Origin of the sequence: Thioalkalivibrio sp. ALE31 (assembly GCF_000377405.1) — a bacterium.
In the GTDB taxonomy this organism is placed as follows: Bacteria; Pseudomonadota; Gammaproteobacteria; order Ectothiorhodospirales; family Ectothiorhodospiraceae; genus Thioalkalivibrio.
On the sequence record NZ_KB905031.1, the window covers coordinates 1 to 42,065 of the forward strand.

General features: G+C 68.3%; 42 protein-coding genes and 1 tRNA gene. 35 read left to right on the forward strand and 8 right to left on the reverse strand.

Annotated elements, in window-relative coordinates:
• Positions 1-599: 599 nt before the first annotated feature.
• The 6 genes from lipA to D103_RS0112835 form a co-directional block, all read right to left on the reverse strand.
• The gene (gene lipA, locus D103_RS0112810; protein ID WP_018877067.1) at positions 600-1,556 is read right to left on the reverse strand and encodes a lipoyl synthase; all 957 of its coding nucleotides are present in this window, start codon (positions 1,554-1,556) and stop codon (positions 600-602) included.
• A 70-nt stretch (positions 1,557-1,626) separates the two neighbouring features.
• On the reverse strand, positions 1,627-2,832 hold the full coding sequence (locus D103_RS0112815; RefSeq protein ID WP_018877068.1) for an HDOD domain-containing protein: 1,206 nt from the start codon (positions 2,830-2,832) through the stop codon (positions 1,627-1,629).
• A 6-nt stretch (positions 2,833-2,838) separates the two neighbouring features.
• On the reverse strand, positions 2,839-4,050 hold the full coding sequence (locus D103_RS0112820) for an HDOD domain-containing protein (protein WP_018877069.1): 1,212 nt from the start codon (positions 4,048-4,050) through the stop codon (positions 2,839-2,841).
• Positions 4,051-4,137: 87 nt separating this feature from the next.
• Positions 4,138-4,692, reverse strand: a complete 555-nt coding sequence (locus D103_RS0112825) for a hypothetical protein (RefSeq protein WP_018877070.1) — start codon at positions 4,690-4,692, stop codon at positions 4,138-4,140.
• Positions 4,689-5,093 (reverse strand): hypothetical protein, encoded by a 405-nt coding sequence (locus D103_RS0112830; RefSeq protein ID WP_018877071.1) that lies wholly within the window; start codon positions 5,091-5,093, stop codon positions 4,689-4,691. The genes D103_RS0112825 and D103_RS0112830 overlap by 4 nt, the downstream gene beginning before the upstream one ends.
• A gap of 18 nt (positions 5,094-5,111) precedes the next feature.
• Positions 5,112-5,351, reverse strand: a complete 240-nt coding sequence (locus D103_RS0112835) for a BolA family protein (protein WP_018877072.1) — start codon at positions 5,349-5,351, stop codon at positions 5,112-5,114.
• 228 nt (positions 5,352-5,579) lie between these two features.
• Here D103_RS0112835 and D103_RS0112840 point away from each other — a divergent pair, with 228 nt between their 5' ends.
• Genes D103_RS0112840 through D103_RS0112850 form a run of 3 tightly spaced genes read left to right on the forward strand, consistent with a single transcriptional unit; the run spans position 5,580 to position 8,033 of the window.
• Positions 5,580-6,332: an MBL fold metallo-hydrolase gene (locus D103_RS0112840; protein WP_018867214.1), complete on the forward strand. Its 753-nt coding sequence runs from the start codon at positions 5,580-5,582 to the stop codon at positions 6,330-6,332.
• 43 nt (positions 6,333-6,375) lie between these two features.
• Positions 6,376-7,308 (forward strand): nucleoside triphosphate pyrophosphohydrolase, encoded by a 933-nt coding sequence (gene mazG / locus D103_RS0112845; RefSeq protein WP_018877073.1) that lies wholly within the window; start codon positions 6,376-6,378, stop codon positions 7,306-7,308.
• Positions 7,305-8,033, forward strand: coding sequence for a ferredoxin--NADP reductase (locus D103_RS0112850; protein WP_018867216.1), 729 nt, complete (start codon positions 7,305-7,307; stop codon positions 8,031-8,033). The genes mazG and D103_RS0112850 overlap by 4 nt, the downstream gene beginning before the upstream one ends.
• A 206-nt stretch (positions 8,034-8,239) precedes the next feature.
• Here the strand turns inward: D103_RS0112850 and nadB are convergent, their stop codons facing one another.
• On the reverse strand, positions 8,240-9,880 hold the full coding sequence (nadB, locus tag D103_RS0112855; RefSeq protein ID WP_019592816.1) for an L-aspartate oxidase: 1,641 nt from the start codon (positions 9,878-9,880) through the stop codon (positions 8,240-8,242).
• A 144-nt stretch (positions 9,881-10,024) separates the two neighbouring features.
• Here nadB and rpoE point away from each other — a divergent pair, with 144 nt between their 5' ends.
• The 18 genes from rpoE to D103_RS0112945 all read left to right on the forward strand — a co-directional run bounded on the left by rpoE (position 10,025) and on the right by D103_RS0112945 (position 25,921).
• A complete protein-coding gene (gene rpoE / locus D103_RS0112860) occupies positions 10,025-10,606 on the forward strand; it encodes an RNA polymerase sigma factor RpoE (protein WP_018867218.1) in 582 nt (193 codons plus the stop codon).
• A 12-nt stretch (positions 10,607-10,618) separates the two neighbouring features.
• Positions 10,619-11,182: a sigma-E factor negative regulatory protein gene (locus D103_RS0112865; protein ID WP_018867219.1), complete on the forward strand. Its 564-nt coding sequence runs from the start codon at positions 10,619-10,621 to the stop codon at positions 11,180-11,182.
• A gap of 6 nt (positions 11,183-11,188) precedes the next feature.
• Positions 11,189-12,163, forward strand: a complete 975-nt coding sequence (locus tag D103_RS0112870; RefSeq protein WP_081618414.1) for a MucB/RseB C-terminal domain-containing protein — start codon at positions 11,189-11,191, stop codon at positions 12,161-12,163.
• An 18-nt stretch (positions 12,164-12,181) separates the two neighbouring features.
• Entirely contained in the window at positions 12,182-12,670 is a 489-nt protein-coding gene (locus D103_RS0112875; protein WP_018877076.1) for a SoxR reducing system RseC family protein, read from the forward strand.
• Positions 12,671-12,752: 82 nt separating this feature from the next.
• The gene (locus D103_RS0112880; RefSeq protein WP_018877077.1) at positions 12,753-14,177 is read left to right on the forward strand and encodes a DegQ family serine endoprotease; all 1,425 of its coding nucleotides are present in this window, start codon (positions 12,753-12,755) and stop codon (positions 14,175-14,177) included.
• A gap of 86 nt (positions 14,178-14,263) precedes the next feature.
• Positions 14,264-14,503, forward strand: a complete 240-nt coding sequence (locus tag D103_RS0112885) for a glutaredoxin family protein (RefSeq protein ID WP_017940958.1) — start codon at positions 14,264-14,266, stop codon at positions 14,501-14,503.
• Entirely contained in the window at positions 14,500-16,308 is a 1,809-nt protein-coding gene (lepA, locus tag D103_RS0112890) for a translation elongation factor 4 (protein WP_018867223.1), read from the forward strand. Before D103_RS0112885 ends, lepA begins: the two co-directional genes overlap by 4 nt.
• A 67-nt stretch (positions 16,309-16,375) precedes the next feature.
• Entirely contained in the window at positions 16,376-17,146 is a 771-nt protein-coding gene (gene lepB, locus D103_RS0112895) for a signal peptidase I (protein ID WP_018877078.1), read from the forward strand.
• A 63-nt stretch (positions 17,147-17,209) separates the two neighbouring features.
• Positions 17,210-17,566, forward strand: coding sequence for a DUF4845 domain-containing protein (locus tag D103_RS0112900; protein WP_018867225.1), 357 nt, complete (start codon positions 17,210-17,212; stop codon positions 17,564-17,566).
• A 43-nt stretch (positions 17,567-17,609) separates the two neighbouring features.
• Positions 17,610-18,287 (forward strand): ribonuclease III, encoded by a 678-nt coding sequence (rnc, locus tag D103_RS0112905; protein WP_018867226.1) that lies wholly within the window; start codon positions 17,610-17,612, stop codon positions 18,285-18,287.
• The gene (era, locus tag D103_RS0112910) at positions 18,284-19,207 is read left to right on the forward strand and encodes a GTPase Era (RefSeq protein ID WP_018877079.1); all 924 of its coding nucleotides are present in this window, start codon (positions 18,284-18,286) and stop codon (positions 19,205-19,207) included. The genes rnc and era overlap by 4 nt, the downstream gene beginning before the upstream one ends.
• Before the next feature lie 16 nt (positions 19,208-19,223).
• On the forward strand, positions 19,224-19,883 hold the full coding sequence (locus tag D103_RS0112915) for a DNA repair protein RecO (protein WP_018867228.1): 660 nt from the start codon (positions 19,224-19,226) through the stop codon (positions 19,881-19,883).
• A gap of 35 nt (positions 19,884-19,918) precedes the next feature.
• Positions 19,919-20,686, forward strand: coding sequence for a pyridoxine 5'-phosphate synthase (pdxJ, locus tag D103_RS0112920; RefSeq protein WP_018877080.1), 768 nt, complete (start codon positions 19,919-19,921; stop codon positions 20,684-20,686).
• Positions 20,687-20,691: 5 nt separating this feature from the next.
• Positions 20,692-21,072: a holo-ACP synthase gene (acpS, locus tag D103_RS0112925; RefSeq protein WP_018867230.1), complete on the forward strand. Its 381-nt coding sequence runs from the start codon at positions 20,692-20,694 to the stop codon at positions 21,070-21,072.
• A gap of 126 nt (positions 21,073-21,198) precedes the next feature.
• Complete coding sequence (gene hflK, locus D103_RS0112930; RefSeq protein ID WP_018877081.1) at positions 21,199-22,419, forward strand: FtsH protease activity modulator HflK; 1,221 nt, start codon at positions 21,199-21,201, stop codon at positions 22,417-22,419.
• Positions 22,419-23,303: a protease modulator HflC gene (gene hflC / locus D103_RS0112935; protein WP_018867232.1), complete on the forward strand. Its 885-nt coding sequence runs from the start codon at positions 22,419-22,421 to the stop codon at positions 23,301-23,303. The genes hflK and hflC overlap by 1 nt, the downstream gene beginning before the upstream one ends.
• 132 nt (positions 23,304-23,435) lie before the next feature.
• Positions 23,436-24,620 (forward strand): ATP phosphoribosyltransferase regulatory subunit, encoded by a 1,185-nt coding sequence (locus D103_RS0112940; RefSeq protein ID WP_018877082.1) that lies wholly within the window; start codon positions 23,436-23,438, stop codon positions 24,618-24,620.
• Positions 24,620-25,921 (forward strand): adenylosuccinate synthase, encoded by a 1,302-nt coding sequence (locus D103_RS0112945; RefSeq protein ID WP_018877083.1) that lies wholly within the window; start codon positions 24,620-24,622, stop codon positions 25,919-25,921. Before D103_RS0112940 ends, D103_RS0112945 begins: the two co-directional genes overlap by 1 nt.
• A 262-nt stretch (positions 25,922-26,183) precedes the next feature.
• Here the strand turns inward: D103_RS0112945 and D103_RS0112950 are convergent.
• Positions 26,184-26,270 (reverse strand) — tRNA-Leu (locus D103_RS0112950).
• A gap of 378 nt (positions 26,271-26,648) precedes the next feature.
• Here D103_RS0112950 and rnr point away from each other — a divergent pair.
• The 14 genes from rnr to D103_RS0113020 all read left to right on the forward strand — a co-directional run bounded on the left by rnr (position 26,649) and on the right by D103_RS0113020 (position 41,872).
• Positions 26,649-29,300 (forward strand): ribonuclease R, encoded by a 2,652-nt coding sequence (rnr, locus tag D103_RS0112955; protein WP_018877084.1) that lies wholly within the window; start codon positions 26,649-26,651, stop codon positions 29,298-29,300.
• Positions 29,301-29,403: 103 nt separating this feature from the next.
• A complete protein-coding gene (gene rlmB, locus D103_RS0112960; RefSeq protein ID WP_018877085.1) occupies positions 29,404-30,171 on the forward strand; it encodes a 23S rRNA (guanosine(2251)-2'-O)-methyltransferase RlmB in 768 nt (255 codons plus the stop codon).
• Positions 30,172-30,320: 149 nt separating this feature from the next.
• Positions 30,321-30,725 (forward strand): 30S ribosomal protein S6, encoded by a 405-nt coding sequence (gene rpsF, locus D103_RS0112965; protein WP_018867237.1) that lies wholly within the window; start codon positions 30,321-30,323, stop codon positions 30,723-30,725.
• Between the two features lie 42 nt (positions 30,726-30,767).
• Positions 30,768-30,992, forward strand: a complete 225-nt coding sequence (gene rpsR / locus D103_RS0112970) for a 30S ribosomal protein S18 (protein WP_018867238.1) — start codon at positions 30,768-30,770, stop codon at positions 30,990-30,992.
• A gap of 31 nt (positions 30,993-31,023) precedes the next feature.
• The gene (locus D103_RS0112975) at positions 31,024-31,959 is read left to right on the forward strand and encodes a hypothetical protein (RefSeq protein ID WP_018877086.1); all 936 of its coding nucleotides are present in this window, start codon (positions 31,024-31,026) and stop codon (positions 31,957-31,959) included.
• Between the two features lie 67 nt (positions 31,960-32,026).
• Positions 32,027-32,476, forward strand: a complete 450-nt coding sequence (gene rplI, locus D103_RS0112980; RefSeq protein ID WP_018867240.1) for a 50S ribosomal protein L9 — start codon at positions 32,027-32,029, stop codon at positions 32,474-32,476.
• A 79-nt stretch (positions 32,477-32,555) separates the two neighbouring features.
• Positions 32,556-33,920, forward strand: coding sequence for a replicative DNA helicase (dnaB, locus tag D103_RS0112985; RefSeq protein WP_018867241.1), 1,365 nt, complete (start codon positions 32,556-32,558; stop codon positions 33,918-33,920).
• A gap of 8 nt (positions 33,921-33,928) precedes the next feature.
• Positions 33,929-35,038, forward strand: a complete 1,110-nt coding sequence (gene alr, locus D103_RS0112990) for an alanine racemase (protein WP_018877087.1) — start codon at positions 33,929-33,931, stop codon at positions 35,036-35,038.
• Positions 35,039-35,078: 40 nt separating this feature from the next.
• Positions 35,079-36,269 carry an O-succinylhomoserine sulfhydrylase gene (locus D103_RS0112995; RefSeq protein ID WP_018877088.1) on the forward strand — a complete coding sequence of 397 codons (1,191 nt, stop codon included), beginning with the start codon at positions 35,079-35,081 and terminating at the stop codon, positions 36,267-36,269.
• A 27-nt stretch (positions 36,270-36,296) separates the two neighbouring features.
• Positions 36,297-37,769, forward strand: coding sequence for a cardiolipin synthase (cls, locus tag D103_RS0113000; protein WP_018877089.1), 1,473 nt, complete (start codon positions 36,297-36,299; stop codon positions 37,767-37,769).
• A 105-nt stretch (positions 37,770-37,874) separates the two neighbouring features.
• On the forward strand, positions 37,875-38,243 hold the full coding sequence (locus D103_RS0113005) for a hypothetical protein (RefSeq protein WP_018877090.1): 369 nt from the start codon (positions 37,875-37,877) through the stop codon (positions 38,241-38,243).
• A 108-nt stretch (positions 38,244-38,351) separates the two neighbouring features.
• A complete protein-coding gene (locus tag D103_RS14330; RefSeq protein ID WP_017940982.1) occupies positions 38,352-38,483 on the forward strand; it encodes a hypothetical protein in 132 nt (43 codons plus the stop codon).
• 11 nt (positions 38,484-38,494) lie between these two features.
• On the forward strand, positions 38,495-40,999 hold the full coding sequence (locus D103_RS0113015; RefSeq protein WP_018877091.1) for a heavy metal translocating P-type ATPase: 2,505 nt from the start codon (positions 38,495-38,497) through the stop codon (positions 40,997-40,999).
• Between the two features lie 18 nt (positions 41,000-41,017).
• Entirely contained in the window at positions 41,018-41,872 is an 855-nt protein-coding gene (locus D103_RS0113020; protein WP_038028958.1) for a ferritin-like domain-containing protein, read from the forward strand.
• Positions 41,873-42,065 lie beyond the last annotated feature (193 nt).

Sequence of the window (42,065 nt, forward strand, 5' to 3'; positions counted from 1 at the left end):
CTCCCGCGAAAACCCTCTCCGCTCGGCGCGACGACAACGGGGGGCTCAAGGTCAAGACAACGGCTGTCCCGACGGTCTTGCCAGTGGATGAAGGCTAGGTCTTCGCACATCTTGGGCACGCTCGGCCTTCGGCCATAGCGTGCCGCGCCCGCGGTGCGGGCGCCGGGGGGTTCAGGCGGCAGGGCCGTTGTCGTGTCGTGGCGTTGGGATGCCTTCTGTTTTGACCTTCCCCTCCCGTATGGAGCCCCTTGCGGAAGGGTCCTCGGGCCGGAAGAAGGCGCTGGATGTCTGAGCGAAGCGCAGCGTAGCGAGTTCAGCGCCGCCGGCCCGAGGGCCCTGGAGCAAGGTTCCCGGGCGAAATCCGGGTGCCCTTCTTTGGGTCCTTTCTTGGGCAAGCAAGAAAGGACCTCGCGGCGCGCTGGCGAGTCAGCGCTCGGCAGTACGTGGACCGAAGGCACGTAAACACCGGAGGACGAACCAGGCCCAGCCACATCATGGCAGGCGGCCGGACGAAGCCATCGCAATCACCGGGGCTCGAAGCGCCAGCGCCAGCCTCGGGGCACGGGATGATGGCCCAGAGGCTGGAACGGCAGGGCGGGTCAGGCGGTTTCGAGGCCCTGGGCCTGGAGGTCGGCGTGGTAGGACGAGCGGACCATCGGGCCGCTGGCCACCTGCTTGAAGCCCATCTCGCGGGCACGTTCGCCCAGCTCGTCGAACTCCTCCGGCGACAGGAAGCGCGTCACCGGCAGATGGTGGCGCGACGGCTGCAGGTACTGGCCGAGGGTCAGCATGTCGCAGCCATGCTCGCGCAGGTCCTGCAGGACCTCCAGCAACTCCTCGCGGGTCTCGCCCAGCCCCAGCATGAGGCCGGACTTGGTCGGCACGCCGGGGTGCTGTTCGCGGAACTGCCGGAGCAGGTCCAGCGACCAGGCATAGTCGGCGCCGGGGCGCGCCTCGCGATACAGGCGCGGAACGGTCTCCAGGTTGTGGTTGAAGACGTCCGGAGGGGCCTGGTGCATGATCTCCAGCGCGCGGTCCATGCGCCCGCGGAAGTCCGGCACCAGGATCTCGATCCGGGTGTTCGGGTTCAGGCTGCGCACCTCGCGGATGCAGTCCACGAAGTGCCCGGCCCCGCCGTCGCGCAGGTCGTCGCGGTCCACCGAGGTGATGACCACGTAGTTGAGGCCCAGCGCCTGGATGGTCTCGGCCAGATGGCGCGGCTCGTCGGCATCCAGTGCCTCCGGGCGGCCGTGGGCCACATCGCAGAACGGGCAGCGACGGGTGCAGATGTCGCCCATGATCATGAAGGTGGCGGTGCCGTGGGCGAAGCATTCGCCCAGGTTGGGGCAACTGGCCTCTTCGCAGACGGTGTGCAGCTTCTGTTCGCGCAGGATGCCCTTGATGCGCTGCACCTCGGGGCGGGCCTGACTCTGGGCACGAATCCACTTGGGCTTGCGCTGCGGGCGCTCGGTGGGATTGATCTTGACCGGGATGCGCGCGACTTTGTCGGCGGCGCGCTGTTTTTCTCCGGGCTGGGGGCGGGTGCGTGTGTCCATGGACCTTCCCTGAATCTCTCGGGCGGCCGGTGTGTGGGCGGCCGACGTGGGGCGACTGGGCGGTACCGGGTCAGGCAACCTGACGAATCAGTTCCTCGACCTCCTGCCGCGCGGTCTCGATCGCGGGCAGGCTGCCATCCTCGTCGAGGATGAAGCCGAGCCGTTCCACGGCCCGCAGATCGGCGAGCGGGATGCGGTCGGCAAGCGGGTCGTCCTCGGCATCTCGCGGGCACGCGGCGCGTGCGATCCGCACGATGTCCGTCAGGACAGGGGCCTCGGGGTTCTCCGGGCCGCCGGAATCGCGAATGGCGTCAATGATATCGGATGACAGATCCCATTGCTGGGCAACCAGTTCGCCGATCAGGCCTTCGAGACGAAACAACACCCGTTCGACCTCTTCCGGCGTGCGCTCCGGGTGGGTGCGGGCGACCTCGGCGATCACCGGCAGGGCGCCCACCCGGTGCAGCAGTCCAGCCAGCAGGGCGGTCTGCGGATCGACTGCCTCGCACTGGTCGGCGAGCACGCAGCTGATGGCCGCGATGCGCGCGGAGCGGCGCCACAGACGTTCGAGGAGGTCGTGGTAGGGGCTGTCGCGATGGATGAAGACCTGGTGCATGGCCAGGGCCATCACCAGTTGGCGGGTGCGTTCGAGCCCCAGCCGGGCCACGGCATCCTGCAGGCGTGACACCTCGCGGCGGCTGCCCATGGCCGGGCTGTTGGCCACGCTCAACAGGCGCCCCGCCACGCTCGGATCTTCCTCGATGATGCGGGTGGCCTCGGCAATGGAGACGTCCGGATCTTTCAGGGCCTGCTGCAGGTGCAGCGCCACCTCGGGGAGCTGGGGCAGGGCCAGCTCGCCCGAGTAGGCATGCGTGTAGATGCTGCCGAACAGCTCGCCCTCGAGGTCGGACAGCTCGATCTCGCTGACCTCGACGCTGTCCTGCCCGCCGCCGTCGACCAGGGTCTCGTAGACCTTGCGGTCCAGCATCGCCAGGGTGGCGCGGGTCGCGGCGATCGCATGGCTGTGATAGTCGTGGGGTTCGAACAGCGGGTTGAGGGCCTCGCTGGAGTCCCCGTTGAGCATGACCGAGTTGCGCCCGCTGGCCAGGATCATCCGCCCCTCCAGCAGGAAGATCATGCTGCGGAATTCGTCGCGCGCATGCAGCTTGAACCCCGGATCCACCGTCATGGTGCGGGCATGCTGCAACAGCTTGTCGCGGGCGCGCTCGCTCAGTTCGGCGAACGGGCGCAGCTGTGGAAGGCGTTTTTCGATCACGGGGGTTCAGACGTTGAACATCGCGCGGAGTTCGGCCAGGTCCTCGGCGCGTTCCTCGAGGAACGCGATCGGTTCCCCCGGCGCCGGCGGCTCGATCCCGAGGACGCCGAAGGCGGCGACCTCGGCCGCATCGGGCACGGTTTCGCCCTCGGCGCGTCGGGCGGCCCATTCCGCGACCAGCGCGATGCTGGCGTAATCCGGTTCGCCGGCGCGATAGCCCCAGTCCCCGGCATGCTCCGCGACCGTGACCAGGTCGCCCCCGAGGTCCCAGTAGTTGATCACCAGGACACCGGCGAGGTTGCGCAGGCGCCGGACCAGCGACTGCACGCGCTCGGTGTCGGGGTGGTCCTCGCGCAGCTCCACGAACTGGATGATCGGGACCGCGCCGATCCCGGCGACCAGCCCGGCCAGCAGGGCGCGTTCGCGGTCCAGCAGCTGGAGCGAATCCGCGATCAGGTAGCTGTAGGCGGATTGCAGGGCGCCATGCTTCCAGCTGGCTTCCATGGCGTCGCGGGTGGAAGCGTGCTTGGCCTTGAACGCCTGGCGCAGCGCCATGTTCATCGCCAGCATGCGGGTGTTGCGAAAACCGAGGCGATTGACCGCGTCCCGCACGGACTGGATCTGTTTGGCGGCGCGGAACAGCGGGCTGTTGGTCGCGTGCAGCAACGCCCCGGCGATGGTGCCGTCACGCTGGATGACCTCGGTCAGCTTGTCGAGGTCGGCGTCCGGGTCGTTGGTCAGTTCCTGAATACGCAGCGCGATCTCCGGCATGGTCGGCAACTCCAGCCGGTTGCTGGTGATCAGGTCGTAGAGCTCGCCGAAGAAAGCACCTTCGGTATCGTCCAGGTCGGTGTCATGCACGACCAGCGAAGCGCTGTGGGCCTTTTCGAGGGCCGCGGTCGGGATCTCCAGCATCTGGCAGGTCTTCTCGGTGATCAGGAAGTCCTGCTGGCCGATGTTCTGGTCGAACATCTGCAGCGGGCTGTCGGGGTCGGCCGCATCCAGGGTGATACGCGCCGGGCTGCCGCCGCTGACGCGGACCAGCTGGCCGCTTACCAGGAACAGGTAGCGGTCCTCGACCTCCTGCGGGCGCAGGCGCCGACCGGCGTCCAGCTCCCGTGCCAGGCAGGCCGAGGCGAGTTCGCTGCGGGCCTGGTCCGACAGGCCGGAGGTGAGGTCCAGGTCCTGAAGCAGGGTGTCGATGCTGGTGCTATCCATGGGGCGGTTCCCGGTCCGTGCTGTGCCAATCCATTCCCGCGTCGCGACGCCGCAGGAAGGGCAGCGGGGCGGGCGCGCGTGCGCGATCTAGTCAATGGACGCCAGTGTAGCATCCGATCCCGCCACAGGAACCGCCGCCGCGGCCCCGCGGCAGGCGAAGCGCGGCCGGTCGTCGTGGTCGATCAGGTCGTGGGATTGCAGGAAGCGGCGCGCGTCGGCGGCATCCTCGCAAAACCATGCGGCGGTGCTGCCCAGGCGGAAGCTGTAGCCCCAGGTGTCCATGTCCCGCATCAGCCGCTCGCGGCCGACGCCGGGCAGCTCGTCGGCCAGCAGGATCTGCAGGTAGCAGACACCGCATTCCTCGAGGTCGTCGCCGCCGGCATTGGTGTGCAGGGTGGCACGCCGCGTGGCGTCCATGCAGATCACGTGTCCGGCCTCGTGCAGGGCCGAGTGGATCGGGGTGTCGGGGCGCACGTGGACCTCCAGGCCGATAATCCCGGCCTCGGGTTCGCCCCACCAGGTGCCGGGCAGCGGGGCCCGGGCCGGGTGTGTCACCAGACGCAGGCCGTAGCGCGCCAGCAGGTCCGCGAGGGCCTCCCGCAGGCCGGGGTCGCCGCAGGTCTGGATCGCGGAGGGGCTCATGCGTCTGGCCGACCGGGCAGGGCGCTGCTGTGCTTGCGGCTGCGCCGGGGGCACTCCTCGGGATGCTCGCGGCACCAGGCGTCGACGCGCTCGGCGAGGTCATCCTGAAAGCACAGCAGGTAGAACCGGGCCTGTTCGCGGTTGACAATGGCCGGGCGTCCCAGGGTGTCGACTACCCCGGTGCGCAGGGCCGCGATGATCGCGTTGGCGGCCTTCTTCTGTGGCCAGGTGGTGATCTGCTCCCAGGCCTCGGGGGTGAAGTACAGGCGCAGCAGGTCGGGGCGGGTGGTCAGCAGCATGCGCGTGACGTTGCGCAGCGTGGTCTCCGCCTCGCCCCAGTCCTGGACCAGTCCGCCTTCCAGCAGGCGCTCGATCTCCTCGCGGCCCTTGGGTGACAGCATGGGCGGATGCGGTACGCCTCAGGCGTCCGGTGCGTCCTCTGGCGTGAAGGCGCGGATGGACAGCGCGTGCACCTCGCCGGAGTCGATCTGATCGCGCACGGTGGCGTAGACGGTCTGGTGCTTCTTGACCGCGTTCATGCCGGCGAACTGCGGGCTGACGACCAGGGCCTCGAATTTGCCCTCGCCCCCGGTGACCTCGACCTTCTGGGCCTTCGGCAGGCCGGCGCGGATGAGTTCGGCCACTTGGCTGGCTTCCATGATGAGTCCCCTTGCGTGCGTGCGTGTGATGAGTGCGAATGTCAGCCGCGGATGATAGCCGGGCGTCTGGCCCGACATGAAGTGCCCCCACACGGGGAACTCCAACCCGGAGTGGGGTTCCCATCGGAACACCTGCATGGAAAGTCGGGGTGGTTTGGTCCGACCCGAACCGGCTCGCTAGCATCAGGCCATCATCGACCGGCCCGCCGGGCCACGGAGGCAAAGACCATGATCTTCAAGCAACTGTTCGAGGACGAGTCGTCCACCTATACCTATCTGCTCAGCTGCCCGGATACCGGGAAGACGGCCCTGATCGACCCGGTCATCGAGACCGTCGACCGCGATCTGCGCGTGCTGCAGGAGATGGGCCTGAGTCTCGACTACGTGATCGAGACCCATATCCATGCCGATCACATCACCGGTGCGCGGATGCTGCGCGAGAAGACCGGCTGCAAGCTGGGCGGTCCGGCGATGGACGAACTGCCCTGCCGGGATTTCGGCCTGCGCGAGGGTGAGCCCTTCCAGGTGGGCAACCTGGTGATCAACCCGCTGTACACCCCGGGTCACACGGATGCGCACCATGCCTATCTGATGGATCACGTCGGCCTGAAGATGCTGTTCTCCGGTGATGCCCTGCTGATCGAAGCCTGCGGCCGCACGGACTTTCAGTCGGGGGATGCCAAGACCCTGTACCACTCGATCCAGGACAAGTTCTTCACCCTGCCGGACGAGACCCTGGTGTACCCCGCGCACGACTACGAGGAGCGCCAGATCACCACCATTGGTCAGGAGAAGATGCGCAACCCGCGCCTGGGCAAGGGCAAGCCGGAGGCCGAGTTCGTGAAGATCATGGACGAGATGGACCTGCCGTATCCGAAGAAGATCGACTGGGCGCTGCCCGGCAACGAGGGCTGCGGCATCTGTCCGGATAACCTGCCGGACGAGAAGAAGCGCCTCTGCGAGACCGATCAGCAGGGTTAGTCCGATCCCTTCCGGTGGCCCCGCCAGGAGCCACCGGTTCCGAATGTTCATCCGGTGGGCGGTTTTTACCGCCTGCCGGACCCCGTACACTCCCGCGATGACCGACCACACTCCCGCTGACGCGCCGGGCTCGCTCGCGTCGCCGAACCCGCTGGAACGTCTGCGCGCGATCATGGCGCGGTTGCGCGATCCCGAGGCCGGTTGTGCCTGGGACCGGGCGCAGACTGCGGGCAGTATCGTCCCGTTCACCCTGGAAGAGGCCTATGAGCTGGCCGACGTGATCGCCCGCGACCAGGGCGCGCATGCGGACACCCGGGAGCTGCGTGACGAGCTGGGGGATCTGCTGTTCCAGGTGGTCTTCCAGGCGCGTATCGCCGAGGAGGCCGGTCGCTTCGATCTGGATGATGTCGCCCGCGCGATTGGCGACAAGCTGGTGCGCCGGCATCCGCACGTGTTCGCCGATGTCGAGCACGGCTCGGATGCCGAGCGCGAGGCCGCCTGGGAGGCGGACAAGGCGCGCGAGCGTGCGGCGCGCGCCCAGACCAGCGCGATGGACGATATCCCGCTGGCGTTGCCGGCCCTGTCGCGCGCGGTGAAGAGTCAGCGCCGCGCCGCGCGCCTGGGTTTCGACTGGGACGACCCGGCCCCGGTGGTCGCCAAGATTCACGAGGAGCTGGCCGAGGTGCAGGTGGCGGTGGACCAGGGCGAGCCGCCGGCGCGCATCGCCGAGGAGGTCGGCGACGTGTTGTTCGCGGTCAGCAACTGGGCGCGGCATCTGGGGGTGGACCCGGAGGGCGCGCTGCGCGGCAGCACGCGCAAGTTCGAGGCCCGTTTCCGCCAGATGGAGGCGCTGGCCGCGGCCAGCGGCGAGACCCTGGCCGGGCTCGATTTCGACCGCCAGGAGACCCTTTACCAGGAGGCGCGGCGTCTTGAACGCGCGACCCGGGACACATTCGATACCAAGGACCCGACATGACCGAAGCCGTTGAGCTGCCCGACCACTTTCTGCCCGCCCGGATCGAGACCATCGAGCAGGTTACCCCGCTGATCAAGGTATTCACCCTGGCGGCGGACCCGCAGCGGTTTTCCAGCAAGGCCGGCCAGTGGCTGGACCTGGTGATCCCGCAGGCGGAGGGCAAGCCCTTCGTCGGGGGGTACTCGGTGGTTTCCGCGCCGCGCGCGGACGGGCGACTGCAGCTGGCCATCAAGTACGCGGATCATCATGCGGCGACCCATTACCTGCACACGGAGGCCGGCGAGGGCGACACGGTGTACATCACGCCGGGGCAGGGCAGCTTCTTCTTCGAGCCCGGCATGGCGCAGAACGTGGTGCTGCTGGGGGCGGGCATCGGGGTCACGCCCCTGTTCGGCATCCTGCGCGCGATCCATGCCGGGATGCCGGACGTCTATGCCCACCTGGTCTACAGCGTGGCCCACCAGGACGAGGTGCTGTTCCCGCAGGAGCTGGAGGCAATGGCCGCGGCACCGAACATCGACGTCAGCCTGACGGTCACGCGCGAGGCGGAGGACTGGCTGGGGCATACCGGCCGCATCAGTCATGCGTTGCTGGAGTCGCTGGACCTGCCGCGCGATGCGCTGTTCTATTTCTGCGGGTCGCGCGAGTTCATCGAGGACATGGCCACCCTGCTGGCGGAATGGGGCATCCCCGAGGCCCAGCTGAAATACGAGAAGTGGTGGTAGTGAGCCAGGCGGCGGTCTGAATTGGTCATTGCGAGTCGCCGCAGGCGACGAAGCACAAAAGCAGCGAAGCTGCGTTGAACGGCCGCAGGCCGGCCCGAAGGGCGAGCGGAGCGAGTAATCTCCCAACGCTGGCAGTGCGCCGGGATCAGGTGGCTGAGCACATCGATTGCCACGTCGCCTGTGGCGCCTCGCAATGACGGGGTGGCTTACGGGCGGCGGGTGTCGCGCGGGCGCAGGGCGTTGTCGGGGGCGAGGATCGTGGGCTGTCCGTCCAGTGCCGGATCGGTGTCGGGGTAGTCGCGGATATAGTGCAGGCCGCGGCTCTCCTGGCGCGACAGCGCGCTCTTCACGATGATCTCGGCGACCATGGCCAGGTTGCGCAGCTCCAGCAGGTCCGGGGAGATGCGGAAGTGGCTGTAGTACTCGTGGATCTCCTCCTGCAGGATGCGGATGCGCCGCTCGGCGCGGTGCAGCCGTTCGCGGGCGCGCACGATGCCCACGTAGTCCCACATCAGGCGGCGCAGTTCGTCCCAGTCGTGGGCCACCACCACCTCTTCCTGTGACTCGGTGACCCGGGACTCGTCCCAGGCCGGTGGGACCGGGAGCTGCTCGGGGGCGGGCAGATCGGTCTGCGACAGGATGTGATCGGCCGCGGCACGGGCGTAGACCAGGCACTCCAGCAGCGAGTTGCTGGCCATGCGGTTGGCCCCGTGCAGCCCCGTGTAGGACACCTCGCCGGCGGCGTACAGCCCGGGCAGGTCGGTCTGACCGAAGTGGTTCACCATCACGCCGCCACAGGTGTAGTGGGCAGCCGGGACAACCGGCAGCGATTCCCGGGTCATGTCGAAGCCGAATTCCAGGCAGCGCTCGTAGATCGTGGGGAAATGCTCGCGAATGAACTCGGCCGGCTTGTGGCTGATGTCGAGGTTCACGTGGTCGATGCCGAGGCGTTTCATCTCGTGATCGACCGCGCGGGCGACGATATCCCGCGGGGCCAGTTCCGCGCGCTCGTCGAAGCGCGGCATGAAGCGCTCGCCGTCGGGCAGGAGCAGCACCCCGCCCTCGCCGCGCACCGCCTCGGAGATCAGGAACGACTTCGCCTTCGGGTGGAACAGGCAGGTCGGGTGGAACTGCATGAACTCCATGTTCGCGATGCGACAGCCGGCGCGCCAGGCCATGGCGATGCCGTCGCCGGTCGCGCCGTCCGGGTTGGAGCTGTACAGATAGACCTTGCTGGCCCCGCCGGTGGCCAGGATCACGGTCGGCGCCAGCAGGGTCTCCACCTCGCGGGTCTTCGCGTCCTGCACGTAGGCGCCGATCACGCGGCGGCTGCCATCCACCGGCTGGGTGATCAGGTCCACCGCCACATGGCGTTCGAAGACCTCGATGCTGCCCTGGCCCGAGGCGTTGCGCACCAGTGCCTCCTCGATCGCGCGGCCGGTGGCATCGGCGGCATGCGCCACGCGGCGCGCGCTGTGCCCGCCCTCGCGGGTGAGGTGCAGGCGGCTGCGGCCTTCCAGGGGTTCCCGGGTGAACGGCACGCCCAGGTTGAGCAGCCAGTGGATGGCCTCGGGGCCCGCCGCCACGGTGCGGCGCACGGCGTCCGGGTCGCACAGGCCGGCACCGGCGTCCAGGGTGTCCTGGATATGGGCGTCAAAGGAGTCGGTGCGGTCGAGTACTGCGGAGATGCCGCCCTGGGCATAGCGGGTGGAACCCTCGTCGACCGGACCCTTGCTGATCACGGTGACGCGTCGATGCGGGGCCAGATGCAGGGCCGCGGAGAGCCCCGCCGCGCCGCTTCCGATCACGAGGACGTCCGCCAGGCGCGGTTGTTGTACTGTCCCCATGGGTCAGGTAACGTGCTGCGCTTGTTGCCAGAGCAAAATGTGGCCCTTGCGCAACAGTGTTGTGCGCAAAGCGAACTTAATGCGAGTCAGGCGGTCCATGCACCATAGATTACCGGAGACCGGTGTGCTGGCGGGAGTCCCCGCATGAGCGAGAAGGCTTCCGACGAGGCCCTGGTCAAGCGAGTTCAGAACGGCGACAAGGCGGCTTTCGACATCCTGGTGCTGAAGTATCAGCACAAGATCGTCAACCTGGTCGGGCGCTATGTCCATGACCACGCGGCGGCCCTGGATGTGTCCCAGGAGGCCTTTATCAAGGCCTACAAGGGGCTGGCGAACTTTCGCGGCGAGAGTGCGTTCTATACGTGGCTCTACCGCATCGCCATCAACACGGCCAAGAACCACCTTGTCTCCCAGGGACGGCGTCGGCCCGAGGCCGAGGTCGATGCGCAGGACGCGGAACAGATGGGCGGCGACTCCGCCCTGAAGGACAGTGCAACCCCGGAGGGGGAGCTGTTGTCCGAAGAGATTGAAGGGGCGGTGCGTAGCACCATCGAGGAATTGCCCGACGACCTTCGGATGGCCATCACGCTGCGCGAGATCGAGGGACTGAGTTACGAGGAGATCGCGCAGACGATGGGATGCCCGATCGGCACGGTCCGCTCGCGCATCTTCCGGGCCCGCGAGGCCATCGACCGGACCTTGCGTCCGTTGCTAGACAACAACTGAACGAGTAGCGCCATGAAAGAACAAGTCTCCAAGAACGAACGTCTGTCGGCCCTGGTGGACGGAGAAACGGATGACTTCGAGACGCGTCGCCTGATGGACGAACTGGTGCGGTCCGAGGAGGACCGGGCCCGCTGGGAACGCTATCACCTGATCGGCGACAGTCTGCGCGGGGGGATGCGTCGCACCGCACCCGCGAGCTTCATGGACGGCGTCCAGGCGGCCCTGGCCGAAGAGGCCCCGCTGTCGGTCGCGCGCAAGCCGGATCAGCCGCGCTGGCTGAAGCCGGTGGCCGGTACTGGCGTCGCCGCCGCGGTCGCGATGGTCACCCTGGTCGGGATGCAGATGATCGGCCCCGACTCGGGTGCGCCGGAGGCGACGCCGGTCGCCAGCGAGGGCGCGCCGGCGCAGCTGGCCGACGGTATCCAGCGGGTCAGCACCACGGGTTCCGAGGCGCCGGCCACCGAGCCGGAAGGCCTGGATCCGCGCTTTGCCCGATACCTCGAAAACCATGCGGAACTGATGGGGCCGGGGTCCACCGCCCTGGGTCGTGTTCGCTTTTCGGTGAGTGACGAGTAACGCGTGATGCGCCGCAGCCTCGCGTACGCCCTGGTTGCCGCTACCGCGCTTTGTTGTCTGCCTTTGCCGGTCCTGGCGGGGGAGGCATCCCCCGCCGACTGGTTGCAGCGTATGACCGGCAGTCTGCACTCGGAGAGTTACCAGGGGACCTTCGTGCTCCAGCGCGACGACCGGCTGGACGCCATCCGCGTGGTGCATGCCGCCGAGAACGGTGGCTACCGTGAACGTCTGGAGACCCTGACCGGCGCCCCGCGCGAGATCCTGCGTTCGGTCGACCGGCTGAGTGCCCTGAAGGGTGCCCGGGCGGCGGCGGGTGAGCCCCCGCACGGCCCGGCCGGTGCGCCGGTGTTCCTACTTGAGCGCCATGATTACTATGAACTGAAGGACATGGGCGCGGACCGGGTGGCCGGTCTCGAATGCCGCATGATCCTGGCGCGGGCGCGCGATACCTTGCGCTACAGTCATCGCTACTGCCTGCACACGGAGACCGCGCTCCCGCTGCTGAGCGAGCTGTACGACGGGCATGGCCATCTGCTGGAACGTCTCGCGTTCACCAGTCTCGAGCGCCTGGAGGAGGTCGCCGAGGGTGCTCTCGAGCCCACGCAGGAAGACGCGGAGCGGGTCGAAGTGCGGGCCGATCGTGGCCACAAAAAGCCCGAATGGGACGAACAGACGGGCATGGACGGCTGGCACTTCGATGCGCTGCCGGACGGTTTTACCGCGATCGCCGCGACCGAACGTCCGGTCGGGGATGGCGAGGCCCGTCTGCGCCACTTCGTGCTGAGCGACGGCCTTGCCTCGGTTTCGGTGTATATCGAAAAGACCAGTGGCGAGCGAATGTTCGAGGGCACGACCCGCGCGGGCGCCACGCACGGCGCGGCCCGCTCGATTGCCGGGCACCAGGTAACCGCGGTGGGCGACGTCCCGCGGGCCACGGTTCAGGGTGTGCTGGATGCGATCGTGTACCACTCCGGTGAATGATCCCTCGCGGGGCGCAGCATGAGTGAATGGATCCGCGAACGGGGCATTGTGCTGTCGGTGGAGGGCTATGCGGCGCGCGTGCGCATTGAGCGCCAGTCGACCTGCGGCAGTTGTTCGGCCCGTTCGGGCTGCGGCAGCGGGGTGCTCTCCGAGGTTCTCGGCCGCAAGGCGGTGGAGGTGACCGTCGGGCATCCTGGAACGCTGCAGCCCGGGGATACCGTGACCCTGGGGATCCGTGACCAGGCCCTGGTCTCAGGGGCCCTTGCAATGTACCTGCTGCCACTGGCCGGGCTGGTGGCGGCGCCCGGCCTGATGATGCTGGTCGCGCCCGGGCTGGGCGAGGGAATACACCTGCTCGCCGGCGCCCTGGGCTTTGCCGCCGGCCTGTATGCGGTACGCGTCTGGCTGCGCCGTCGGGCGCCGGATCTGGCGCCGGTGCTGCTGGAGCGTCATCCGGCCTCGGGGGTGCATGGCTCCGCCGGCTCCGTGCTCACGCCGCGACCCTGAGGGTCTGTGTGCGCCCGCGGGAACTTGCGGGTGGGTGCGGCTTTCTAGAGCGTTGAACCTTCGACTTCCCAATGCGGATCAGATGATGATGAAACCGATGCAATGGGCACTGGTGGCCCTGACCTTTCTCGCCCTGTCGCTGCCGGCCTCGGCGCGCATGCTGCCGGACTTCGTGCCGCTGGCGGAGGAACACAGCCCGGCGGTGGTGAACATCGCCACCACCCGCGAGCGCGAGAATCCGCATCGCGGCCAGATGCCGGACTTCGAGGGCACGCCCTTCGAGGACCTGTTCGAGCGTTTCTTTGGCGGTCCGGGCGGCTCGGGCGAGCGCGCCCCGGAGAGCTTCGAACGCAACTCGCTGGGTTCCGGCTTCATCTACACCGAGGATGGCTACATCATCACCGCGAACCATGTGGTGGACGGAGCCTCGGAGGTCGTCGTCCATCTGTCCGACCGGCGCGTGTTCGACGCCGAGATCGTCGGCAAGGACCCGCAGAGTGACGTGGCCCTGCTGAAGATCGACGCCGAGGACCTGCCGACCCTGAAGCTGGGTTCTTCGTCCGACCTGAAGGTCGGCGAATGGGTGCTGGCGATCGGTTCGCCGTTCGGCTTCGATCACTCCGTCACCGCCGGCATCGTCAGCGCCAAGGGGCGCAACCTGCCGACCGAGAACTACGTCCCGTTCATCCAGACCGACGTGGCGATCAATCCGGGCAACTCGGGCGGGCCGCTTCTGAATCTGGATGGCGAGGTCATTGGCATCAATGCCCAGATCTACAGCCGCACGGGCGGCTTCATGGGCCTGTCCTTCGCCGTGCCCATCGAGATGGTGGAGGACGTGGTGCAGCAGCTGCGGGAACACGGCGAGGTGACGCGCGGCTGGCTGGGCGTGCTGATCCAGGAGGTCACGCGCGAGCTGGCCGACTCCTTCGGCATGGACAAGCCCACTGGCGCCCTGGTCGCGCGAGTGCAGGCCGACAGCCCGGCGCAGAAGGCCGGCTTCGAGACCGGTGACGTGATCCTGTCGTTCAACGGCATCGAGGTGCCCAACTCCTCCGCTCTGCCGCCGATCGTCGGGCGCACGCCGGTGGGCACCGAGGCCGAGGTGGAAGTGCGCCGCGGTGAAGAGACCCGCACCATCACGGTCGAGATCGAGCGCCTGCCAGACGACATCTCGGCCCAGCGTGGCGGGCCACAGCGGCAGACGCCGGAGCGGACCGAGCCGCAGAGCCTGCTGGGGATGGTCCTGGAGCCGCTGGAGGCCGAACGCGCCGCGGAGCTGGACGTGGACGCCGGCGTGGTCGTGCGGGAGGTCGTCGACAACCCGGCGCGTTCCGCCGGCCTGCGCCCCGGCGATGTGATCGTGCAGTTCGGCGGCCATGCCATCGACTCGGCGGAGACGCTGGAGCAGCAGATCGCCGAGGTTGGCGACCGGCGGACGGTGCCGGTCCTGGTGTATCGCGGCGACAACCCGACCTACATCGCCCTGCGCATCCCGCGGGACTGAGACCGCCTTCGGGGCGCACGCCCCGGGGCCGCCATGGAGCAAGGGAGGGCTGTCGGCCCGGCGGCAGCCCTCCCGATCGTTTGCGGATGACCGAACTGACGCTTTATCACCGCGAGAGCTGCGGTCTCTGCCATGACATGCTGGCCGAGATCATGGCCCTCAAAAGCCGTTATACTTTCGCGCTTACGGTCGTCGACATCGACGAGGACCCGGAGCTGCAGGCGCGTTTCAACGTCAAGGTCCCGGTGCTTGCGGTCGACGGCGACATTCTCTGCTGCCATTTCCTCGACCGAAAGGCACTGCTGGACCAACTGGCCCCTGCATGACCGAAACCCGCCTCACCCGCAATTTCTCCATCATCGCGCATATCGACCACGGCAAGTCCACGCTGGCGGACCGCCTGATCCAGGGCTGTCATGGCCTGACCGAACGCGAGATGTCCGAGCAGGTGCTGGACTCGATGGATCTGGAGCGCGAGCGCGGGATCACCATCAAGGCGCAGAGCGTCTCGCTGTACTACGACGCCCAGGACGGTGAGCGCTATCAGCTCAATCTCATCGACACCCCGGGGCATGTGGATTTCTCCTACGAGGTCTCGCGCTCGCTGTACGCCTGCGAGGGTGCGTTGCTGGTGGTGGATGCCTCGCAGGGCGTCGAGGCGCAGAGCGTCGCCAACTGCTACACCGCGATCGATCAGGGGCTCGAGGTCGTCCCGGTGCTGAACAAGATCGACCTGCCCGCCGCCGAGCCAGACCGGGTGGCCGCGGAGATCGAGGACGTGATCGGTATCGAGGCCACGGATGCCCTGCGCGTCTCCGCCAAGACCGGCGAGGGCATCGCCGAGCTGCTGGAGGAGATCGTGCGCCGGATCCCGCCACCGGAGGGCGATGCCGAGGCCGCGCCCAAGGCGCTGGTGATCGACTCCTGGTACGACAACTACCTGGGCGTGGTGGCGCTGGTGCGGGTCAAGGCCGGACGCTTCTACGCGGGCCAGAAGATCAAGGCGATGTCGGTGGGGCGGGCGCACGAGGTCAGCCGGGTCGGCGTATTCACGCCCAAGCCGGTGGACCGCAAGACGCTGGAGGTTGGCGAGGTCGGCTATCTGATCGCGACCATCAAGGACATCTCCGGGGCCAAGGTGGGCGACACCTTCACCGATTTCAACAACCCGGCGGACGAGCCGGTACCGGGCTTCCAGGAGATCCAGCCGCGGGTATTCGCCGGGCTGTTCCCGGTCAGTGCGGACGACTTCAACGACCTGCGCGAGGCGCTGGACAAGCTGCGCCTGAACGATGCGGCGCTGTCGTTCGAGCCGGAGACCTCGCAGGCGCTCGGGTTCGGCTTTCGCTGCGGCTTCCTCGGCATGCTGCACATGGAGATCGTGCAGGAGCGCCTGGAGCGGGAATACGACCTGGACCTGATCACCACCGCGCCCACCGTGGTCTACGAGGTGGAGCGCAACGACGGCGAGGTGGTCTCGGTGCACAACCCCTCCGAGCTGCCGGCGAACAACGAGGTGGCCGAGATCCGCGAGCCGATCATCGAGGCGAATATCCTGGTCCCGCAGGAGTATGTAGGGGCGGTGATCACTCTGTGTGTCGAGAAGCGCGGTGTGCAGACGAAGATGCAGTACCTCGGGCGCCAGGTGCAGCTGTCCTACGAGCTGCCGATGTCCGAGGTGATGCTCGACTTCTTCGATCGCCTGAAGTCCGCGACCCGCGGCTATGCCTCGTTCGACTACCAGCCGCTGCGCTTCCAGGCGGCGCCGCTGGTGCGCGTGGACATCCTGATCAATGGCGACCGCGTGGATTCGCTGTCGGCCATCGTGCATCGCGACCATGCGGAGTCGCGCGGGCGCGAGATCATCGAGCGCATGGCCAAGATCATCCCGCGTCAGATGTACGAGGTGGCGATCCAGGCGGCGATCGGTTCCAAGATTATCGCGCGCGCCACGGTCAAGGCGATGCGCAAGAACGTGCTGGCCAAGTGCTACGGCGGCGACGTAACCCGCAAGCGCAAGCTCCTGGAGAAACAGAAGGCCGGCAAGAAGCGCATGAAGTCGATCGGCAAGGTGGATGTGCCGCAGGAGGCCTTCCTGGCGGTGCTGTCGGTGGACGACGACAAGAAGTGACAATCAGGCCTGCGGCCCGGAAGGGCCGTCGGGCACTCCCCGGCGGGCCGGGAACAGAGGACACGGCATGGCAAATCTCGAACTGATCCTGGTGCTGGCAACCGCCGTGACCGGCCTGATCTGGCTGGGCTGGGTGATCCTGCGGCGGCGTCGCAGCCCGGAGCGCCAGCGGGCGATGCCCTGGTTCGTGGACTACTCGCGTTCGTTCTTCCCGGTGCTGCTGATCGTGCTGATCCTGCGCTCGTTCGTGGCCGAGCCCTTCCGCATCCCCTCCGGGTCGATGATGCCCACCCTGCTGGTGGGCGACTTCATCATGGTCAGCAAGTTCTCCTACGGGATCCGCCTGCCGGTCACCCGCACCAAGATCCTCGATACCGGCGAGCCGGAGCGTGGCGAGGTCGTGGTGTTCAAGTATCCCCGCAACCCGCAAGAGGACTACATCAAGCGGGTCATCGGTCTGCCGGGCGATACCATCGCGTTCCGCGATCGTGTGCTGTACGTGAATGGCGAGCCGCAGCCGGCCGAGCGGGTTGGAACCTTCGAGGGCGAGGGCTCCGGGCAGGTCATGTCGGGCGCGTCGATGTTCGAGGAGACCCTGGATGGGCGCACCTACAACACCCTGATGCGCGAGCAGCAGGCGAGCCTCGACGGTTCGGTCACGGTCCCCGACGGTCACTACTTCATGGTCGGTGACAACCGCGACAACTCCAACGACAGCCGGGTCTGGGGGTTCGTCGCCGAGGAACACCTGGTGGGCCGGGCGCTCTTCATCTGGCTGCATTGGGATTACAATGAAGGCCATCGGGACTTTTCCCGGATCGGCCAGGCGATTCGCTAGGCCGTATTCCGCGGGAGCAGGCAACCAGGGGGCAGGGTATTCATGCGACATTCCAGACACTCGATGCAGGGCGCGGGCGCGGTGACGATTCTTGCGCTGATCTTCCTCGCGCTGCTGGTCGGCACCTTCGTGATCAAGATGGGTACGCAGTACACCCAGTTCCTCACCGTGCGCTCGATCATGCAGGATGTGGCCACCCAGACCGGCGCCGCCGACAAGAGCGAGCGCGAGCTGTGGCGCGAGATCAATCGCCGGTTCCAGATCAATTCGGTATACGACGGGATCGGCGAGGACAACTTCAGCGTGACCGAGCACGGGGAGGGCCGCCGCCTGAACCTGGAATACGAGGTGCGCCGCGAATTCCTCGGCAACGTGGACGTGGTGGCACGCTTCTCGAACAGCGAGACACTCGCCCCTTGAGGAGGGCGGCGTCGATCCGTTGCATGCCTCCAGGGGTGTTTTCGTGAGTCGTGACTTTCGCAGCCTGCTGCCGCCGGCCGTGCGCGATGGCGAGGGTGTGGGCCAGGCGCTGACCCACCGCAGTGCCGGCGGGCGCAACAACGAGCGTCTCGAATTCCTCGGGGATGCCGTGCTGGGCCTGGTGATCGCCGACGCCCTGTACGAGCAGCTCCCGGACGCCCCGGAGGGCGACCTGACCCGCCTGCGTGCCGCGCTGGTCAATCGCGAGTCGCTGGCCGCGCTGGCGCGCGAGACGGGACTGGAGGGCACGCTGAACCTGGGCCAGGGCGAGCGCAAGAGTGGTGGTCAGCGCCGCGACTCCATCCTCGCGGATGCCGTGGAGGCCCTGATCGGGGTGACCTATCGCGAGGCCGGCATGCAGGCCGCGCGCGAGTTCACCCTGGCGCTGTACGCCGAGCGCCTGCAGGATCTGCCGTCGGCCGAGTCGCTGAAGGACCCGAAAACCCGCCTTCAGGAACAGCTGCAGGGCCGCAATGCGGAGCTTCCGGTCTACGAGGTGCTGGAGGTGGCCGGCCCCGATCACAAGCGCCAGTTCACCGTGGCGGTGCACCTGCCCACCCAGGGCTGGGGGCAGCGCGGCCAGGGCTCCTCGCGGCGCCGCGCCGAGCAGGCCGCGGCCGAGGCCGCCCTGAAGCGCCTGCAACAGGTACAGGAACAATGAGCGAAACCGATGACCGCCCCGCGGGCGAATCCACGCGCTGTGGTCTGATCGCGCTGATTGGTCGGCCCAACGTGGGCAAGACCACGCTGATGAACCGTCTGGTCGGCGAGAAGCTGGCGGCGACGACCCGGCGGCCCCACACCACGCGCAACCGCATCCTCGGAATCGTGACCGAGGGGCAGGACCAGATTGTGCTGATGGATACGCCCGGCATCGACACCGAGCGCACCCAGCTCGTGAACCGCGTCCTCAACCGCACGGCCAGCCAGGCGCTGGCGGATGCCGACCTCGTCTGCTTCATCGTCGAGGCCGGCCAGTTCCGCCCGGGCGACGAGCGCATCGAAGAGACTATCCGGCATTCCGGGCGCCCGGCGCTGCTGGTGATCAACAAGGTCGACCAGTTCCGCGCGAAGGAGGAGCTGCTGCCGTTCATTCAGGCCCGGGCCGCGAGTTTCGACTATGCCGGCGTGGTGCCGCTGTCGGCGAAGACCGGCTCCAATCTGGAGGGCCTGATCGCGGAGATCCGGACGCACCTCCCGCAGGGCCCGTTCCTGTACGACCCCGATCAGCTCTCGGATCGTCCTCAGCGTTTTCGCGCCGAGGAGATGATCCGCGAATCCATGCTCGAGCACCTGGGGCAGGAGGTTCCGTACTCGGTGGCGGTGCGCGTGGAGGACTGGTCGGACGAGCCGCGCACGACACACATCGACGCGGTCATCCTGGTCGAGCGCGACAGCCAGAAGGGAATCGTGATCGGCAAGGGTGGCCAGCGCCTCAAGCGGATCGGCCAGGCGGCCCGCGTCCAGCTGGAAGAACTGCTGGAGCGCAAGGTCATGCTGCGTCTGACCGTGCGGGTGGAGGCCGACTGGACCCGCAACCCGCGGGCCCTGCGCGAACTCGGCATCGAAGAACCCCGATGAGGGCCCCGCGACGGGCATGAGTGGCGCGGGGTCGGCGGTCACCCAGGGGGTCGTGCTGCACGCCCGCCCGCTGCGCGAGAACAGCCGCGTGCTGGATCTGCTGACCGCCGGGAGCGGCCGCCTGTCGGCGGTGGTGCGCGGCAAGGCCGGGTCTGTCCAGCCGTTCGTGCTGCTGGATCTGGCCTGGCGCGGGCGCGGCGAGTTGCCCACCCTCAGCGTCGCCGAGCAGCAGCGGGTCTTCCCGCTGACCGGACGGTCCCTGGTCTGCGGGCTGTACCTGAACGAGCTGATCCTGCGCCTGTACCCGCGCGAGGCCCCGATCCCGGAGGCCCTGCCCGCGCTGCTGTCCGCCTACGCCCGGCTGGCCGCGGGCGAACGCGCCGATACCGCCCTGCGTCGTGCCGAATGGGCCCTGCTTGCCCCGCTGGACTCCGGGCTGGAGCATGTCGAGCCGGCCGAGCTGGACCCGGATGGCTGGTATCGCTACGACCCGGAGGCCGGACTGGAGCCCGTGGCCGCCGGACGGGGCGAGGCGATCCCCGGTTCGGCGCTGCGGGCGCTGGCCACCGGGGAGGACGTGCCGGATAATCATGCCCGCGTCAGTCGCGACTTCATGCGCCGGCTGATCGACATCCACCTGGCCGGTCGGCCCCTGCGCACCCGGGGTCTGCTGTAGGCTTCGGGACCGCATCCAACCAAGGGCACCGCCTCATGTCGCATCCTGCTCCGCTCAAGCTCGGGGTCAATCTCGATCACATCGCCACCATTCGCCAGGCGCGGCATACGCCGTATCCGGACCTGATGCAGGCGGTGCGCCTGGCCGAGGCCAGCGGCGCGGACTCCATCACCCTGCACCTGCGCGAGGACCGCCGCCATATCCAGGACGACGATGTCTTCGGGATCAAGCCCCGGCTCAAGGTCCCGATGAACCTGGAGATGGCGGCCACCGAGGGCATGCAGGCGATTGCCCTGAGGCTGCGCCCGGAGGCGTGCTGCATCGTGCCGGAGAAGCGCGAGGAGCTGACTACCGAGGGTGGGCTGGATGCCGTGGGGCAGCTGGAGCGCCTGCGCGAGTTTGTCGCGCCCCTGACCGCCGCGGGGATCGAGGTCTCGCTGTTCGTGGAGCCGGATGCGCGCCAGCTGGAGGCGGCGGTGGCCATTGGCGCGCCGGTGGTGGAGCTGCACACCGGTGCCTATGCCAACGCCCGCGACGCGGTCGAACGCGAACGGCTGCTCGCCGGCATCAACGAGGCTGCCGCCGCCGGCCGGGAGATGGGGCTGGTGATCAACGCCGGCCACGGGCTGGACTACGACAACGTGCGCCCGATCGCGGCCAACCCGGTTTTCCACGAGCTCAATATCGGGCATTCGATCGTCGCGCGGGCCCTGTTTACGGGCCTGCCCGAGGCGGTCAGCCACATGCGCGGGCTGATGGATGCTGCCCGCCAGGGGCTGCCGGCCGGGCAGTACCCGGTCTGAGCGCGATGATCCTCGGGATCGGGACCGATCTGGTGCAGGTCGCGCGCATGCGCGGCATGTGGGAGCGCCACGGCCGCCGCCTCGCCGAGCGCATCCTGCATCCGCTGGAGCAGGCCGATCTGCCATCCCATGAACCGGCCGGGTTTCTGGCCCGGCGCTTTGCCGCCAAGGAGGCGCTGGCCAAGGCGCTGGGCTGCGGGGTCGGGGCCGACATGGCGCTGTCGGAGGCGGGGGTGACCCATGACGCTCGCGGGCGCCCCGAATTCGTGCTGGCCGGGCGGGCCCGGGCCACGGCAGACCGCCTCGGTGTGCGCGCGATCCATCTCAGCATCAGCGACGAACGCGAATACGCCCAGGCCTTCGTGGTCCTCGAAGGTGGCGAGTAACCCGCCTTTCCCTCCGGGCGAGGTTGCCCGGGTTGGGGCGGCTCCCTAGAATGTGGCTCCTTATGCCTGCCGGTGTCCGCGGATGCCGTGGCAGGCCAGCCCTGAGCGAGCGACGGAGTCCAGTCAATGCCCTGGAACGAACCGGGAAACAACAACCGCGACCCCTGGAGTGGGGGTGGTGGCGGCCAGCGCGGTAGCGGTGGCGGTGGCGGGGGTGGCAATCAGCCCCCCGACCTCGAGGAGATGATGCGCAAGCTGTCGCGTCAGCTGAATGGTATCTTCGGCGGGGGCGGCAGCGGCGGCTCGGGCGGTTCCGGCAGTGGCGGCATGGGCCGGGGTGCCCAGGCCCTGGTCAGCCTCGGCCTGATCATCGCGCTGGTGGTCTGGCTGGCGTCCGGCTTCCACATCATCTCGGAAGGCGAGCGCGGCGTGGTGCTGCGCTTCGGCGAGTTCCAGCAGGTGAAGAACCCGGGGCCGGGCTGGCATCTGCCCTATCCCATCGAGCGCATCGAGATCGAGAACGTCGACAACGTCCGGACGCTCGAGCATCGCGCGCTGATCCTGACCGGCGACGAGAACATCATCGATGTTGATATCGCGGTGCAGTACCGCATCCTCGACCTGGTCGACTATCTCTTCAATGTCCGCAACCCGAACGCCACGGTGAACCGGGTGATGGAGTCGGCGATCCGCGAGCGCATCGGCAAGAACAACCTCGAATTCATTCTCGGCGAGGGGCGTGGCGAGATCGCCTCGTCCTCGCGCGTGGTGATGCAGGAGAATCTGGACGCCTACGGTGCCGGCATCATCGTCACCGCCGTGTCCATGCAGCAGGCGCAGCCGCCGGAACCGGTGCAGGAGTCCTTCGCCGACGCGATCCGCGCCCGCGAGGACGAGGTGCGCTTCCGCAATGAGGCCGAGGCCTACGCCAATGGCGTGATCCCACGGGCCCGTGGTCAGGCCGCCCGCATCATCGAGGAGGCCGAGGGCTATCGCGATCAGGTGATCGCCCGGGCCGAGGGTGATGCCTCGCGCTTTGACCAGTTGCTGGCCGAATACCAGCAGGCCCCGGATGTGACCCGGGATCGTCTCTACCTGGAGGCGGTCGAGGCCGTGCTCGAGGATTCGCGCAAGCTGATGCTGGACGTGGGCAGCAGCAACAACCTGATGATGCTGCCGCTGGATCAGTTGTTCCAGGGCGCCGCGCGCAGCGGGAACAGCTCCGGCGACACACCGACACCGCGGCCGCTGGATACCAGCCGCAGTGTCTTCAACAGTGGCTCGGGTACGAGCAGCCGGCTGGGTGATCGCGACCCGGCCGCCCAGCGTTCGCGGGAGGTGCGCTAATGCTCCGCATAGCCGGTATTGCCGTGGTCGTGCTCGGTATCGTCGTTGCCCTGTCGACCTACACCGTTGACGAACGCGAACGAGTGATCAAGTTTGCCCTGGGGGAGATCCGCGAGGTCGACCCGGCCCCGGGCCTGCACTTCAAGTTCCCGCTGATCCAGAACGTCGAGAAGTTCGACGCACGGATCATGACGCTGAACATCCCGCCGGATCGGTTCCTGACCTCCGAGGCGAAGAACATCATCGTCGATTTCTACGCCAAGTGGCGGATCGACGATGTCGGACAGTTCTACCGCGCCACGCGCGGCGACGAGCGTCTGGCCGAGGAGCGCCTGGCGCAGATCCTGCGCGACGGGATGCGTAACGAGTTCGCCCGCTTCGAACTGCAGGATGTGGTCGCTGGCGAGCGCCTGACGATCATGGGCGCAGTGCGTCAGACGGCACTGGAGACCGCTCAGGAGCTGGGTATCAATCTGGTGGATGTGCGCATCCGCCGCATGGATCTGCCCGACGAGGTATCCGAGTCGGTGTACGAGCGCATGCGGGCCGAGCGTCAGCGCGTGGCCCAGGACTTCCGGGCCCGCGGCCAGGAAGAGGCCGAGCGCATCCGCTCGCGGGCCGACCGCGAACGCACGGTGATCCTGGCGAATGCCTATCGCGACTCCGAGGAGATCCGCGGTGCCGGTGACGCCCGGGCGACGGAGACCCTCGGGCGTTCGTTCGGCGAGGACCAGGACTTCTTCCGCTTCTATCGCAGCCTGATTGCCTACCGCAACAGCATGAGCGGCGAGAACAGCACCTTCATCCTGGAACCGAACTCCGAGTTCTTCCAGTACTTCAATGCCCCCGGGGGCGAACGTCCGGCGCCGCTGCCGCCCCGCTGAGCGGGGCGGAAACCGGGTGGCTGCGGCCGCCCCGAAGGTCGCCGTTTGCAACGGGCCCGGAAGTATCCGGGCCCGACTTTTGCCGGACGGCGGGCCGGGCGTGGTGGATGACAGGACAAGGACAGGGATGACATGACCGATATCAACCGCTGGTTGCTGCCGGACGGCCTGGAGGAGGCCCTGCCGGATGCCGCGCGGCGTCTCGAGGCGCTCCGGCGCCGCGTGCTGGACCAGTTCGACACCTGGGGCTACGACCTCGTGATGCCGCCCCTGGCCGAGTATCTGGAATCCCTCCTGACCGGGGCCGGGCATGCCCTTGATCTGCAGACCTTCAAGCTCACCGATCAGCTCACCGGGCGCATGATGGGTGTGCGCGCGGACCTGACCCCGCAGGTGGCACGTATCGACGCGCATCGCCTGCGGGTGCAGGGGCCGAATCGCCTGTGCTACGTGGGTACCGCCCTGCGTACCCGCGCGGACGAATGGTCCGGCTCGCGCAGTCCCTTGCAGGCGGGTGCCGAGTTGTTTGGCCACGACGGGATCGACAGCGATCTCGAGATCATCCGTCTGATGCTGGCCACCCTGACCGTCTGCGGCGTGGACCGCCCGAGCATGGATCTCGGCCATGTCGGGATCTATCGCGCCCTGGCGCGCGACGCCGGCCTCGACGAGAGCCAGGAGCAGGACTTCTTTGACCAGCTCCAGCGCAAGAGCGTGCCCGAGATCGACGAGACCCTGGCGGCCTGGCAGGCCTCCGGCATGGACCCGGTCGCCTGCGCGCGCCTGCGGGCGCTGGTTGATCTCAACGGGGACGCCACGGTACTGGACGAGGCCCGCCGGGCCCTGGACGGCGCACCGACGGAGGTTCAGACGGCGCTGGATCACCTGCAGGCCGTGGTCGCGCGCCTCGAGGCGGGCGAGCCGGGGCTGGACCTGCACCTGGACCTTGCGGAACTGCGCGGCTACGCCTATCACACGGGGCTGGTGTTCGCCGCTTTCGTCCCGGGTTCCGGACAGGCCATCGCCCGTGGGGGGCGGTATAACGACATTGGGCGGGTATTCGGCCGGGCGCGGGCGGCGACCGGGTTCAGTACCGATCTGCGCGCCTTCGTGCGTCGCGAAGGCGGGGTGGCGGCCCCGGCCCGGGAAAGCGTGCGTGCGCCGGCCAGCGGCGATGCGGCGCTGGAGGCCGCGATCGCGGACCTGCGCGCACGCGGGGTGCGCGTGGTGCGCGAGCTGGATGGCCAGGACAATGAATCACCCGCCGGCGCGCGTCTGGAGCAGCGCGACGGCGAATGGACGGTAGTGGAGCATTGATGACGATGGGACGTTTTGTAGTCGTGCTGGGCAGCCAGTGGGGGGACGAGGGCAAGGGCAAGATCGTCGATCGTCTGACCGAGGATGCGGCCGCGGTGGTTCGGTTCCAGGGCGGGCACAATGCCGGCCATACCCTGGTGATCGGCGGCGAGAAGACCGTTCTGCACCTGATTCCGTCCGGCATTCTGCGCGAAGGCGTGGAATGCATGATCGGCAACGGGGTGGTGCTCTCGCCCGAGGCCCTGATCACGGAGATGGAGGAGCTGGAGGCCAAGGGGGTGCCGGTCGCCGACCGCCTGCGTCTGTCGGATGCCTGCCAGCTGATCCTGCCCTACCACGTGGCACTGGACCATGCGCGCGAGAAGGCACGCGGCAAGGCGGCCATCGGGACGACCGGGCGCGGCATCGGGCCGGCCTACGAGGACAAGGTGGCGCGTCGCGGCCTGCGTCTGGACGACCTGTTCCACCGCGAACGCCTGGCGGCCAAGCTGGGCGAGGTGATGGACTATCACAACTTTGCGCTGAAGCACTACTTCAAGGCGCCGACCGTCGATCAGCAGGAAGTGCTGGAGCAGTGCCTGGCGCACGCCGAACGACTGCAGCCGATGGTCACGGACGTGGCCGGGCGGCTGCACGCGCTGCGCGAGCAGGGCAAGGACGTGATGTTCGAGGGCGCCCAGGGCACGCTGCTGGACATCGACCACGGCACGTATCCGTTTGTGACCTCGTCGAACACCACCGCGGGGGGCGCCTCCACCGGCTCCGGGGTGGGCCCGCGGGACATCGACTACGTGCTGGGGATTACCAAGGCCTATACCACGCGCGTGGGGGCGGGGCCGTTCCCCACCGAGCTGTTCGACAACATGGGCGAGCACCTTGCGCGCCAGGGCAACGAATTCGGCTCGACCACCGGGCGTGCGCGGCGCTGCGGCTGGTTTGACGCGGTCGCGCTGAAGCGGGCGGTCCAGGTGAACACGATCAGCGGCCTGTGCATGACCAAGCTGGATGTGCTGGACGGGCTGGAGAGTGTGCAGATCTGTGTCGGCTATGACTGTGGTGGCGAGCGCCGCGAGGTGCCGCCCTCCGGGGCCGAGGCCTATGCGGCCTGCACCCCGATCTACGAAGAGATGCCGGGCTGGGCGGAGTCCACGGTCGGGATCCGCGAGTACGCGAAGCTGCCGGCGAATGCGCGCGCCTATCTGGAGCGGCTGAGCGAGGTCGTCGGGGTCCCGGTGGATATGGTCTCCACCGGCCCGGATCGCGACGAAACCCTGGTGCTGCGCGACCCGTTCGACAGCTGATATCCCGCCCGGACGGTCGGGGCGTCAGCAAGCGCGGGCTTCGGTGATGCCCCGGCCCGGGGGTCCGGTGCCTGTGCACGCGGGTGCGCATGACGCGTGTGTATGAAGCGGCGTCGAGGTTTGCCTATGTGGCATGCGAATGGCCCGGGTGAATGCTCCACGGGCCGCGCCCGCGAAGGCAGCGCCCACGAAAAAATCCACGCCATCCATGTGGATGCCGCGCGTTACGGGGTGGTTCAGGGAGTGTGTTGAAGCAGAAAAATGGTGCCGAGGAGAGGACTTGAACCTCCACGGGGTTACCCCCACTAGCACCTGAAGCTAGCGCGTCTACCAATTCCGCCACCTCGGCACGAGGGACGACACAGCGGTGAAAACCGAGTGTCCTGCGCTTCAGGAGCGCGCAATATAGTGCGCGCCCGCGAGGCTGTCAACGCCCCGGGGGCCGAAATTCGCCGTCCGGGACGGGCGCCGGCGGGCCGGCGCGAAGCCGCGCTGCGCAACAAAATTCTGCATGCCTCATAATGGGCGCTTCGGGAAGCGCCGATTCATGTACCCGCTGGTGTTGCGGTCCGCTGGTATCGCTCCGCTACACTGCACTCACCGCGCCTTGATCGCACGCTGGAAAGCGGCTCGAGCGGGAGCGGGCACCTGAATCAGCGTTTCCCTTGCGCGCCCGGCCGGTTCCCGGCGAAGGGCTGCCCATTGCAACATCCACAGAGTTCACTGAATGCCAAGACAACGTCGCAAGACCCCCGCCGATCCCAACTTCGAGCGCGAGGCGCAGAAGTACGACAACCCCATCCCCAGCCGCGAGTTCATCCTCGGGCTCCTGCAGGAAGCCGACAACCCGCTGTCCTACGACGAGATCGCGGAGCGGCTGCAGATCGACGATGACGATCGTCTCGAGGCCCTGCGCCGCCGCCTGAAGGCGATGGAGCGCGACGGCCAGGCCCTTTGCAATCGCCGAGGGGCCTATCTGCCGGTCAACCAGGAAGATCTGATCCGCGGCCGTGTGATCGGGCATCCGGACGGCTTCGGCTTCCTGGTGCCGGACGAGCAGGACGACGATCTGTTCCTGTCGCCCAAGCAGATGCGCGGCGTATTCCATGGCGACCGGGCGCTGGCCCGGGTCATGGGCGTGGATCGCCGCGGCCGCCGTGAAGGCGGGATCGTGGAGGTCCTCGAGCGCAACACCACCCAGGTGGTCGGGCGCCTGAAGATCGAGGACGGGGTCGGTGTCCTGACCCCGGACAACAAGCGGATTACCCACGACATCCTGGTGCCGCCGGACGGCCTGGGCGAGGCGCAGGACGACCAGATCGTGGTGGTGCGTATCCGCGAATCCGCCTCGCGCACCGCGCGCCTGAAGGGCGATGTGCTGGAGGTCCTGGGCGAACACATGGCCCCGGGCATGGAGATCGACATCGCGATCCGTGCCCATGGCCTGCCGCACGAGTGGCCGGACGAGGTCACGGCCGCCGCCGACGCACTGGGTGCCGAGGTCGCCGAGAAGGACAAGAAGGGCCGTCTGGATCTGCGCGAGAAGCCGTTTGTCACCATCGATGGCAGTGATGCCCGCGACTTCGACGACGCCCTGTACTGCGAGCCGGAGGGCAAGGGCTGGCGCCTGTGGGTCGCGATCGCCGACGTGTCCCATTATGTCGAGCGCGATGCGGCCCTGGACCGCGAGGCCCGCACCCGCGGCACCTCGGTGTACTTCCCCGACAACGTGATCCCGATGCTGCCGGAGGCCCTGTCCAACGGCCTGTGCTCGCTGAACCCGAAGGTGGATCGGTTGAGCATGGTCTGCGAGATGGAGATCGGCGCGCGCGGGGCACTGAAGAGCTATCGCTTCCACGAGGGCCTGATCCGCTCGCACGCGCGTCTGATCTACGACGATGTTGCGGCGATGCTCGACGGCGACACGGCCCTGCGCGAGCAGAACGCCCATGTGATGCCGCATCTGGAGACCCTGCACAAGGTCTTCAAGTCCCTGCACGCAGCCCGCAATCGCCGCGGCGCGATCGACTTCGACACCACCGAGACCAAGATCGTCTTCGGCGAGGACCGCAAGATCGAGCAGATCGTCCCGACCGAGCGCAACGATGCCCATCGCCTGGTCGAGGAATGCATGATCATGGCGAACGTCGCGGCGGCGCGGTTCCTGAAGAAGCACAAGGTGCCGGCGCTTTATCGTATCCACGACCAGCCACCGGCGGAGAAGGTCGAGGAGCTGCGCGAGTTCCTGAATGGCGCGGGCCTGAGCCTGGGCGGCGGGGCCGAACCCACACCGGCCGACTACACCGCCGTGCTGAAGGCCGCCCGCCAGCGCTCGGACCAGCAGCTGATCCAGACGGTGCTGCTGCGCTCGCTGAGCCAGGCGGTGTACGCCCCGGAACTGGACGGGCACTTTGGTCTGGCGCTGGACGACTACGCGCACTTTACCTCGCCGATCCGGCGCTATCCCGACCTGCTGGTGCATCGTGGCATTCGTCATGTGCTGCGCAAGGGCAGTGGCAAGGCGTTCCCGTATTCGCACAGCGACATGGAATCGCTGGGCGAGCACTGCTCGATGGCGGAGCGGCGCGCCGACGATGCCACCCGCGATGCCGAGGCCTGGCTGAAGGCCGAGTACATGCAGGACAAGGTCGGGGAGACCTTCACCGGCGTGGTCTCCGGCGTAACCGGGTTCGGCCTGTTCGTCGAGATCAAGGATGTCTACATCGAGGGCCTGGTCCACGTGACCAGCCTGGACAATGACTTCTACCACTTCGACCCGACCCGTCACACCCTGACCGGCGAGCGCGGCGGACGGGTGTTCCGTATTGGGGACGAACTGCAGGTGCAGGTGGCCCGGGTGAGTCTGGATGATCGCAAGATCGACCTCGCGCTGGCCGGGGAACCGGGCAAGCCGAAGCCGACGGACGCGCCACCGAAGAAGCGCAGCCGCCGCAGCAAGCGCCGCAAGGATGCCGAGACCGCCCCGGCCGCCACCCCGGCGGACGAGACCCAGCCGGCCGAAGCTGCGGCGGACCCGGCTCCGGCCGAGCCGCAGGCACCCGCCGCCGACGACGAGGCCCCGGCACCGAAGCAGAAGCGTCGCCGTCGCGGCGGTCGCCGCCGTGGTTCGGCCTCCGGTGACACGACCCCGGACCCGGCCCCCGAGCCGGGGAACGAGGCGGCCCCGGTGTCCGACCCTGACGAGGGTATTCCCGATGCCCCGGAACCCGGCAACGAGGCGGTCCCGCCGCCGCGACCGGAGGCCGACAAGGACGGCAACACCATCGTCGAGTCGGAGCCGCAAGCCCAGGGGGCGGGCAAGAAGCCCGCAGGTTCCGGCCGTCGCCGCAGCCGGCGCCGGCGTCCCTCCTCGTCCTGAGGTAGCGCCCGGTGAGTGCGCAGGGCCATCCATCGCGAGGCGCGGCATCCCCGCGCAAGCGCGCGGCGGGTTCGCCGCCGGTTGTGTCCCGTGGAGGGAGGCGGTGAGCAAGGGTGGCAAGGGTAGCCGCGCGGAGACCTTCGGCGGTATTCATGCGGTGGCGGCGGTACTGGAGCTTGCCCCGGAACGGGTGAAGCGCCTGCAGCTCGCGACCGACCCCGTCGAGCCCGCGCTGGAGCGCCTGCTGCATCGTGCCCGCGCCTGCGGTCTCGCGGTGGAGCGGGTGGGCCGCGAGCGCCTGGATCAGCAGCATCCGGGGTTCCAGCACCAGGGCGTGATCGTGCACTGCACCCCGCGTCCGGTGGTGGATGAAAAGACCCTGATCCAGCGGGTGCGCGATGGTCTGGACCTCGTGCTGATTCTCGACGGGGTGACCGACCCCCACAACCTCGGCGCCTGCCTCCGCACCGCCGATGCGGCGGGGGCCGGCGCGGTGATCATGCCGCGCCACCACAGCGCCGCCCTGACCCCGGCGGCCATCAAGGTGGCCTCGGGCGCGGCCGAAACCGTGCCGGTGGTAACGGTCGGAAATCTCGCGCGGACGCTCGCCTCGCTCAAGCAGGCCGGTATGTGGACCGTCGGCCTCGCGGGCGAGGCCGGGGAAAGCCTCTACGCGCTGGACCTGCGCCCGCCGACCGCGATCGTGATGGGGGCCGAGGGCGAGGGCCTGCGCCGGCTCACCCGGGAGGCCTGCGACCACCTGGCCGCCTTGCCCATGCACGGGACGGTGGAGAGCCTCAACGTCTCCGTGGCCACCGGGGTGACCCTGTTCGAGGCGGTGCGCCAGCGCCAGGCCGGCGCGCCGGACTGAGGGCGTCGGCCGCCTGGCCTGCTCGTCGCTTGTTGTTGTCGCCCGCTTCGGTTATCGTATCGCGCCTTTCTGCCCCGCGGGCGCGCCCGCGGGGTCGAACCCTTGCCTCACCGCGTGGACGGGAGGCTGATACCCGCAAGGAGTTCCCGATGCGTCACTACGAAGTTGTATTCCTGGTCCACCCGGACCAGAGCGAGCAGGTCCCGGCGATGATCGAGCGCTACAAGGGCCTGGTCGAAGGCCACGAAGGCAAGATCCATCGCTTGGAAGACTGGGGCCGCCGTCAGCTGGCCTACCCGATCCAGAAGCTGGTGAAGGCCCACTACGTGCTCATGAACATCGAGGCCTCGGAAGAGGCGATGGAAGAGCTCGCCAGCGCCTTCCGGTTCAACGATGCCGTGCTGCGCCACCTTGCGATGCGCATGGAAGAGGCAGTGACCGAGACCTCCCCGCTGGCCAAGGGCCAGGAAGAGGAAGGCTCCAAGGGCCGTCGCCGCGAGCGTGACGACGAGGGCGGCGAGTCCGCCTCCGATGATTCGGCCGCTGCCGAATAAGTCCCGCCCGTTCGTTGACCGAATTTTTGAAGGAGAGTTGAGATGGCCCGTTTTCCGCGTCGCCGCAAGTACTGCAAGTTCACCGCCGAAGGCATCGATTACATCGATTACAAGGACCTGAACCTGCTCAAGGGTTTTATTACCGAGACCGGCAAGATCGTGCCTAGCCGCGTCACCGGCACCAGCGCGAAGTACCAGCGTCAGCTGGCCACCGCCGTGAAGCGCGCGCGCTTCCTCGCCCTGCTGCCGTACAGCGACAACCACTAAGTCTCGTACCGGTTCGCCGGGGGCCGTCGCCATGCGCGCACTGGCCGAATTCGCGATGAAGAGCCGGGGCCGCGCCGTGGGCGCGGTCTCCGGTTTTGGTGTGGCGGGGCTGTTTCTGCCGCCGGTGGCGCTGCTTGGCAGCGCGCTGGTCGCCCTGGTCGGGCTGCGCATTGGCCTCGGGCAGGCACTGCTGGTGATCGCGCTGTCCGCGCTCGTGCTCGGGGTCGCAATGTTTGCCCTGATGCCCGAGGCCCCGCTGTTCGCGGGGGTGGTGGCCGGGGTGGTGCAATGGGCGCCGGTGGCGCTGCTGGCGGAGCTGCTGCGACGGACCGTCTCGTGGCGCAGCACGCTGCAGGCCGCCGCCGGGGTCGCCGGGTTCGGGGTGCTGGCCGTCCATATGCTCGTCCCGGACCTCGAGTCCACCTGGGCCGAGGCCGGGATGAGACTGCTGGGGCCCCTGGTCGAAGGTAGCGAGACCGGTCCGCAGGAACTCGAGGCGGCGTTGCGCCGCGCCGCCCCGTACCTGACCGGGCTGTTTGCCGGGATCCTGCTGCTGAGCCTCACGCTCTCGGTGCTCCTGGGTCGCTACTGGCAGGCGCTGCTGTACAACCCGGGGGCGTTCGGCGAGGAGTTTCGGGCACTGCAGTTCGGGCGCGCCACAAGCGCTGCCACGCTGCTGCTGGCGGGGATCGGCCATCTGGGTCCGGTGCCGCTGGCGACCGAACTGGCGTTCATCCTCGCGGTGCTGTTCTTCCTGCAGGGGATCGCGCTGATGCACGCGCTGACCTTCCGTCAGGGCATGAGCAGCTTCTGGCTGGTGGGGATGTACGTCCTGCTGGCGCTGGCGATGCCGCAGATGTTCCTGCTGCTCGCCACCATCGGCGTCATCGACGCCTGGGCGGACATCCGCTCGCGGCTGGGCCCCGGCTCCGCATCGGGTGGGCAGGACGGCGACAACAATCCGTGAGACCGGTCCGAGACCGGTGTAGAATGCGTGCCTTCGGGCGCTGATCAAACGTTACAGGAATACAAAGATGGAAGTCATTCTGCTGGAAAAGATCGATAACCTCGGCACCCTGGGTGACCGTGTCAACGTGCGTCCCGGTTTCGCGCGGAACTATCTGCTGCCGCAGGGCAAGGCCACGTTCGCCACCGCCGAGAACATCGCCGAGTTCGAGGCGCGTCGCGCCGAACTGGAGAAGGCCGCCGCCGAGGCCCTCGCCGCCGCCGAGGCGCGCAAGGAAAAGCTGGACGGCACCGTGCTCGAGATCACCGCGAAGGCCGGTGGCGAAGGCAAGCTGTTCGGCTCCATCGGCCCGGCGGACATCGCCGACGCGCTGAGCGCCAAGGGCACCGAAGTCGAGAAGAAGGAAGTGCGCATGCCGGAAGGCCCGCTGCGTACCGCCGGCGAATTCGAGGTCGGGCTGCACCTGCACTCGGACGTGGATGTGGACATTCGCGTCGTTGTGATCGGCGAAGAGTGATCCGTCGGATGTCGGGAGGGTGGCCCCACCGGGTCGCTGATACCCGGCAGGTGGGCGGGTTCGTCGCATGAACTCGCCCATGACCCCGAATCCGCGGGTCCCCCCGCATTCCGAGGAGGCCGAACAGGCAGTCCTCGGAGGCCTGATGCTGGATAACGCCGCCTGGGACCGGGTGGCGGACCGCATTACCGCAGAAGACTTCTATCGCCACGACCACCGCCTGATCTTCCGGGCGGTGTCCACGCTGGCGGATCGCAATGCCCCGTTCGACATGGTCACCGTGTCGGAGCAGCTGGACCGCACCGCGGAGCTGGAATCTGCGGGGGGCATGGCCTATCTCGGCCGCCTGGCAGCGGAAACCCCCAGTGCCGCGAACATCGTGGCCTACGCCGATATCGTCCGCGAGCGCTCCATCCTGCGGTCGCTGATCTCGGTGGGCACCGAGATCGCCGATTCGGCCTATACCCCCGAGGGCCGCGACTCCAAGGAATTGCTGGACGTGGCGGAGCAGAAGGTGTTCCGCATCGCCGAGCAGGGCGCGCGCGGGGCCCAGGGCTTTCGCGGGATGAAGCCGCTGCTGACCGCGGCGGTCGACCAGATCGAGTATCTCTACGAAAGCCAGAACCCGATTACCGGGGTTGCCACCGGCTATCAGGATCTGGATGCCCTGACCTCCGGGCTGAACCCGGGCGATCTGGTGATCGTCGCCGGGCGTCCGTCCATGGGCAAGACCTCGTTCGCGATGAACATCGCCGAGTACGTGGCGATGAAGAACTCCGAGCCGGTCGCGATCTTCTCCATGGAGATGCCCGGCGAGCAGCTGGCCATGCGCCTGCTGTCCTCCATGGGCCGGATCAACCAGCAGAAGCTGCGCTCCGGGCGCCTGGAGGACGGCGACTGGCCGCGTCTGACCAGCGCGGTGCAGATGCTCTCCGAGGCGCCCCTGTTCATCGACGACACACCGGCGCTGTCGCCCACCGAACTGCGGGCGCGCACCCGCCGCCTGATGCGCGAACACAAGGGGCTGGGTCTGATCGTCGTCGACTACCTGCAGTTGATGCAGTTTCCCGGCAGTGGCGAGAGCCGGGCCCACGAGATCTCCGAGATCTCGCGCGGTCTGAAGGCCCTGGCGAAGGAACTGAGTGTCCCGATGATCGCGTTGTCGCAGCTCAACCGCTCGCTGGAACAGCGCCCGAACAAGCGCCCGGTGATGTCCGATCTGCGCGAGTCCGGGGCCATCGAGCAGGACGCGGATATCATCGCCTTCGTTTATCGCGACGAGGTCTACAACGACGAGTCGCCGGACAAGGGCACGGCGGAGATCATCATCGCCAAGCAGCGTAACGGCCCCATCGGCACCGTGCGCCTGACCTTCCGCGGGCAGTTCACCCGTTTCGAGAACTATGCCCCCGACGTCTACGGCGAGATCGGCCACGAGGCCTGACCCGGGACGTGAAGCGAGCGGCGACCATCCAGCTCGACCCCGAGGCCCTGCGGCACAATCTGGCCGTGGCGCGACGCCTGGCGCCCGGTGTCCCGATGTGGTCGGTGATCAAGGCCGAGGGCTACGGCCATGGGCTGATATGGGCCGCCGAGGCCCTGGCGGCGGCCAGCGACGGGCTCGCCGTCTCCCAGGTCGGCGAGGCCCGGGCGCTGCGCGCGGCCGGCTTCGACGGTCCGGTGCTGGTCCTGCAGGGTCCGCACGATGCCAGCGACGCACGCGCCTGTGCCGAGTTCGCCCTGCAGCCGGTCCTGCATGACCCGGCTCAGCTCGATCATCTGGATGCCTCTGGCATCCGCCTCCCCGAGGTCTGGGTCAAGCTGAACACCGGCATGAACCGCCTGGGCTTCGAGCCGCGCCAGGCGGGCGAGGTGGCGATGCGCCTCCAGGCCGCCGGGCACGGGCAGCAGGGGCTGCACTGGATGACACACCTGGCCTGCGCCGACACGCCCGGCCACCCGCAGAATACTCACCAACTGGAATGCTTTGCCGGCGCCGTCGGGGCGTGGCCGGGATACCGCAGCGTGGCTAACTCCGCTGCATTGTTCGCCGGCTGGGGCTCGGGCGGTGAGGGGGCCGCGCCCGGCGACTACTGGGCGCGGCCCGGCATCATGCTCTACGGGGCACACCCGGCCTCCGCGCCGGAGGATCGTCCGCCCGAAGGACCTGAGGGCGAGCTGCGCCCGGCGATGACGGTGCAGGCCCCGGTCATCGCGACCCAGCAGCTGGAGCCGGGCAGCCGCGTGGGTTATGGCGCCACCTGGACGGCCGATCGACCGGGTCGCGCCGGGATCGTCGCGATGGGCTATGCCGACGGCTATCCGCGTCATGCCCCGTCGGGCACGCCGGTGCGGGTCGGTGACCGGATCTGCCCGCTGATCGGGCGCGTCTCCATGGACATGCTGGCGGTGGATCTGACCGAGGTGCCTGCCGCGCAGGTTGGCGACCAGGTGACACTGTGGGGCGAGGGGCTCCCGGTGGAGCGGGTCGCGCGCGCGGCTGGCACCATCAGCTACGAGCTGTTGACCCGCGTGGCGGATCGCCTGCAGCCGGCGCACTGAGCCCGGTACACTGTGGCATCCCGCAGCCAAGGATGCCCCGATGACCGATTTCGACCCCGCTGATTACGACCCGCAGACTGTAGCCATCCGGCACGGTTACCAGCGTACGCCCGAGGGCGAGCACTCCGAGGCGATCTTCCCGACCTCCAGCTTCGTATTCGGCTCGGCCGCGGAGGCCGCCGCGCGCTTCGGCGGGGAGTCGCCCGGCAACATCTACTCGCGCTTCACCAACCCGACCGTGCGTACCTTCCAGGACCGCCTGGCCGCGCTGGAGGGGGGCGAGGCCTGTGTGGCCACCGCCTCCGGGATGTCGGCGATCCTCGCGACCATGATGGGCCTGCTGAAGGCCGGCGATCACGTGGTCTGCTCGCGTTCGGTGTTCGGCACGACTACGGTGCTTTTCAACAACTACCTCGGCCGTTTCGGTGTCGAGGTGACCTACGTCGAGCTGTCGAACCTCGAGGCCTGGGAGGCCGCCACCCAGCCGAATACCCGGTTGTATTTCTGCGAGACGCCGTCCAACCCGCTGGGCGAGGTGGTGGACATTGCCGCGCTGGCGGAGATCGCGCATCGGCACGACGCCCTGCTCGCGGTGGACAACTGCTTCTGCACGCCGATCCTGCAGCGCCCGCTGGATCTGGGCGCCGACATCATCATCCACTCGGCGACCAAGTTTCTCGACGGCCAGGGCCGCTGTCTGGGCGGCGCGGTGGTCGGCGACGCCGAGCGCGTCGGCAAGGATGTCTACGGCTTCCTGCGCACCGCCGGGCCGACCCTGTCGCCGTTCAACGCCTGGGTGTTCCTGAAGGGGCTGGAGACCCTGGCCCTGCGCATGCGCGCCCACAGCGAGAACGCCCTGGCCCTGGCGCAGTGGCTGCAGGCCCACCCGCAGGTCACGGCCGTGCATTACCCGGGGCTCGAGTCCCACCCGCAGCACGCAATCGCGAAGCGCCAGCAAAGCGGCTTCGGCGGGGTGCTGAGTTTCGAGGTCGCCGGCGGGCGTGAGGCCGCCTGGTCGGTGATTGACGCCACGAAATTCCTGTCGATCACCGCAAATCTGGGCGATACCAAGACCACCATCACCCATCCGGCCACCACTACCCACGGCCGCGTGGACCCGGACAGGCGCGAGGCCCAGGGCATTACCGAGGCCCTGGTGCGGGTCGCCGTGGGGCTGGAGGCGGTCGCCGACATCCAGCGCGACCTGGCCCGCGGGCTCGACGCGCTCTGACGCGGCTCCCGGGTCGACCGCACGGATATGTCCAGACCCGCATCCGGTGATGTCCATCCGAAGCCGCGCCGGCGTCCGCGCTGGCGCGTACTGCTGACGGTCGTTATTGGCTTCCACCTGCTGGGGTTCCTGTCGTCGCTGGATGCGCTGATGTCCACGCGGACGCCGCAGGGCGCGGTGGCCTGGATCGTGTCGCTCAACACCGTTCCCTATGTGGCCGTGCCGGCCTACTGGGTATTCGGCGCCAGCGAGTTTCGCGGCTACGTGGTCGCGCGCCGTGACGAAGACTCCGCTCTGGCGCGGGCCCTGCAGCCGAAGACAGAGGAGCTGTGGTCCCACCAGTACATCGCGCAAGAGCCGAGCAAGCACCTGGACGGGGTGCAGCGGCTGGCCCGCTGGCCGTTTCTCCACGGCAACGAGGTCGAGCTGCTGGTGGATGGCGAGGCGACCTTCGACAGTATCTTCGAGGGGATCGAGCAGGCCGAGCGCTACCTGCTGGTGCAGTTCTATATCGTGCGCGACGACGCGATCGGGCGCGAACTCAAGCGGCGGCTGGTGGAGCGGGCGCAGGACGGGGTCGAGGTCTATTTTCTCTACGACGAGATCGGCAGCTACCGCCTGCCCGGCAGCTATCTCGACGCCCTGCGCGAGGCGGGGGTGCATGTGCAGCACTTTCACTCGACCCGCGGGCGCGGTAATCGCTTCCAGCTGAACTTCCGCAATCACCGCAAGATCGTGGTGGCCGATGGCGAACAGGGTTGGGTCGGCGGACTGAACGTGGGGGATGAGTACCTCGGGCGGGACCCGAAGATCGGCCCCTGGCGCGATACCCACCTGCGCATCGAGGGGCCGTCCGCCCTGGCCCTGCAGTCGGTGTTCCTGGAGGACTGGCACTGGGCGACCGAAGACATCCCGGAGCTGGAATGGAAGCCGGCGATCATGGCGGACGATGGCGTCCCGGTGCTGATCCTGCCCTCCGGCCCGGCGGACGAATTCGAGACCGCCAGCCTGATGATGCAACAGGTTATCCATGCGGCTGATCGGCGTATCTGGATCGCGAGCCCGTACTTCGTGCCGGACGAGGGCGTGCAGGGCATGCTCAAGCTGGCAGCGCTCAGTGGCGTCGATGTACGTGTGCTGATCCCCGAGGTCACCGACAACCCGTTGACCACGCATGCGGCCTATGCCTTTCTGGGGCCGCTGCTGGATGCCGGCGTGCGTGTCTACCGCTATCAGGAGGGCTTCCTGCACGGCAAGGCCTTCGTGGTGGACGACATGGGCGCGGCGGTGGGGACCGTGAACCTGGACAACCGCTCGTTCCGGCTGAATTTCGAGGTTACCGCGCTGGTGATGGACCCGGCCTTCGCTCGCGAGACCGCGCGCATGTTCGAGGCCGATTTCGCCCGCTCGCGCGAGATGGCCCGGCAGGACGTAGACGACCTGCCGCTGTGGCGACGGGTGGCCGCAAGGGCTGCCTATCTGCTGGCGCCGGTGTTGTAGGGAAACACGGATCAACGTACACGCTCGGGCGGCTTGATCTGTGTCACACCGAATGCCGGAGCGGCTGCTAGACTTGCAGGCAGAATACCTGTTCGAGGCCAGCCCGTGTCGCGAGCCCTGCACCATCTGCTGAACCTGCTGGTTGTCGCCGCCCTGTTGCTGGCGCCGATCGCCGGTGCGGGGATGATGCACGGCGATGCCCCAGGCGGCATGACCGCGGCGGGCCACTGCCCGGGTGGGGGTGCCGGATCGCTTTCGGAAGCCGTGCCGCTGGACCTTTCCCCGGACTTCGTGATCCAGGCCGAGCCTTCGGCCTGCGAGATGCCCTGTGCGGTCTGTGGCGTCTGCGGGGTCTCGGGTTTGCCTGCGCCCGCCGGCACGCCGGTCTCGGCGGCCGCGCCCGTTTTCGTTTCCCTTCCCGTAGCCATGGGCCCCGGTACCCCCGCGGCACCGGATCTGCGCCCACCCCTCTGATTCCTCCCTGGCCGGGGTTCCACCCGGCCCCGGGTGATCGCGCATCACCCACGCTTTGCGCATTACCGCGCTTTGCGTCTTTCACTCTGTCCCGGGGAGGACTACATCATGATGAATGAACAAGGTTTCGGCTGGATGGGCGGTATGGGTCTTGGCGGGGGCCTGATCGGGCTGCTCGTCCTGGTGCTGCTGATCCTCGGCATCGCCGCCCTGATCAAGTACCTGTTCGGCAATCGCTGAGGAGGCGCGCGATGACGACGGAAACGAAGCCAGCGGATGGCCGCGAGGCGGTGGTGATCGTCCCCGGCATGGGGTCGGACCACTGCGCGGGGATCGTGCGCGCGGCGCTGGAGAAGACCCCCGGCGTGGCCTCGGTGGGGACCAATATCGCCCGCCACCGGGTGACCGTGGGATACGACCCCGAGCAGGTGGGCCCGCAGGGGTTGCGGGCCGCGGTCGAGGGGGCTGGCTACGACGTCGCCCAAGTCGAGGGCGAAACGGGCGCCGCCGGTACGGTGCGTCTGGTGGTACCCGGCATGGGGTCGGACCACTGCGCGGGGATCGTGCGGGGTGCGATCGAGAAGCTGGAGGGCATCCAGGCGGTGCGCACCAACATCGGTGATCACCGTGTGACCATAGAACCCGGTCCCGGTGGCCCCGACGCCGAGGCCCTGCGCGCCGCGGTCGAGGGGGCCGGCTATGACGTGGCGGCGTTGGAGACCGAGGAGGCCGGCAGCGAGGCGGACGATGCCGAGATTGACGCGGCCTATCTGAAGCAGGCCTGGCGCCGGCTGTGGATCGCGATGATCCCGACCATCGCGATCATGGTGCTGATGATGCCGCACATGTTCTGGCAGGAGATCCCCGGCTATCTGCTGATCATCGCCGTGCTGGCGTTCCCGGTGGTGTTCATGGCCGGGGGTGCGGCCACCCACCGTTCGTCCTGGCGCGCGCTGAAAAGCGGCAGTCTGAACATGGACGTGCTGATCTCCATGGGCTCGCTGCCGCCCTATCTGCTGGGGCTGATCGGCTTTGTCTACCCGATGACCTCGTTCATCGAGATGGCCGCGACCATCATGGCCTTCCACATGCTCGGGCGCTACCTGGAGTACCGCGCCAAGGGCGAGGCCTCCTCTGCGATCCGCAAGCTGCTGGATCTGGGCGCGAAGTCGGCCCGGGTGGAACGCGACGGCGAAGAGATCGAGGTGCCGGTGAAATCGCTGCAGGTGGGCGAGGTGATGATCGTGCGCCCGGGCGAGAAGATCCCCACCGATGGCGAGGTGGTTGCCGGCGAGAGCACCGTGGACGAATCCATCGCCACCGGCGAGTCGGTGCCGGTGGACAAGGCTGAGGGCGATACCGTGCTCGGTGCGACCCTGAACCAGCAGGGGCGGCTGAAGGTGCGCGCGACCCGTGTGGGGGCCGACACTTTCCTGTCGCAGGTGATCCGTCTGGTGAACGAGGCGCAGGGTTCGCGGGTGCCGGTGCAGGAGCTGGCGGACAGCATCACCGCGCGGTTCGTGCCGGCGGTGCTGGTGATTGCGCTGGCGGCGTTTGCGGCCTGGCTGGCGTTCTCCGGGGCGCTGCAGCCGATCCTGATCTGGGGCGAGGGGTTTCTGCCGTGGGTGGATTCCGAACGTCCCCCGCTGGTACTGGCGATCCTCGCGGCGATCGCCGTGCTGGTCATCGCCTGCCCCTGCGCGCTGGGGCTGGCCACACCCACCGCCCTGATGGTCGGTTCCGGCATGGGGGCCGAACGCGGCGTCCTGATCCGCTCGGGCTCCGCGATCCAGACGCTGAAGGACATCCGCGTGATCGTGCTCGACAAGACCGGGACCCTCACCCGCGGGCAGCCGGCACTGACCGACGTGGTCGCCGCCGAGGGCTTCGATGACGCTCGTGTGCTGCGCGCGGCCGCGGCCGTGGAGGCTGGTTCTGCGCATCCGCTGGCCGAGGCCATTGTGCAGGGTGCGCGCGATCGGGAGCTGGCGGTCGCCGAGGTCGAACAGTTCCAGTCGCACACCGCGCGCGGGGTGGAGGCCCGCCTCGACGGGGAGCGCGTCCTGGTCGGCAGCCAGCGGCTGCTGGAGGAGCAGGGCCTGGATCCGTCCGGCCTGCTGGAATCGCTGCGGCAGTTCGAAGATGCCGGGAAGACCGCGATGCTGGTGGCCATCGGCGATCGACCGGCCGGCATCGTCGCGGTCGCCGACACCCTCAAGGAAGAGTCGCAGAGCGCCATCGAACAGCTGCATGCCCTCGGCATCCGCTGCGTGATGGTCACCGGTGACAACGAGCGCACCGCGAAGGCCGTGGCCGCGCAGGTGGGGATCGACGAGGTCCGAGCCGGCGTGCTGCCGGAGGGCAAGGTCGAGGCGATCCGCGAACTGCAGGCGGAGTACGGCGACCACGTGGCGATGGTGGGCGACGGCATCAACGACGCCCCGGCCCTGCAGCAGGCGAATGTCGGCATCGCGATCGGGGCCGGCGCGGACGTGGCCATCGAGGCCGCCGACGTGACTCTGGTGCGCGGCGAGCTGACCAAGGTCGTCGAGGCCGTACAGCTCTCGCGCCTGACCTTCCGCAAGATCGTGCAGAACCTGTTCTGGGCCTGGGGCTACAACACCGCCGCGATCCCCATCGCCGCGGTCGGCCTGTTGCACCCGATGATCGGCGTGATCGCGATGACCGCCAGCTCGCTCTCGGTCATCGGCAACTCCATCCTGCTGCGCCGCAGCATGCCGACTGGCGAGCGTTGAGCGGGTATCCTGTGCCGCATGCAAGCATCGAACCCGAATCCTGAATCCGCGCCGGAGTCCCCGGTCGTTTATCGCGCGGCCGAGGCCGCGTTGCGCGAGCGGGACCCGGAGACCAAGTGCGAGCGGGCGCTGGAGCTCATACGCGGTTGGTGGGCGGGCGAGCTGGAGGCCGGGAGTGCCCCGGCACCGGAACGCATGGAGGTACCGGGGCGGCCCGAACACCCCGTGCTGGTGCACCCGAAGGATCTTCCTCGGCGCGGGCTGCACACCACGGCCGGGCGGGTGGCGCTGGTGCACGCGGTCGCGCATATCGAGTTCAACGCGATCAATCTGGCGCTGGACGCCGTCTATCGCTTTCGCGACATGCCGGCGCCGTTCGTCAGCGACTGGCTGCAGGTGGCGGCCGAGGAGGCGCGCCATTTCCGGCTGTTGCGTGCGCGGCTCAACGAGCTGGGGGCGGACTACGGCGACCTGCCGGCCCACAACGGGCTGTGGGAGGCCGCACTCGCGACCGACCACGACGTGATGATCCGCATGGCCCTGGTGCCGCGCGTGCTGGAGGCGCGCGGGCTGGACGTGACCCCGGGCATGATCGAGCGCCTGGCAGCAGCGGGCGATCACGCGACCGTGGCGCTTCTCGAGATCATCCAGCGCGAGGAGGTCGCCCACGTGGCGATCGGCACGCGCTGGTTCCGCGAGTTGGCCCACGCGCGCGGGCTCGATGCCGAGCCGCTCTTCCTCGAGCTGCTGGCAGAGTACATGCCGGGCCGCGTACGCCCGCCCTTCGCCCACGCCGCCCGCCGCGCCGCCGGTTTCACCGACTCCGAGATGGCGCAACTGGAGGCCCAGGCCGCCACCGATTCGTCGCCATAGATTCGAGCGGATCGGCTCTGCGCCGTTTTGTGGTCAGGCCTGGCAGTGGCTGGTCTTGGTTCGGCATACGGTGTTTACGGTGCCTTCGGTCCGCATACTGCCTGGCGCTGACTCGCCAGCGCGCCCCGAGTGACTTCTTTGCTCGTGCAAAGAAGTCACCAAGAAACACGCCCGACTGCCGCGACCCCGGCCC

Excerpts from the sequence above, each read along its gene's own strand:
- D103_RS0112825 (WP_018877070.1), bottom strand. The coding sequence starts at position 4,692 with ATGAGCCCCTCCGCGATCCAGACCTGCGGCGACCCCGGCCTGCGGGAG.
- D103_RS0112870 (WP_081618414.1), top strand. The coding sequence starts at position 11,189 with ATGCGCCGCAGCCTCGCGTACGCCCTGGTTGCCGCTACCGCGCTTTGT.
- D103_RS0112820 (WP_018877069.1), bottom strand. The coding sequence starts at position 4,050 with ATGGATAGCACCAGCATCGACACCCTGCTTCAGGACCTGGACCTCACC.
- D103_RS0112840 (WP_018867214.1), top strand. The coding sequence starts at position 5,580 with ATGATCTTCAAGCAACTGTTCGAGGACGAGTCGTCCACCTATACCTAT.
- lipA (WP_018877067.1), bottom strand. The coding sequence starts at position 1,556 with ATGGACACACGCACCCGCCCCCAGCCCGGAGAAAAACAGCGCGCCGCC.
- hflK (WP_018877081.1), top strand. The coding sequence starts at position 21,199 with ATGCCCTGGAACGAACCGGGAAACAACAACCGCGACCCCTGGAGTGGG.
- rplI (WP_018867240.1), top strand. The coding sequence starts at position 32,027 with ATGGAAGTCATTCTGCTGGAAAAGATCGATAACCTCGGCACCCTGGGT.
- acpS (WP_018867230.1), top strand. The coding sequence starts at position 20,692 with ATGATCCTCGGGATCGGGACCGATCTGGTGCAGGTCGCGCGCATGCGC.
- D103_RS0112900 (WP_018867225.1), top strand. The coding sequence starts at position 17,210 with ATGCAGGGCGCGGGCGCGGTGACGATTCTTGCGCTGATCTTCCTCGCG.
- mazG (WP_018877073.1), top strand. The coding sequence starts at position 6,376 with ATGTTCATCCGGTGGGCGGTTTTTACCGCCTGCCGGACCCCGTACACT.
- dnaB (WP_018867241.1), top strand. The coding sequence starts at position 32,556 with ATGACCCCGAATCCGCGGGTCCCCCCGCATTCCGAGGAGGCCGAACAG.
- D103_RS0112945 (WP_018877083.1), top strand. The coding sequence starts at position 24,620 with ATGACGATGGGACGTTTTGTAGTCGTGCTGGGCAGCCAGTGGGGGGAC.
- D103_RS14330 (WP_017940982.1), top strand. The coding sequence starts at position 38,352 with ATGATGAATGAACAAGGTTTCGGCTGGATGGGCGGTATGGGTCTTGGC.
- lepB (WP_018877078.1), top strand. The coding sequence starts at position 16,376 with ATGGCAAATCTCGAACTGATCCTGGTGCTGGCAACCGCCGTGACCGGC.
- era (WP_018877079.1), top strand. The coding sequence starts at position 18,284 with ATGAGCGAAACCGATGACCGCCCCGCGGGCGAATCCACGCGCTGTGGT.
- D103_RS0112875 (WP_018877076.1), top strand. The coding sequence starts at position 12,182 with ATGAGTGAATGGATCCGCGAACGGGGCATTGTGCTGTCGGTGGAGGGC.
- rpoE (WP_018867218.1), top strand. The coding sequence starts at position 10,025 with ATGAGCGAGAAGGCTTCCGACGAGGCCCTGGTCAAGCGAGTTCAGAAC.
- nadB (WP_019592816.1), bottom strand. The coding sequence starts at position 9,880 with ATGGGGACAGTACAACAACCGCGCCTGGCGGACGTCCTCGTGATCGGA.
- D103_RS0112850 (WP_018867216.1), top strand. The coding sequence starts at position 7,305 with ATGACCGAAGCCGTTGAGCTGCCCGACCACTTTCTGCCCGCCCGGATC.
- rnr (WP_018877084.1), top strand. The coding sequence starts at position 26,649 with ATGCCAAGACAACGTCGCAAGACCCCCGCCGATCCCAACTTCGAGCGC.
- D103_RS0113020 (WP_038028958.1), top strand. The coding sequence starts at position 41,018 with ATGCAAGCATCGAACCCGAATCCTGAATCCGCGCCGGAGTCCCCGGTC.
- D103_RS0112865 (WP_018867219.1), top strand. The coding sequence starts at position 10,619 with ATGAAAGAACAAGTCTCCAAGAACGAACGTCTGTCGGCCCTGGTGGAC.
- lepA (WP_018867223.1), top strand. The coding sequence starts at position 14,500 with ATGACCGAAACCCGCCTCACCCGCAATTTCTCCATCATCGCGCATATC.
- D103_RS0112880 (WP_018877077.1), top strand. The coding sequence starts at position 12,753 with ATGATGATGAAACCGATGCAATGGGCACTGGTGGCCCTGACCTTTCTC.
- D103_RS0112885 (WP_017940958.1), top strand. The coding sequence starts at position 14,264 with ATGACCGAACTGACGCTTTATCACCGCGAGAGCTGCGGTCTCTGCCAT.
- cls (WP_018877089.1), top strand. The coding sequence starts at position 36,297 with ATGTCCAGACCCGCATCCGGTGATGTCCATCCGAAGCCGCGCCGGCGT.
- D103_RS0112835 (WP_018877072.1), bottom strand. The coding sequence starts at position 5,351 with ATGGAAGCCAGCCAAGTGGCCGAACTCATCCGCGCCGGCCTGCCGAAG.
- D103_RS0112995 (WP_018877088.1), top strand. The coding sequence starts at position 35,079 with ATGACCGATTTCGACCCCGCTGATTACGACCCGCAGACTGTAGCCATC.
- hflC (WP_018867232.1), top strand. The coding sequence starts at position 22,419 with ATGCTCCGCATAGCCGGTATTGCCGTGGTCGTGCTCGGTATCGTCGTT.
- D103_RS0112940 (WP_018877082.1), top strand. The coding sequence starts at position 23,436 with ATGACCGATATCAACCGCTGGTTGCTGCCGGACGGCCTGGAGGAGGCC.
- rpsR (WP_018867238.1), top strand. The coding sequence starts at position 30,768 with ATGGCCCGTTTTCCGCGTCGCCGCAAGTACTGCAAGTTCACCGCCGAA.
- rpsF (WP_018867237.1), top strand. The coding sequence starts at position 30,321 with ATGCGTCACTACGAAGTTGTATTCCTGGTCCACCCGGACCAGAGCGAG.
- D103_RS0112975 (WP_018877086.1), top strand. The coding sequence starts at position 31,024 with ATGCGCGCACTGGCCGAATTCGCGATGAAGAGCCGGGGCCGCGCCGTG.
- D103_RS0113015 (WP_018877091.1), top strand. The coding sequence starts at position 38,495 with ATGACGACGGAAACGAAGCCAGCGGATGGCCGCGAGGCGGTGGTGATC.
- D103_RS0112830 (WP_018877071.1), bottom strand. The coding sequence starts at position 5,093 with ATGCTGTCACCCAAGGGCCGCGAGGAGATCGAGCGCCTGCTGGAAGGC.
- D103_RS0112915 (WP_018867228.1), top strand. The coding sequence starts at position 19,224 with ATGAGTGGCGCGGGGTCGGCGGTCACCCAGGGGGTCGTGCTGCACGCC.
- pdxJ (WP_018877080.1), top strand. The coding sequence starts at position 19,919 with ATGTCGCATCCTGCTCCGCTCAAGCTCGGGGTCAATCTCGATCACATC.